This window comes from Streptomyces sp. HB132, from assembly GCF_016909575.1.
Taxonomy (GTDB): domain Bacteria; phylum Actinomycetota; class Actinomycetes; order Streptomycetales; family Streptomycetaceae; genus Streptomyces.
In genome coordinates, this window is sequence record NZ_JAFBGA010000008.1 from 57,672 (window position 1) to 115,342 (window position 57,671).

Below are 57,671 nucleotides of genomic sequence, written 5' to 3' on the forward strand. Positions count from 1 at the left end.
AGGCGCCGCGCGAACTCGCCCACGCCCTGAGCACGGCTGCCGGATGAGAGCGCATCGACATGGTGCCGGGCCTGTTCGATGACCCTGGCGTCGCGCGTAGCGGTATCCGGTGGATACTGCTCGGCGAGCTCATTCACCATCGCCTCCAACAAGCCGGAGAGCACCTGCTCCTCGGACAGATCCAACTCTCCGCCCAATACACCTCCCTGGGCTCCCCGGAGGGTGAACAGATCGCTGTAGTCGGCGAAACGCACATCCGCCAGCCAGCCTTGGGTGAGTGCCGAGACCAACTCCGCCTGCCCGGCGGCGCGCACACCGGCGGCCAACGCTCTGAGCCATTGTTGTCGTTCAGCCTCCGCGCTGCGGAGGCTGCCGATCCCATGAACGAACACGAGCTGCGGATTCGCCGTCCTCACCAGAAGCCTCCCCCCGGGCCTTACGTGCGAAGGCCATCCTGTCCTGTGAGGGGCCAAGGGCGGTACTTGCAGCGCCGCGTGTGAGGAAGCCAACGTTGCAGACTGGTCGACGCGACCGGCCGCGAATGCTGCGGAGAGCGTGACTGCCGTGGTGTTTACAAGCGTCGGACCGTCGCCCGCACCCCAGATGCTATGCGAACTCTAGCCGTTAGCCGTCGGTGTTGGCGACGATTCCGGGCAGCCGAGGCAGCGATGCTGGCCGCGGTTCGCGGCGGCTGCCAGCCAGCGATTGCGCACCGGGCGTAAAAACCTGCCAGCCGCATCCGTCGACCAGTACATGGTTGCGGGCCCGCCCTGGGCAGGCGGACCGCCGGATGCCGCGCGAGGTGCATCGTAGACTGCACCTCGCGTAGCTGACGCCATGTCATGCGTCAGCTACGAGCGCGCAACGCCCGCACCGCCCGTAACGCACACGAGTAAGATGCCGGGTTTGTCGCCATCGCGGCGCTGACTGGCACTATATTCACGTGTTTTTGATTCACCTGTTTCCCGATGACCCATCATGTCGAGTGCGTCGCGATCCTTGAGCCCGCCGAAAAGGGCCGCTGACCTGCAGGTTCGGCCAGTGTGCATTATGTGCGCTGTGGGCGTTACGGGCGATATCTTGACGCATATTCGACGCACGAAAGGCGCTTCTGACGCACGTTTGACGCACGTTCTGATGGGGCGTCAGGCGGCCGTTCTCGCAGGTGGCGGCGCGTTAGGTGGGGCCCGTCAGGTTCCTTCTTTGCTATCTCTTGGGCCAAGGGGCGTCGGGTGTGGCCTGGTTTGGGGCTCAGTAGCCCTGCTGCCCGTATCGGCGCAGGTGCTTGCGGTACGACTTACCGGCCTCCCAGTCGCGGAGTGACGGCGACGGAGCCGACGGCCCGGCGGACGTGTTCGGAGTCCATCAGCTCGGCGGCCCGGCGCCAGGTTGAAGGGCTGCTCGCGCCGGGCTCCCTTCCGAAGAGGTCCGAGCTCAGGGATCTCCGGGGCTTCGCCTATCTCCTTCAACTGGCAGCTGGCATGGCCCTGATGCGCCAGTGCCTCACCGGAAACGCCGCTCGTCTGCGCACAGTGGATCAGCGACGACGCCGATCTGGCGCGAGCCCACCGCGACAGCGCGGTCAGCCGAATCGACACCCTCGTCCCGGGCATCCAGCGCCCCGGACTCCTCGCCACCCACGTCGTCTGCCGCCCGACCGGCACCATGCCCCCGTCATCTGCGAAGGGGCCGACACCGCCTGGACCGACCACCCCCTCACCCACCATCACGACGCCAGGCACTGCGCGCTCCATCACGCGCTGGTTGACCGGGCCTGAGACCTTGCGAACAGGCCCCAACCGCCTTGCACCCGCTCAGCGAAGATCATTCACCGGACGCCCGGCAGGGCCGGCCCGGCCGGTCCCGCAACAGCGGCACGCCTCGTTCTCGTGGCCGCTCAGACGGTGAACTCCCGGATCACGGTGTTCCTGAAGACCGCCTTGCCGTCGATCGTGAACAGTGCGAGCCGGGTGTCCGTGAGGTAGGGGAACGCCTCCATCGAGTGGGTGTGGCGGCCGTCGTCGAAGAACACCTCGACCGAGGTGCGGTCGACCAGGACGCGCAGCGTGACCTTGTGGGCCGATGCGTCGAAGGGGGTCCTGCTCTCCTGCCACTTGCCGGAGGTGTCGGGGTTGGCGGCGCCCCGGCGGTTCACGAAGGCGTAGTCGCCGTACACGCCCGCGTCGATGTGCCGGCTGCCGTCGGCTGACCTGCGCAGTTGGACGCCCGCGCCGGTGAGCTGGTCCCAGGTGATCTCGGTGGACAGTTCGTACGCCGTACCCGTGTAGTCGAGGACCAGTTGGCCGTCCACGGTGAGGTCGCCGAGGTCGACGGTCCGTGCGACATGCTGGTCCAGGGCTTGCACGGGGCGCGACGCCAGGTAGTGGGTGCCCGACGCGGCGCGGCGCAGGGTGATCTCGCGGACGACCGAGTCCGTGCCGTTGAAACCGTCGGCGTCGATGGTCGGCGTGGTGTTGGGGTAATCCCAATTGTTGAGCCAGCCGATCGCGTAGCGGACGGCCGGGTCGACGGCGCCGTTCGCGGCGTGCTTCTCGAAGGTAACGGCGCCGTACCAGTCGAAGCCGTGGTCCAGCCACTGCGGCTCCGGCGCGTCGGGCGTGAAGGTCGTGCCGTCGAACTCGCCCGTCCAGTACGCGTACGTGTTGGGCAGACCGGACGCCTTGCCGTTGGCGCTGACGCCGAGCACCCACTTCGCGGTGCCTTCTGCGGTGGTGATGCGGAACAGATCGGGGCACTCCAGGAGGCCGATGCCCTCCTTCACGAAGCCGCCGGCGTACGTCCACTTCTTGAGGTTCGCGGAGTGGTAGAAGCCGACCTTGGTGCCCTCGGCGAGCACCATCACCCAGCGGCCGCGCTCCTCGTCCCGGATCACCTTGGGGTCGCGGAAGTCCTGCACGCCCGGGTTGGGGACGGCCGGATCCGTGCCGTGGTTCTTGAAGGTGCGGCCCTTGTCGGTGGAGTACCACAGGTACTGGGCCTGGCCGTTGGTGGTCCCGTCCGGCTGCATGGTGGCCAGGACGACGACCGCGCCCGCGCCGAAGCCCGCCGTGTTGCCGGTGTCCACCACCGCGGAGCCCGACCAGACGTCGCCGTTGTGGGTCGTGTCCTTGGGGATCGCGATGCCCTGGTCCTTGAACGTGACCAGGTCGGTGCTGGTGGCCAGGCGCCAGGCCGTGCCGGTGGTCGTGCCGCCGGCCAGGTAGTCGGCGTTGTAGAGGTAGTAGTAGTGGTACTCGCCGTCGATCCAGATCGGCTTCTGCGGGTCGTTCTTCCACTGGTCGGGGACGGTGAAGTGGTACTCGGCCCGGTAACTGGCCCCCTGCTCGGCCGACTCGCTGTCCTGGGTGGAGGCAGCGCTTAGGCCGGACGCCGCTGCCGCGGGTATCGCGGCCAGCGCCGCGCCCACGGCTCCGGCCCGGATAAGCGTCCTTCTGGTCATGTCTCGCATCGTCACTGGTCCCTTTCCTGGCACTGGCGGCTCATGGCGGGACCTCGCCGTCCGGCGCCGGTCCACGCTGGGTCAGGACTGTAGACCTAACTCGTTAAAGGTCAACCTTTGCGCAAGGGTTGACACCGATGTAACAGAGTTCTCATCATCGGGTCACGGAAATCAACTAACACGAGTTAGGCCCGTCGATGACCGACTCGCCCCACCCTCCCGACCGCACCTTCCCCCGCCGCACTCTGCTGCGCTACGGCGGCTACGGCGCAGGCGCCGCCGCGCTCACCGGCACTGCCGCGAGCTGGGACCGGCTGACCGGCGCCGACATCCCTGGCCGCGACGGCGACTCGCTGGTCGTCGCCACGCTCGGCTCCGCCTTCGACCCGGCGGCGCAGCGCACTCTGCGCGAGGGCTTCCAGGCGCTGCACCCCGACATCAAGCTGCGCCTGCTGCCCATCCAGGCCACCGACTGGTCGGACTTCTTCGCCAAGATCCTCACCCAGATCGCCGCGGGCACCGAACCCGACCTCGTCTATGTCGCCACCGAAGGCGTACAGCTCTTCGCCCAGCGCCTCGGCGTACCGCTCGACTCCTGGGTGAAGCGCGATGCGGACGAGCTGCGCGAGTACTTCACGGACGTCCATCCCTCGCTGGTCGAGTCGATGATGTACGAGGGGAGCCTCTATCAGCTGCCCGTCGAGTTCAACGCGGCCGACGTGTACCTCAACACCGGGGTGCTGCGAAAGGCGGGCGCCGAACTGCCGCCGCCCGACTGGAGTCGCGACCAGTTCACGGCGCTGCTGCGGGAGTTGAAGCGCGGCGGCGGCTCGCACTTCACGCCGTACTTCTGGACCAACCGCCTGTGGGGCGGCGTCGTCCCGTGGCTGTTCGCCAACGACACGAACATCCTCGCCGAGTCCAAGGCCCCCGGCGGCGACTGGCTGTGGAACGGCTTCTACCCGGCCGGCCAGCGCCGCGGCCGGGGCGGCGGCTACCGCTGGCGCACCCCCCAGGCCACCCATGAGCGCGTCGAGGAGGTGTACGACTACCTGGCCTCGCTCGTCCAGGACCGGCTCTGCTCACGTCCCGAGGGCGGCAACGGCGACAACCTGGTCGGTGTCTTCTCCACCGGCCGCGTCGGCGTCACCCCGGCGGGCGGCTTCTGGGCGGGCGGGCTGCACGACGCGGGCATGCGGCGCACCGGCTACGACGTGCAGTACTTCCCTCGCTGGCGCACCCAGCGCCACCAGTTCGGCGCCGCCGGCTACGCGCTGCTGCGGACGTCGAAGAAGCAGGACGCGGCCTGGGAGTTCATCAAGTACTCCGTGCGCAAGGACGTCCTCGCCGAGCTGTTCCGGGCCAACCAGACGACCCCGGCCCGTCGTTCGATGGTGCAGGTGGCCCGCTACGAGGAGACCGGGCCGACGCACTGGCAGGTCTTCTACGACACCCTCGACAAGTTCCCCACCACAGGCCCGATCCCGGCGCCGCCCCAGGTCGCCGAGGTCGAGCAGCTCCTCCTCAAGCACACCGGCACCGCGCTCGGCGATCCGCGCGGGGTGCGTCCCGCGCTGCGGCGGCTGCAGGGCGATCTGGAGAAGGCCATGGAGCGTGACGTATGACAACCACCCAGCAGACCGGGACCGCCGGGGCACGGACCTCCGTCGTGGAGCAGCCGGCCCGGCGCACCGCCCGGGACCGCGGCTCACGCCTCCTGGCCATGCTCTTCCTCGCGCCGACCGTCATCGGTGTCCTGGTGTTCACCGTCGTACCGATCGTCGGATCCGTCGTCCTGAGCTTCTTCCACTGGGACGTCATCGACGCGCCGACGTTCGCCGGGACCGCCAACTACCGCGAGGCGTTCACCGACGACGCGGTCCTCGTCTCGTTCACCAACACGCTCCTGTTCATGTTCTTCGCGGTCGCCCTCCAGCTGCTGCTCGCACTGGCCCTCGCGCTGGCCCTCAACGACCGGCTGCCCGGCTGGCTGCGTTCGGCGTTCCGCTCGGCGTTCCTCTTCCCGCTCGTGCTGTCCGCGGCCTCCATCTCCGTGGTGATGAAGTACCTCTTCAACCAGGACTTCGGGGTGATCAACTGGCTGCTCGGCCATGTCGGTATCGACCCGATCCCCTGGCTGACCTCGGAGCACTCGGCGATGGCCGCGGTCGTTCTCGTCTATGTCTGGCAGCAGTTCGGCTTCTCCTTCCTGCTGTTCGTCGGCGGTCTGAACAACATCCCCAAGGAGATCCACGAGGCCGCCTCGCTCGACGGCGCCACCGGCCTGCGCAAACACCTCGCCATCACCCTGCCGCTGCTCTCGCCGACCCTCCTGGTCGCCTCGGTGGTGGGCATCATCAACGCCCTTCAGGTCTTCGAGCAGCCGTACGTCCTGACCGACGGCGGGCCCGGCGACGCCACCCGCACGGTCGTGATGGTCATCTACCAGAGCGCCTTCGAGCAGCTGCGGTTCGGCGAGGCGTCGGCGGTCGGCGTACTGCTCTTCACCCTGATCCTCGCGGTCACGGCACTCCAGTTCCGGCTCAGCCGGCGATTCGTCCACTACCAGTGAGCCCGGTGATCCCTGTGAACCGTAAGACGTTCGGCCTGTCGTCCTGGGCGCGGATCGCCGGTCTGACCGTGGTCGCGCTGCTCACCCTCGGCCCGGTGATCTGGACCGTGTCCACGTCGCTGCGGGCCCCCGCGGAGTCCTTCGACCTGCCGCCGCAGATCATCCCCTCGCATCCGACGACCGCGGCCTACCACCAGATCTTCGGGCAGATCGACGTCTGGCTGCTCGCGCTCAACTCGACCCTGGTGACCGCGCTGATCGCGGCCGGCCAGATGATCACCGCGGGTCTTGCCGGATACGCCTTCGCGCGCCTGGAGTTCCGCTTCAAGAAGCCGCTGTTCGGTCTGGTCCTCGCCACGATGATGGTGCCGTTGCAGGTGACGATCGTGCCGGTGTTCCTGGTCCTGAAGTCGATGGGCCTCACCGACACCCTCCTCGGCCTGATCGTCCCCGCCTGGCCCACCGCGTTCGGGACGTTCCTGATGCGGCAGTACTTCCTCGGCATGCCCAAGGATCTCGGCGAGGCCGCGATGATCGACGGCGCCGGGCCCTGGCGGATCTTCCGCTCGGTGTACGCGCCGCTGGCCGCGCCGGGCCTGGCCATCGTGGGCGTCCTCGCCTTCAACTACCACTGGAACGAGTTCTTCCGCCCGCTGATCCTGGAGACGTCGACCGACAACTTCACGCTGCCGCTCGGCCTGGTCTCGCTCCAGGGCAATCTCGGCACCGGGTCCGTCTCCGTGGTGCTCGCGGGCGTCGTGCTCTCCATGATCCCCGCCATCGCCGTCTTCGCCGTCGGCCAGCGCCCTCTGCGCGAGGGCATCACCTCCGCAGGAGTGAACCGTTGAGCACGCAGCCCGCACCGCCTCAGCTCGATCCGCACGCCCCGCGTTTCAGGGTCAGGCCGCCCGCGAACTGGATCAACGACCCCAACGGGCCCTTCCGTTGGCGCGGCCGCTACCACCTCTTCTACCAGCACAACCCCGACGCCCCCGTGCACACGAACATGCACTGGGGCCACGTCTCCAGCGCCGACCTCGTGCGCTGGGAGCACCATCCGCTCGCGCTGACCCCGACGCCGGGCGGCCCGGACGAGGGCGGCTGCTGGTCGGGCTGCGTGGTGGACGACGCGGGCGTCCCCACCGCCGTCTACACCGGCGTGGACCACGCGCACACCGGGCTCGGCACCATCTGTCTGGCCCACGCCTCCGCCGACTCCCCGGAGTTGACGACCTGGCGCACGCTGCCCGAGCCGGTGGTCTCCGGGCCGCCACCGGGTCTGGACGTGACGATGTTCCGCGACCCGTTCGTCTTCCGGCACGGCGGGCGCCGCTGGGCGCTGGTCGGCGCGGGGCACGCCGACGGCACGCCGACGGTCCTCCTGTACGCCTGCGACGACCTCACGTCCTGGCGCTTCGCCGGGGTGTTGGCCGACGGGCACGATCCGGTGGCCCAGAAGGCGTTCGGCGACGGCGCGGTGGGCTGGGAGTGCCCTCAGCTGTTCGAGGGCGAAGGCGGCGACTGGACGCTGGCGATGTCGCTGTGGGACGGCTCCCCGCTGTCCACGGCATATCTGACGGGCCGTCTTCTCATGTCAGGCCAGGGCGACTTGATTGGCTTCGCGCCTCGCGTTGGCGGCCCGCTCGATCTCGGGAGGGACTGCTATGCGCCGGCCGTGCTGCACGACAGCGAAGCGGGCCGGAATCTGCTGTGGGGCTGGTCCTGGGAGGCCCGGGGCCAGCGGGAGGTGGACCACGCGGGCTGGTCCGGTGTCCTGACGGCGCCGCGGGTCGTCGGCACGCACCCCGACGGCACCGTACGCGTCAGCCCCGCACCGGAGCTCCAACTCCTGCGCGCACAGCATCCGTTCGTGACGGAGCCGGAAGGTCGTACGCCGCTCCCTCTCGCGTACGACATCGAGGTCACCGCCGTCACCTCCACCACGCTCACACTGCTGCGGGCCGCGTCGGGCGCGGAGCTGACGCTGACGCTCGACCCGGCGGCGGGCACGGCGACGCTGGACCGCACGAGCTGGCCCCGCGAACGGCCCGGCGGCTCGGCACCGATCACACTGACGTCAACTCCAGCCCCGCCAGCGGGACTTGAAGTGCGCATTCTGGTCGACGGCTCCTTGCTCGAACTCTTCGTGGCGGACCGCGCGGTGGCGACGGAGCGTATCTACCGACGCCCGGACGACGTCGCCGAGCTGACGGTCGCCGGAGAAGGCGCGCGGGTCACCGGCTGGGAAGTGGTACCGCCGGGGCACGAGTGAGCGGCCTCGGCACGGAGCACCCCGCGCCCTCACGAACGCGGCGGCCCCACCGAGTCGCGCACCACCACGGGACACCGCAGACGCCTGACCTCCACGGCAGGGGGCGTGCCGTTGTCGATGGCGTCCAGCAGCAGACCCGTCGCCACCTCCCCCATGGCACGGTGCGGCAGCGCGACGGTGGTCAGCGGCGGGTCCAGGAACCCCGCCATGTGCTCCTGGTCGTCGTAGCCGACCAGCGAGAGTTCGCCGGGGACGTCGATGCCGAGCCGGGCCGCGGCGTGCAGGACGCCCGCCGCGACCCGGTCGTTGTAGCAGACGATGCCCGTGGGGCGACGCTCGGCGGGCACGCCGTCCAGCAGGCGCATCGCTCCCGCGAAGCCGGCGGAGATCTCGCCTCCGCCGCGCACGATCCGGTCCTCGCCCGCGCGCTCGCCCACCGTGCGCAGCGCGTCCCGGAATCCGCGCAGGCGCTCCGCCGACGCGATGTCGTCGAGCCCGCCGACCAGGGCGATCCTGCGGTGCCCCGCGTCGAGGAGGAGCTTGGCCGCCGCCCGGCCGCCGGACCGCTCGGCGGGGATCACGGCGGCCAGCGAGCCGTCGTCGGGAAGGCAGTTGGCGAACACCGCGAAGGTGCGCTTCAGGCCCGCGGGAACGCGGGCGGAGCGCAGGGACATGGCGGCGTAGATGATGCCGTCCACCCGCCGGTCCAGGAGCTCGGCGACGGCCGCGTCCTCCTTGGCGAGGTCGCCGGTGGAGTCGACGGTGAGCACCAGGTGTTCGCGGTCCCAGGCGGTCTGCATGGCGCCGCGCAGCAGCGCCCCGGCGAACGGCGACGAGGCGATGTGGTCGGTGACCAGGCCGATCACGGCCGTTCGGCGGCGGCGCAGTCCGCGGGCGACGGCGTTGGGCCGGTAGCCGAGCTGCTCGGCGGCCTTGCGGATGCGTGCCTGGGTCGCGGGCGAGATGTTGCCCTCGGCGCGGTCGTTGAAGACGAAGGAGACGGCGGTGTGCGAGACACCGGCGAGCCGCGCGACGTCCTTTGACGTCGGCAGCTCGGGCCTGCCCGCCTCCCCGCTCACGCTGCCGGCGTTCGCGATGTCCCCCGCCCCCCTTCGATGCCGCACGGCTGTCGCGCCTTGATCCACGTCAGCCTATCCGCGCCCCCCCCCTGCGTCCCGACATGGCCGTACGCTCCGGCGATACTGGCCCTGCGCTTGTCGCCCGCCGTCACCCAGCAGGAGGAAACACGACGTGAGCCGCCCCACCGCCCGCGATGTCGCCGAGCTTGCCGGGGTGTCACGCGCCGCCGTGTCGTTCGTCTTCAGCGGCCGCGCCGCGGGGAACCTCTCCGCCAAGACCCAGGCGCGCATCAAGAAGGCCGCCGATCAACTCGGTTACCGCCCTGACGAGGTGGCCCGCTCACTGCGCAAACAGCGTAGCGCGGTGATCGGACTGCTCAGCGACGAGATCGCGACGAGCCCGTTCGCCGGCCGTCTGGTGATCGGCGCGATGGAGGCGGCCCGTGAGCGCGGGCACCAGGTGCTGCTCCTGGAGTCCCGCCTCGACCCGGCTGCCGAGGCGGAGGCGGTCGCCGAGCTGCGGGCCCGCCGGGTGGACGGGATCGTGTACGCGGCGATGTCCATGCGCCGCACCGTCGTGCCCGAGGGCATCGATCCGTCCCGCACGGTGCTCGCCAACTGCCTGCCGCGCGAGCCCGGTTCGTACGCCTCGGTGGTGCCGGACGAGCGCAGGGGCGGCCGGTGCGCGGTGGACGTGCTCATCGAGGCGGGGCATCGCGACATCGCGTTGCTCGGCGGGGCGAAGGGTGACATCGCCGCGTCGGACCGGGCGCGCGGTTTCCGCGACGGGCTGCGGGCGGCCGGGATCACCGCCCGCGAGGAGTGGGTGCTGCGCGCGGGCTGGCAGATCGACGAGGGGTACGCGGCGGCGCTGCGGGTGCTCGACGGTCCCGCCCGGCCGACGGGTGTGGTCTGCGCGAACGACCGGGTGGCCGCGGGCACGTTGCTCGCCGCGGCCCGCCTGGGCATCGACGTACCCACCGAACTGTCGGTGGTCGGCTACGACGACCAGGACCAGATGGCCGCCCACCTGGTCCCGGCCCTGACGACGATCGCGCTCCCGCACCACGAGATGGGCGCGACCGCGGTCCGCATGCTGCTCGACGCCTCCGACGCGGACGAGCCGGTGGACCGTCGGGCCGCGCGCCGCCTGACGTGCCCCGTGGTCACCCGCGACTCGGTCCGCCCGCCGGCAGCGCGAGTCAGTGCCGGCTGACGTACTTCCAGGCCCGCGTCTCCACCTGCGCGGAGCCCCGCACCACCGTCACCTCGTAGCGGCCCGCGGGAGCGGGGTACACCTTCTCCGTGAGCATCGCCCGCTCGTCGACGCACGCCTCGATCAACGGGCCGTCCACCAGGACCCGCAGGTGGGACCGTGTGCCGCCGGGCACGGTCGCGATCGCCTCGGCAGTTCGGGGCAGCGGGTGCGACGCCGTCGCGGGGGCGCCGGTGCGGTCCAGGACGAGCGTCCCGCGGGTCGGGTTCACCCTGAGGGAGACCGCCTCGCCGAGGCTCAGGACGATCTCGCTGTCGGGCCGGTCGACGCGTACGTCGAGTGCGATCTCGTACGAGGCAGGCAGCTCGGCGCCGACGGGCAGCGGTGTCCCGCGCAGCGCGGTCAACTCGCGGGCGGGGGCGAGCCGCAGGGTGCCGTCCGGGTGTACGCCGATCTCGCGCGGGTGGGTGAGGCAGCCCGCCCAGCCCGCGGCCAGGGCCTCCTGCTCGGTGCGTGACTCCCAGCTCCAGCCCCACAGCAGGGTGCGGTCGTCCTCGACCAGGGCGGTGGGGGCGTAGAAGTCCCTGCCGTGGTCGAGCATTCCGCCGGTCGCGGGCACGAAGCGCAGGCCGTCGCCCGCCGCCCGCAGGTCGCCGACGAGATACGACGTCGAGTACGTGATGTCGTCGATCCACAGCGAGAGGAGCAGCACCCAGCGGCCGTCGCCCGTCGGCAGCAGTGCCGGGCACTCCCATGCCGTGGCGGGTCCGGCGATCCGGCCCGCCACCGGGTCGGTGGCGTCGACGAGCGAACCGGCGTAGGTCCACTCGGTGAGCGAGTCCACGCGGTAGAGCAGCACGTCCCCTGTCCCGCTCGCCCGGTGTCCTGCGCCGATCAGGGCCCAGCGCTGTCCTTCGTGGGAGAAGAGGTACGGGTCGCGGAAGGCGACGAGGTCGAGGCCGGGCGGCGGTCCTGCGACGACCGGCTCGGGCTCGGCCTTCAGCTCGGTGATCAGGTCGTCCGTGGCGCGGGCCAGCATCACCGAGCCGATGCCGTCGTCGCGGTCCATGCCCGTGTAGACGGCGGTGGGCACGCCGTCGTCGATGACCGCGCAGCCGGACCAGGCACCGCGTCCGTCCCGGCCGCCGGGGGTGGGCGCGAGCGCGATGCCGTGGTCGGTCCAGGTCACCAGGTCGGGGCTCGAGGCATGGCCCCAGTGGATGTCGCCCCAGACCGGGGCGCCGGGGTTGTGCTGGAAGAAGAGGTGGTAGCGGCCGTCGTGAAAGAGCGGCCCGTTGGGGTCGTTACACCACTGCCCGGCGGCAGGACGTACGTGGTGGCTCGGGATGTTCCGGTCGTCTGCCTCAGTCATGACGATGTCACTTTCTTGAAATCGACCTCTTGCCAAGCGGAACCTAACACGTGATAGTAGACCCGCCCTAGCACGTGTTAGGAAAGTACCGGAACAGTTTGTTCCGGCATCATGAGTCGACGCTGCGCGAGACACCGCAGTGCCCAGCGCAAGGGAGCGTCCATGACGACCCAGAGCCAAGCGGCTCAGAGCCCCGCCGCGACCGCCGCGGGGAAGAGCCGGCGCCGCCTGAACTTCACCCTGATCAGCGCGGCACTCTTCACGTTCTTCGTGACCTGGTCACTGTCCTGGTCACTGTTCTCGATCTGGCTCACCCAGGACATCGGCCTGAGCGCGGGCCGCAGTTCCCTCGTGATCAGCGCCAACGCCATCGGCTGCCTGGTGACCATGCCAGTCTACGGCTTCATCCAGGACCGTCTCGGCCTGCGCAAGAACCTCCTGTACTGGATCGGCGGCCTGATGCTGCTCGTCGGCCCGATGTACATCTACGTCTACGGCCCGCTCCTGAAGACCCATTTCGCGATCGGACTGATCGTCGGCTCCGCCTATCTGGCCATGGCGTTCGCGGTCGCCGTCGCCACGCTGGAGAGCTACGCCGAGCGGCTCGGCCGCTTCCACGGCTTCGAATTCGGCCGGGCCAGGATGTTCGGCTCGCTCGGCTGGGCCGCGGCGACCTTCTTCGCGGGGCGCCTTTTCAACATCGACCCGGACCTGAACTTCTGGGCCGCCTCCGTCGCCGCCGCCGTCTTCGTCGTGCTCCTGGTGGCGATCCGCGTGACCGACGGCCGCCGGGCCGCCGCAGTCGACCATGCCGCTTCCTCCGTCTCGGTCGCCGACGTGAAGTCGCTCCTCACGTACCCGGCGTTCTGGGGGCTGCTGCTCTTCGTGGTCGCGGTGACAGCGACGTACAACACGTACGACGCGATGTTCCCCTCGTACTTCGCCTCGCTCTTCTCCACCACCGCCGACGGCAACCGCATGTACAGCGACCTCAACTCCGTCCAGGTCTTCCTGGAGGCGGGCGGAATGGCGCTCGCGCCGTTCCTGGTCAACCGGCTCGGGCCGAAGAATTCGCTCCTTGTCTCCGGCTGCATCATGGCGACCCGGATCTGTCTGTCCGGCCTGGTCACCGATCCGGCCGCGATCTCCGCAGTGAAACTCCTGCACGCGGTCGAGCTGCCGATCATGCTGATCGCGATCTTCAAGTACATCAACCGGCACTTCGAACCCCGGCTCTCGTCCTCGATCTACCTCGTCGGCTTCCAGCTGGCGACGCAGATCGGCGCAGCCGTCATCTCCCCGCTCGCGGGCATCGGCTACGACAGCATCGGCTACGCCCACACGTACCTCATCATGTCGGGCTTCGTCGCCGCGTTCACCCTGATCTCGGTCCGCACGCTGCGTACCGACGGCAAGGGCCTGCCGCAGCCCGTGGCGCCGTTCGTCACGGAACCCGCTCCCGAACCGGCCAAGGTCTGAGCCCCCGCTGTACGCACCTCCTGTACAAGCAGCTTCGCGAAAGGAACACCCCTGTGATCGTCGTCGCCGGTGAGGCACTGATCGACCTGGTGCCGCAGGCCCATGGTGACGGGACCGCGCCCCTGCTGCCCGCCCGCGGTGGCGGCCCGTACAACACGGCCATCGCGCTCGGGCGGCTCGGGGCAGGGGTCTCCTTCTGCTCGCGGATCTCGACGGACGCGTTCGGCGCCTCGCTCGTCGAGCGGCTGCGCGCCGAGCGGGTGGGCACCGCACTCGTCCAGCGCGGCCCCGAGCCGACCACGCTCGCCCTCGCCTCGATCGACGCGGGCGGCTCGGCCGCCTACAGCTTCTACGTCGAGGGCAGCGCGGACCGGCTCTTCGCGCTTCCCGGTGAACTGGCCGCCGACACCAGGGCGTTGTCGCTCGGGACGTGTTCCCTCGTCCTCGAACCGGGGGCGAGCGCGTACGAGGAGCTGATGCGGCGCGAGGCGGGGCGCGGGGTCTTCATCGCCCTCGACCCGAACATCCGGGCCGGCCTCATCCCGGACGCGGACGCCTACCGGGCCCGTTTCCAGAGCTGGCTGCCGCACGTCTCCCTGCTGAAGCTGAGCGAGGAGGACGCGGACTGGCTGGGGACCGATGTCGAGGGGTGGCTCGCGGCCGGGCCGGCCGCCGTCGTGATCACCCGTGGCGGCGACGGCCTGACCGTCTTCACCCGGGACGGCGAGGAGTTCTCCGTGCCCGGCGAACGTGTCGACGTCGTGGACACGATCGGCGCGGGCGACACCGTGAACGCCGCGCTGCTGTACGCGCTGTCCGAGCGGGACCTCCTCTCGGCGCGGGCCCTCGCCTCGGTCCCCGGCCGCACCTGGCGGGAGGTGCTCGCCTTCGCCGCCCGCGCGGCGGCGATCACCTGCTCACGAGCGGGGGCCGAGCCGCCGTACGCGAGCGAGATGCAGACCGGCGCCGATGCCTCTCGGTAGATCTCCTGAGCGCCGGTCGCCTCCTCACCTGCGTCCCGCCACCCCCAACGCGGGCAGCACCGTCTCCGCGACCCGGTAGGCCTCCTCCAGGAGGGGGTTGCCGAAGAGGATGAAGGTGTCGACGCCCAAGTCCCTGAACCCCAGGAGGCGTTCGGTGACCTGTGCGGTCGAGCCGACGACCGCCGTGCCGGGGCCCGGGCGAAAGAGGCTCATGCCGGGCCAGAGGTTCGGGTGGGTCTCCAATTCGCGGGCGCGCGCCGGGACCTTCCCGCCGTGCTGGCGGAACTGACGCTGCCAGCCGATGCCGTCCTCGCCCGCCCTGTCGCAGAGTTGGCGGGCGTACGTGGCCTGGCTCGTCACGTCGAGGAGATGGTCGGCGACGGCCCACGCCGCGTCCTCGGTGTCGCGGACGATGAGGTGCAGGCGCAGGCCGATGCGCACGGTCCGGCCGTACGCGGCCGCGCGTTCGCGGACCCGGTCGAGCTTCTCCTTGAGGAGGTGCGGGGGTTCGCCCCAGGTGAGGTAGACGTCGACGTGCTCGGCCGCCATCTCGATACCGGGCGCCGACGAGCCGCCGAACCACAGCGGGACGTGCGGTGCCTGCACCGGCTTGAGGTCGCGGAAGGTGGCACCCGCGTTCTTCAGGTACCGCGGCCTGATGCTTCTACCCGGCAGGCTGCCCGGACGCCGAGACCTGGGTCGGCGAACAAGCCCTGACCATCCTGAACGGGAAGTCACCGCAGGTCACCACCCTCATGGCCGAGCGAGCCCAGGCCGAGGAACTCTCCGGGACCGGCCGCAAGGGCATCGACAAGGCGATCGGCTACCTCACCGCGAAGGAGCCCTACCTGATCTATGCCCTCGCACACGCCGACGGCTGGCCGGGTACAGCGATGCCGAGACGGGCAGCTGCCAGCAACACGCCGGTCGCCACGCGGTCATTGGCGCACACGACGGCCGTCGGCCGCTCAGTGGCGTCCAGGAGGTTCAGCGCGGCGGCGTACTCGATCTGCCAACCGACCCGCCGCACCCACCCCTGGCGCACGGACAGCCCCGCCGCGCGCAGGCCGTCTGTGAAGCCGCGCGTGCGGTCGTCGGCGGCGATGTTGCCTTCGGGCCCGCCCACCAGGGCAACGTCCTCGTGACCGGCCGCGAGCAGCACGTCAACGGCGCTACGCCCGCCGCCACGCTCGTCGGTGATGACAGCGGCGTACGTGTTCTCCGCGAGTGGAAAGCAGTTGGCCAGAACCGTACGGCCGGGGTCGAGTCCCGCAGGAACGTCCGTCATGGTCAATTCCATCGCCGCGTAGACGAATCAATCCACCCGTCGGGCTCGCAGCTCGGCGATGGCCTCTGCCTCCGCCCCCGGGTCGCTGCGCGATTCCATGAGAAGTATCTGGTGCCCCCGCGCGCGTGCTGCTTCCATCGCGCCGAGGTCCATGCGCCCCGCGAACGGGCTCGTCGCGATCGAATCGCTGAGCATGCCGATCACCCCGGTGCGCCGCCCGCGCAGCGAGCGAGCCACCTCGTCGGGGCGGTATCCCAGGGCATCAGCGGCCCCTTTGATGCGCTCCTGCGTGCGGGCCGAAAGGTTCCCCTCTGCTCGTCCGCTGAAGACGAACGACACGGCCGCGCGAGAGACGCCGGCGCGTTCGGCGACGTCACGGGCAGTGGGGCGCTTCAATGCAGCGTCTCCTTCGGGACGGAGGGCTGTCCGCCGGGCGTCCTGCGCCAGCCCGGCTCATCGCCTCGATCCGCGAGCCGAGTCAGGCCCTGTCCGCTGCCGGGTGCCTGGTGCATCATGGGGCGCGTGGAGCCGGGCGGCCGGGCGTGCCGCCCCTGCTGACGGACCGCTTACGGCGTCGCTCTGGCAGTGGACCCCCAAGGAGAGGTCGGCGCGACGACGGCCACATGCCAGTCCCGTCCCCTGCCGAGTCGCTGCGGGTCGCGGTTGCCACTGCTCCGTTCCACCCGTCCCACGTGCCGGTCCATTCGGCGCCAGACTGTCCGGTGCGAGGCCAGCGGCGGCGTCGCGGGGGCCGGGGCATCGTGTCCTCGTCCGCACGCAGTCACGCGGAGCTGCCGACTGGGCGGCGCGCCCTGCATAGCTCGACGCTCCAGGGGGCGGTTCGCCGGGCCGGCGGGGCCCGCCCGCGAAAGAGGTGAGCTGCCGGGAGCCGAGCCGATGGGCTTTCTCGCGCGGCGTCGCTGAGAGCCGAACCCGCTGATGCAGCTGGAGATGCCGAACAAGTCTCAGGAATGGCGTTGCAGCGCACGGAGGCTCCACATGGTCACTCGATGCTGAAGCCTCCGCGCGCCTCGTCACAGGTCGGCCTGGTCGGTGGTCACAGTTGCCTGGCGTACGTGTCCTGGTATGCCGCCCTCCCGCCGAACACGTTGAGGCCGATATGCCCGTCTGTATACGTCGTGTCCGTCACGTCGATGATCCGCTTGTCGTTGAGGAACACCTGGATGCGGTCGGCCTCGGAGAGGATGCGGACCGCGTATGTCGTGCCGTGGCGGATGAGGGCCGGGACGCGGGCGAGCGCCGCACCGTCGTCGAAATGGCCGTCGACCTTGGCTACCAGGCGGATCACGCGCAGGTCGGGGTCGATGTTGACGCAGTAGGCGTCGGCACCGTCGGAGGAGGCGCGCCAGAGAAGGGAGAGGGCGCCGCCGGTGCCCGGGGTGGGGCCGCCGAGTCGGGCCAGGGTGGTGAGGTCCAGGTCGGTTGCCGTGCGCGCCGACATGGCGTTGGAGTCCTTGTCGAAGGTTCCGGCGTGGCCCGCGCTGTCCGTGGACCAGTGGCCGGCGGGGGTGATCGTCAGCTTGCCGAGATCAGAGCGGAACTCACCGCCGGCCGGGGTGGCGGGCAGCGGCTTCACGCGGTCCACCAGGCGGTAGGCGCCGTCCAGCTTGTGCACCTTGAGCGATTCGATGTGTGCGGTGCCGCCCTTGGCGTAGAAGGCCATGGCGTCTGCGTCCGGCGTGGGGAAGATCAGGCTGGTCACGGCGGCCTGTCCGTCTGCGCCGAATGCTTCTACCGAGGACGAGTCGACGTACACACGCAGGGTCACGCGGCCGTTGGTCGCCTTCATCGAGGCGGTCGTGCGGCCCGCGAAGTACTGGGTGAAGTCACTCAGGCCCGATGCCGACCGGTCCACGAACAGCTGCTGCGCTTCGGCTTCGTATCCGACCGTTGTGTGCTGGTCGTCGTCGGCGCGGAGCCGGAAGCCGATCTCCGTGGCGGTGCCGAGGGTGATCTCGGCCTCGATTTCGTAGGCGATGCCTGTGACGCCTGCGAGTGGGTTCGCGGAGCCGGGGCCTACGGAGAGGTTCCTGCGGGTCGTGGTGGAACCGCGCAGGGCGGTCAGCTCCGGGGCCGGGCGCTGCACCAGGCGTACACCGTCGGTGGTGTCCGTGAGGGTCAGTTCGCGGGGGATGCTCAGCTGGCCCTTCCAGGCGCCGGTCGGGGCGCTGAACGGATAGTCCCAGTTGCTCATCCAGCCGAGCCAGACACGGCGGTCGTCGGGCAGGCCGTAGAAGGACATGGCGGCGTAGTAGTCGCGACCGGAGTCGGTGCGAAGCACAGTGCCGGCCTTCTGGTCGGGGGTGAAGCCGGTGCCGTTCCAGCCACCGGTGAAGTATTGGGCGGCCGAACCGTCGGTGGCGCGTACGGCGCCCGTGCTCAAGGTGAGGACCCACTTCACCTTGTCCTGGTCGCCGTCGATCGAGAGCGGGAAGAAGTCCGGGCACTCCCAGACGCCCGCGGTTGCCCAGTCGCCGTAGCCGAAGGAGCTGGCCTGGGTCCAGGTGAGGAGGTCGGTGGAGGTGAAGAAGCGGATGTGGTCGCCACCGGAGACCACCATCAGCCACTGGTCGTGGGCCTCGTCGCGGATGACCTTCGGGTCGCGGAAGGTCCAGCCGGCGTCGGGGCCGCCCGGGTTCTGCACGGCCGGACTCGAGCCGCCGTGCAGCTGCCATGATCGGCCCTTGTCCTTGCTGTACGCGATGCGCACGCTGGCGTTCCCGCCCGGCTTGTCCGGGTGGTAGCTCGTGTAATAGGCGATCAGGCCCGAGCCGCCGTCGAAGAGACCGGAGGTGTCGTCGGCGTCCACGACCGCGCAGCCGGTCCAGCAGTGGCCGTAGGCGTTCCAGGACAGGGCGATCGGCAGGGCCTGCCAGTGGACGAGGTCGGTGCTGACCGCGTGCGCCCAGCGGCCCTGATCCTGGTGGAAGAGGTGGTACTCGCCGTCGTGGTGCAGCAGGCCGCAGGGGTCGCTGGTGGAGCCGGTGAGCTGGGAGTAGTGGTACGTGGGGCGGTACGGCTCGGTGAAGTGGTCAGCGGTGCTGCGCACTTCGACGTTCTGGAAGTACGACGTCCCGTGCGCGGCCGCGGTGCCGAAGGCGGCGCCCTTGGTGCGGGACACACGGGTCTTGAGCGCCCGTACCCCGTCCACGTACACCTCGATGGTTCTGCCCGTCGCGCGGGCCTCGACGCGGTACGTGCCTCCGGCCGTGATGCGCCGGACCGGGCCGGAGGCGGAGGCGAGGCGGGTGCCGGAGGAGCGGTCCAGCAGGACGACGGCGTCGCGGCCGGCTTCCAGGCGGGCTTCGTAGCCGCCGGAGCCGTTCGCGGACGCGCGCAGGACGAGGCCGGCAGCGGAGGAGCGGTCGCCGGGTGTGATGTCGGCCCTCGCCACCACGTCGCCGTCGGTGCAGGGGGCCGTGCGCAGGCCGTTCTCGCCTCGGATGCCGTGCAGGTCCGGGGTCCAGGTGCCGGAGCGGGCCGTCCAGCCCTGGAGGCCGGTGGCGAGATCGGCCCCGGCGATGTTCTCGAAGGACACCTCGCCGGCCGAAGCCGTGACGGCGAGTCGGCCCTTCGTGTGGGTGGAGTCCTGGGCGGTGATGACGGGGGCGTAGCCGTCGGGCGAGAGGAAATTGGTCTGCCAGTGCACGCGCAGTTCATCGTGTTCGGCTTCGACCCGCAGACGGTAGACCGTGTCGGCCTTGATGGTGGTCGCGTAGGTGCCGAGGGTGACGTCGCCGTCGATGCGGTAGAGCCGCAGCCTGCCCTGGCCCGGGTCGACTTGGACGCCGTAGCCGTGCGTGGCCTTGGCGTCGGTGCGCACCAGCAGTGAGGCGATGGCGGAGGCGTCGTGCAGGAGCAGGTCGGCCTGGAGCGCGGTGTCGTACGTCTTGGTCGTGGTGATGGCGCGGGCGGTGGCTCCCTGGGTCGGGGCCGCGCGCCAGCCCAGCGGACCCGCCGTCCAGATGCCGCCGCTCGTGGTCCAGCCGGTGAGGTTGGTGGTGACTGAGGAGAGGGAGGGAGGGCCGAAGGTGACCTTGCCGCCCTGGGCGAGCAGGCCCACCGAGCCGGTGTCGTGGCGGTGGTCCTCGGTGTGGAGGAGCCGCTTGCCGTCGACACGCACCGTCAGCTCAGGTCCGTCGACCGCTACTTCGAGGTCGTAGGGCGTTCCGGCCTGCGCGCCCGGGAGTGGAGCGGTGGCGAGTGTGTCGCCGCCGGCCAGGTCGTAGAGCCGTATGCGGGCGCGGCCAGGGTCGATGGCGACCGCGTATCCGGTCGAGCCGTCGAGGGCCACCCGGAACACCAACGCGCCTATGGCGGAGGAGGACTGGGGCGTGACGCGGGCCGCGTACGTGCCCTTGGCCGCGAGTTGCTGCTCGGACAGGGCGAGGGCGGGCCCGCGGCGGCCGGCGGTCACCTTCTGGCCGCCGTCGAAGGTGCGGGTCCACGTGCCGGCGAGGGGGATGGGGTCGGGAATCGGGGTGGCGGCGGGGGTCGCTCCGGCGGCGCTCGGGGCGGCGGCCTGTGCTGCGGGGAGGATGCCTCCGAGAGGCAGCAGGGTGGCGGCGGTTCCTCCAGCGAGCAGGAGGGTACGGCGGGACACGCTCATGGCGGCTCCTGAGGGGAGAACAGAGGAGAGTGGACCACGACCCGCGGGGACGTCTACCCCGCGGGCCGTGGTCGTGTGTAAGACCGTCACGGCCACAGCGGCCGGGGTCCGTCGTCGAAGGCCGGCACCATCTGCCAGGCGTCGAACCGCTCCAGGGTCACGTCACCGTCGGCACCGATACCGACGCCGACGGCCTCGTCCGGGCGGGTGGGGTAGATGCGGGCGGTCAGGGCACGCCCGTTGGCGAAGATCTCCAGCGCGGAGTGGTCGACGAGGACGCGCAGGTCCACCCGGCCGTCGGAGCCCAACGGCATTTCGCCGTAACGGGGTTCGGCGTCGACCGTCGGGTCGAGGCTGCTGGCCTCGCGGTGCAGTCGGAGGGTGCCGTTCGCTTCGTCGTGCGATCGGCTCACCTCCACGACCGTGCGTTCCGCGCCGTCCGGTGTCTCGCGGAACACGAGCCGGGCGGTCGCTCCGGGAGCGAGACACAGGGTCGTCGCGATGTCCAGCTGGTCCCCGCGCACGGCGGGCAGCCGGGTGTACGAGTCGGCCAGCCGACCCGGAGCCACCTCCACGCGGTCCCGCCGCAGCTCGATCAGCTCCGGCACCGGGGCCTGACGCAGGCCGCCGTCCGTGGCGAGCGTGACAACCCTCGGCAGGGACATCACACCGCACCAGCCGGCCTGCGCGTTCGCCTCGTCCGTCCGGCCCTCCTGGAGCCAGCCGAACATGATGCGGCGGCCGTGCTCGTCACGGGTGGACTGGGGGGCATAGAAGTAGCGGCCGCCGTAGTCGAGCCGGTGGAGGTCGGCCGGGGTGAAGGTGTCGCCCTGGTAGCGGCCGGTCCAGTACAGGGGGTGATGGGTGGTGCCCTCGTCCCAGGCGGAGAAGACCAGCACGTCGGTCCTGCCGGCCTCCTCGTCCTCGCCGAGCCGGAAGAGGTCGACGCACTCCCACATCGTGCCGGTCCAGTCGAGCTCGCCCTGGTTCTGCGAGGCGTCGCCGGTCAGCAGGGGGCCGACGTAGCGCCAGCCGCGCAGGTCGTCGGATTCGTACAGGAAGGCCGTTCCGCCGACGCCCCGGATTCCCGAGCCCACCAGCTGACGCCACACCGTGTTCTCGCCGGAGCCCTCCCGCCAGACGCAGTGGTCGCGGAAGGCCGTGATGTCGACGCCCTCCGGCGGGGCGGCGATGACCGGGTTGGCCGGGTCCTTGGTCCAGTACCTCAGATCCGCCGACCCTCTGGCCACGCAGGGGAGTTCGTGCTCGCCGTGCCTGCCCGAGTAGACGAGCGTGGGCACTCCCCTGTCGTCCACCAGGACACCGGACCAACAGCCGTCGCGGTCCGGGCCGTCCGAGCCCGGCATCAGGGCGACCGGCTCGTCGGCCCAGTGCACGAGGTCGGTACTGGTGGCGTGGCCCCAGTGGATGCGGTGGTGGGCGGCGGCGAGCGGGTTGTACTGGTAGAAGAGGTGGTAGACGCCGTTCCAGTGGGTCAGCCCGTTGGGGTCGTTGAGCCAGCCGCCGGGCGAGGTGAAGTGGAAGCGGGGGCGGTGGGGATCGCGCAGGGCGCGTTCGGCCAGCCCCTCGGCGGTGTGGCTGCCGGAGGGGAAGGTGAGGTCGTGGGTCATGCGGCGGTGGTCTCCGCTCTCTCGGTGTCGTCGGTGGCCTCGCCGTCCGGCCGGTCGGTGGCCTTGAGGACGCGGCGGGCGATGTCGGAGGCGGGTGCGCGCAGGTGGCAGCGCACCCAGTGGGGCTGGCCGTCGTCTTCGCCGACGATGTGGCGGACGGGCTCGGTGCGGCTGCATGTGCCGTCGTCGTCATAGGGGCAGGACGTGGGGCTGAGGATCGCCTCACGGAGCCTGGCGCGCTCGACGGGGTCGTAGCTGCCGGCCCGTTCGGGGTCGGGTACGGCGGACAGCAGCATGCGGGTGTAGGGGTGGGCGGGGGCGTCCATGACGGCCAGTGCGTCGCCGCCCTCGACGAGTTCGCCGGCGAACATGACCATCGTGGTGTCGGCGAGATAGCGGGCGGAGCCCAGGTCGTGGGTGATGTAGAGCATGGCGATGTTCCGCTCGTCCCGTAGGCGCCGCATCAGGTTGAGCACGCCGACGCGTACGGAGACGTCCAGCATCGAGGTCGGTTCGTCGGCCAGGATGAGGCGCGGTTCCACCGCCAGCGCGCGAGCGATGGAGACGCGCTGGCGCTGGCCGCCGGAGAGTTCGTGCGGGTAGGACTGGAGCATGTCCTCGGTCAGGCCGACCGTCGTCATCAGCTCGCACAGCGCCGCTGGTGTGGCGGAGCGGCCGTGCAGGACGAGGGCCCGACTGAGGAAGTGCTCGATGCGGTGGACGGGGTTGAGTGAGCCGAAGGGGTCCTGGAACACCATCTGGACCTTGCGGCGGTACGCCCGTGACGCCCGGCGCCGCTCGGTGCGCAGGACGTCCTCGCCGTCGAGCAGTACCTGTCCGGCGGAGGGCTGTTCGAGGCGGGCGAGGCAGCGGGCGATGGTGGACTTGCCGCTGCCGGACTCACCGACCAGGGCGGTGATCCGGCCGGCCGGCAGGTCGAAGGAGACGTCGTTGACGGCACGGACGCGGCGCCGGGAGAAAACCGTGCCGACCTGGAAGTCCTTGGTCAGACCGCGTACGGACAGCTGGGGTTCGGTCATCGGGGGGCTCCTTCAAGGCTGCGGGCCACCCAGCGGCCGGGCGCGATCTCGCGCAGGTCGGGGATGTTGGTGGAGCAGTCCGAGCGGTCCTCGGGACAGCAGACATGGAAGCCGCAGCTGTCGGCGGTGCGCGGGGCGTCGAAGAGGCCGGTGAGTTCTTGGCGTGGGCCGGTCAGCGGCGGGAAGGCGTTCATCAGCGCCCCGGTGTAGGGGTGGAGCGGACGGGCGAACAGATCCCTGGCGTCCGCGAGTTCGACGATCCGTCCGCCGTACATCACGCCCATGCGGTCCGACAGCTCGACCATCAGGGACATGTCGTGGGTGATGAAGAGGATGGAGAAGCCCAGCTCCCGCTGGAGGTCGCGGATCTGCGCCATGATCTCCTGCTGCACGACCACGTCGAGCGCGGTGGTCGGTTCGTCCATGATCAGCAACCGGGGGCGCAGTGCGACGGCCATGGCGATGACCACGCGCTGACGCATGCCGCCGGAGAGCTGGTGCGGGTACGCCTTCAGCCTTCCCGGGGCGATGCCGACCAGCTCCAGCAGCTCGCCGGCCCGCTCCCGCGCGGCCCGCTTCTTCATCCGCTCGTGGGTGGTGAAGATGTCGACGATCTGCTCGCCGATGGTCAGGACGGGGTTGAGCGAGTTCATCGCCGACTGGAAGACCATGGCGATCTCCCGCCACCGGAAGGCGCGCAGCTCGCGTGCGTCCAAGGCGAGGACGTTGCGGCCCTGGAAGCGGATGCTGCCCGCTGTGATCTCCGCCGGGGGCTTCAGCAGCCGCATCACCGCGTTGGCGATGGTCGACTTGCCGCAGCCGGATTCTCCGGCCAGGCCGAAGATCTCACCCGCGCCAATCTCGAACGACACATTGTCCGCCCCGACGACCGTACGGCCGTCACCGCGGTACTCGACCCGTAGGTCACGCACCTCAAGTACGGGGTCCATGGCTCAGCCCCTCCTCTTCACGGGCCGACGCCTCACGGAGCGCAGCCTCGGGTTGGTGATCTCGTCGACCGCGTAGTTGACCAGAGCGAGCGCGAAGGCGACGAGGGCTATGCACAGCCCGGAGGGGACGAAGACCCACCACGTGCCAGTCATCAGCGCGCCGTCGTTGCTGGCCCAGTAGAGGTTGGTGCCCCAGCTGACGACGCTGCTGTCGCCGAGACCGAGGAACTCCAGCGCCGCCTGGGACGTGATGCCGAAGACGACACAGCCCAGCAGGGTGGTCATCACCACGGACGCCATGTTGGGGAGGATCTCCCGGAACATGATCCGCAGCGGGCGCTCACCGGTGACGACGGCGGCGGCCACGAAGTCCTTGCCGCGGATCGACCCGGCCTGCGCGCGCAGCACCCGGGCCGAGCCCGCCCAGCCGGTGATCACCAGTACCAGGACGACGGTGGATGTTCCCGGGGGCAGGAATGCCGCCAGGATGACCAGCAGCGGCAGGCCGGGCAGCAGCAGGAAGACGTTGGTGATCAGGGTCAGCGCGTCGTCCACCAGCCGTCCGAAGTACGCGGCTGCGAGGCCCACCAGGATGGCGATACCGGTCGCCGCGAGTCCGACGGTGAACCCGACGAACATCGAGGAGCGCGCGCCCCACAGGGTGAGCGCGAGGACGTCCTGCCCCTTCGTGGTCGTACCGAGCCAGTTCGCCCCCGAAGGAGCCTGACTGCCGGTGGAGTTGATCAGGGACGGGTCGCCGGGGGCGAGGACGGGCGCGAGCAGCGCCAGCAGCGCGAAGACGACGAGCAGGCACAGGCCCGACAGCGCCTTCCTGCTGCCGAGGAGCTGGCGTGCCAGTCCGCGTCGTCGGGCCGGCCCCTGCGCGGTGGGAGGGGCCGGCGGGGCTGCGGCCGGGGCCTTGCCCGCGATGTCTACGGCGGTCATGTCTCGTCGGCTCCCTTCAGCGGACGCGCACGCGCGGGTCGAGGCGGACGTAGATGATGTCGACCAGGAAGTTCGCCAGGAGCACGGCTGCCGTGATGGTGAGGAAGATTCCTTGCATCAGGGGGTAGTCGAGGCCCTGCACGGCTGCCAGTAGCTGGAAGCCGATGCCGGGGTAAGCGAACACGACCTCGGTGAGCAGGGCGCCGCCGACGACGAAGCCAAGGCCCATGCCGAAGTTGGTGACGGAGGGGAGCAGCGCGTTGCGTGCGGCGTAGCGGAACATGATCCGCGAAGGGCTCAGGCCCTTCGCCTCCGCCATGGTGATGTAGTCCTCGGCCGTCGTGGCGATCATGGTGTTGCGCATGCCCAGCATCCAGCTGCCCACGGTGACGGCCACGACGGTGAGCGCCGGGAGCACGAGGTGGGTGCCGGCGTTGGACATGAACTCGGCGTTGAGGCCGGGGGTCAGACCCGCGTCGTACGCGTGCCGCAGCGGGAACCAGCCCAGCGTCACCCCGAACAGGTACAGCGCGCCCATCGCCAGCCAGAAGTACGGGAACGAGCCGACGAAGATCAGCAGGGGTGGGAAGGCGGAGTCGAGGACGCCGCCGCGCCGCCAGGCGGCGACGATGCCGAGCAGGTTGCCGACGACGGCCGCGATGACGAGGGCGGTACCGCCGAGCAGCAGCGTCCAACCGATCTGCGAGCCGATCACTTCGGTGACCGGGGTCGGGAAGCGGGAGATGGAGATGCCGAGGTCGCCGGTGAAGACGCTCTTGACGTAGGAGACGTACTGCTCCCACAAGGGACGGTTGTCGAGACCGAAGAGTTTCCGCAACTGGGTTATCTGCTCGGGCTGCATCCCGCCCGCCTGCTGCGCGAACATCCGGGAGACCGGGTCGCCCGGCATGAAGCGCGGAAGCAGGAAGTTGAGGGTGATGGAGGCCCAGAAGGCAAGCAGATAGAACCCCAGGTTGCGCAGGATGAGACGCACTGCTCGTGCTCCCTGTCGGTGGGGGTGAACGGGGATACGGTGCGCGGGGGCGGCCGTCCAGATCGGGGAGGACGGCCGCCGGTCCGCGCGGACTCGCGTCAGCTCTTGACGGGCTTCAGCGACGTGAGCACGAGAATCGTGCTGGTGTTGCGGTTGCCGAGGGTGGCGTACGGGCTGTCCGCCGACGGCCAGCCGGTGAAGCGCTTCTCGGTGTACGCGCCGAACTCGGGTCCGGTGAACAGGGGCACCGCGGGGGCGTCGTTGTCGTACAGCTTCTGCAGGGCGTCGACCTGTTCGCGCTGCTCGCTCTCGTCGGTGGCGCCGGCGAGGGCGTCGATGAGCTTGTCGGCCTTCGGGTCGGCGTAGCGGTGGTAGTTCTGGGTGGCCTTCTCGCCGACGGGCTTGAGCATGGCGCTCGACATCACGTCGCGGAAGTACTCGTACGGGGTGGCTCCGTTGTTGCTCCACACGATGCCGGTCTCGAAGGTTCCCTGCTCGTACGAGCTGACCACCGCCCCCCAGTCGGGCGTCTTCACTGTGGCGGTGATGCCGACCTTCGCGAGGTTCTGCTTGATGATGTTGGCGGCCGAGATCCAGTCGGAGGAGGCGGAGCCGACGGAGATGTCGAGCGTGAAGTCCTTGCCGTTCTTCAGCTTCCGCTTGCCGCTGCTCTCCTTGTAGCCGGCCTCGTCGAGGGCCTTGGCGGACGCGTCGGTGTCGTACTTGGTCCAGGTACAGGAGGCGGCGAGGTCCTTGTCGCGCCACTTGTCGTATGTGCGGGCCAGGCCCGTGCAGTCGGCGGGCTCGGCGTAGCCGCTCATCGCGACCTTGGTGATCTGGTCGCGGTCGACGGCCATGCTGAGGGCCTTGCGCAGGGCCGGGTCGTCGAAGGGGGCCTTCGTGGTGTTGAACTGCCAGTTGATCATGGCGCCCGCGGGTGGGTTCCAGTAGTGGTTGTGCTTCTTGTCCTTGGCCACGAAGGACTTCTCGATGTCCGGGATGAACGACTGCGACCAGTCCGCCTCACCGTTGGTGAAGGCGAGGTTGGCGCTGTCGTTGCCGGAGAAGGCGAGCATCCGGATACCGGCGATCCGCTGCTTGTCCGGCTGCCAGTAGTCGGGGTTCTTGAGCAGCTCGTACGACTGGGTCTGGAACTTCTCCAGCTTCGTGTACGGGCCGGTGCCGACCGGGTTCGGGTTGGTGAACTTCGCCGGGTCCTTGACCTTCGACCAGATGTGCTTCGGCATGACCTGCTGGCCGGCGATCTCGAAGAAACCGGGCGAGAAGGGCTTGTTGAAGGAGAACTCCACGGTGTGATCGTCGACCGCGCTGACCTTGTCGAGGTACTCCAGGCCGCCGAGCACCTTCTTGCGCAGCTCGAAGGTGTAGACGACGTCGCCGGCGACGAGCGGCTTGCCGTCCGACCACTTGACGCCCTCGCGCAGCGTGAAGGTGAGGGACTTGCCGTCTCCGGCCTGCTCCCACTTGGTCGCGAGCCACGGCGTGTCCTTGGCGTCCGCCATGCTGTGCACGACCAGCGGCTCGTAGACGGCCTCCTTGGTCATGGGGGCGGCCTGTGGGGAGAGCGGGTTGAAGTTGCGCGTGAAGGTCGCCAGGTCCTCGCGCGGGATGGTCAGCAGCTGGTTGCCGGAGGTGTCACCCGCGCCGGCGGCGCCCGAGCCACCCGTACAGGCGGACAGAACCAGGGCTGCGGCAGCGGTCGCGGTGACCGCTCTGAGGACGGCTTGTGGCCGCCGTGAAGGCATGCGGGAAGATGCCATAATGGAGACTCTTTCCTCTCTTCAACACACAGGGCGAAGACGGGATGGGATTCCTCGGCGGGCTGATTAGCGGTCAGACCGACGAGCGTTCGAGCAGCGGGCAGTCGATCGTCACCCGATGGGCGTCGAGCGGCTGCCCTGCTGCGAGGGCGGCGAGCATGTCGATGCCTTTGGTGCCCATGGCCTCGAAGGGCAGTGCGAGCGTCGTCAGCTTCGGCCGCAGATAGGCGGCGATGAGTTCCTGGTTGTCGAACCCCACCACGGCCACGTCGTGCGGGATGCGCAGCCCACGTTCCTTGATCGCGTCGTAGGCGCCCATCGCCATCCGGTCGTTTCCGCAGAACAGTGCGGTCGGCCGGTCGCCGGCCGGACGGTCCAGCAGTTCGCAGGCGGCGGCGTAGGCGCCGTCTGCGGTGGCCCAGCCGGAGATGACGAGGGAGGGATCGGGGGTGATCCCGGCCTCACGCAGAGCACGTTCGTACCCCTCACGCCGGCCGATGGCGGCCGGGATCGCCGGGTCGAGATTGATGAACCCGATGCGGGTGTGACCGGCAGCAAGGAGCCGGCGGGTGGCTCGGTGTCCGCCCGACTCCTCGTCGGGCAGGATGCACGGCAGCTGTCCCTCCTCGTCGTAGCAGTTGACGAGTACGGTCGGTACCTCGCGAGCGGCCTCGGGGAGGCTGACGGCCCGGTGCCAGGTCGTGGCGTACAAGAGCCCTTCCACCCGGTGTTCCAGCATCTGGTCGAGTGCGGCCGCCTCCTGGGCGGGGTCGCCCTCGCTCGCGGCGATCAGCAGGAACCTCCGGTCACCCCAGGCGCGGCTCTGGGCGCCCCTGATCACCTCGCCGGCGAAAGGCCCGGTCACGATCTCGGTGATCAGACCGAACCATCCGCTGCGGTTCGCGGCCAGCGCCCGCGCCCCGGCGTTGGGTCGGTAGCCGAGCTCCTGGATCGCCTCCAGGATCCGCCCACGGGTCTCGTCGGGGATGGCGGCACCGGGCTTGTCGTTGAGGACGAAGGAGACCGTGGTCCGCGAGACGCCCGCGTGTCGAGCCACGTCGCTCATGGTTACGCGACGCGCGTGGTTCGTGGCCACTTCCAGTTCCCTTCGGCCGAACAAATGGCGAGACCTCGCCTCCGGTTTCGCGCTTTAATAACGCGCGTTAGTTCCGTGTTGCACGGAAGTTACGTCTGCCTTGAGCGGCATGTCAATACCTGTACACGGGCCATATCAGGCCACCGGGACCTGCGGCCTTCGCCAGTACCGACGCGGGACGCCTCACGTTGGCCGCCCCCGCTCCGGGTGCGGCACCCGCAATTGACAAGAGAAGCGGCCTTCGTCACGTCCCGATCCCGGTCCGGCAAGATCATGCTCCGCAGGGAGTGCGTCGCCTACGCCTTCACCGACCCCGCCGGATCCGGTGCGGCTCGGGTGGTCGAGCGCCCAGGCCAGGCACTGCATCCGGGTGGCTTCGGGGCATCCCCCTCCAGCCCTCGGGGGCGGCGTCGGGCGTTTGGCACGGTTCGCCGCCGGTCGCTTGCGGCCAGGGAACGAGGATGGTGGTGGTCACTCCCCACCCCCGTGGTGCCGGCGGCCGGTGGGCAGGAGGTGTTCGAAGGGGTTCCAGGCCGTGAGGTTGTAGAGGTTAAGCAGTTCGATGTCGACCACGGCGCCTCCCTCCTCGATTCCGAGGTTCAGGTGCTGGGGCCGCAGTCCGTCGTTGGTCTGTGTCGGGGGCCTGGTCGAGGTCGGCCACCAGGACGGTGTCGCCGACGCGTTCGACGACGTACAGGCGCCGGATCGGGGCGTCGTCCTCGTCGGTGGCGGGGCGGCGGGCTCAGGTCTGACGGGTGGCGATGATGCTGCCTCGCCACCGGCGCGGTGAAGTCCTGGCGGACTGGGCGAGGGCCTGAGCCACCGGCTCGACGCGCAGCCGGGCCAGCGTCCCTGCGAGGGCGTCGTCGATCCTTCGGTGGATTACTTCGACAAGGACGGCGGCCGGGATGATCACCGGAAGGTGGCGTCGCGGGCGGCGATGAGCCACTCGTGGACCCCACGCTCGCGCCGCACGGCCTTGACCAGGACCTCGCTGTCCAGGATGAGCGCGCCGCTCAGGCGGTCGTGCTGGTATCGGAGGAGGGACCGCCGGTGAGCTTGGCCCGCTTGGCGGCTACCGTCTCGGGATCGGCGGGGCCGTTCGGCTCGTCGAAGTCGGCGACCAGCTCATCCAGGTAGTCGCGCTCGATTTGCCACTGCGCGGCCTTGTCCAGGGACGCGGAAACGCCCCGCTTGTCGACCCGCTCACGGATCGCTCGCAGGGTGCCGGCGGTCAGGGCGGACGAGACACCACAACTGGAGCCGTCGCCGTCCGGGTAGCCGGTGTCGTCGTCAGCCATGACGCAAGAAGGAAATTGTGAATGCCGCATTGCGCGATTCTCGGTGGAGTGATGCCCCAGATGCCCTTCGGGCATGCGTCAGAGGTCGCACGTAGCGCCCATAGCGCACGTAACGCACATTGATCTTGAGTCCGTTTTGCGTCTCGCGCGCCGCTGACCTGCGATTTTCTTTAACCTGTTTTGCCTCTACATGTTTGCGATGACGCACCACGTGGAGTGCGTGGCTATTCTGGAGCCTGCTGCAAAGGGTGCCTGACCTGCGGTTTTGTGGTCCGGGTGGGTTGTTCGACCTGTTTCCCTCCCTGCGGCGTGCCGAGGGGACGGATTGCTTCTCTTGCCCTCCTGACCTGCGAATTCATCAGAGACGCGCTTGCGTCGGCGACGTCTTCAGGGTCTCGATCGGAGAGTCTTGACGCTCATATGACGCTCGAATACGAAGTCTTGAGCGCCCGGAACTTTCTCTGGCCGGGGTCCTGCGGACCGGATCATCGGCAGGGGGCAAGGTCGCCCGGTGTGGGCGTCTCGCTGCACCGATAGTGTGCTGTGGAGAGGTGCAGCAGATCTTGGCGGAGGTGTCCGCCTGTTCTGAGTCGTCGTGTGCATCGGCTGTCTGGGTGTGCTTCCTGGGAACGCGGTCGGCTGCGACTGTTTGGGGAACCGGCAGTCGACCCAAGGGGATGGACGGAGGTCTCTGTCCCGGCGTGGCCTGCTTCGCCTGCGTGAGTCACTACATCCGGCGCACGGTCTTGAACTCGTCAGGGGAGCCGCCGAGCGGCTGTTGGAGTCGGTGGTCGAGGCCGACTCCACCGTGCAGATCGCTACGTCGTGGAACGATTGAGCTTCCACTCGGACCGACTACCGCAACGGGTTTCTGCCCGCGACGTCGACGGCTTGGTCAAGGCGCTCGGCTCGGACACCGGCCAATCGAAGAGCGAGGTCTCCCGGATCTGCGGCGATCTCGAGGAACGGCTCGAGATGAAGGCCATGCCCCAGACGCCGAGGCAAGCGAGCGTAGTTTTGGACTGGGGACCCCTGCTGTTATTGACCAGCATCGGCTCGAACATGCCGGCCTGGCCCCGGGGATAGGGTGACGCGCAACCCGGAGGAGATGCCGACGCAGGCGATCCGCGAGTCGTCATGGGGCAGAAAGGCAGACTCGCCCATGTCTTCAACGTGGTAAACGTCAAGGGAGAGGTCGTGTTCCTGGACGGCCAGTCGGGACATGCCGGCCTCTCGCCATGGCGGAACTTCTCTCTCCTGAGGACAGACTGATGCTGGACATCGAAGGCGCTGCCGTGCTGGCCCAGAACTTTCTGGACCAGCAGGTCAGGTGTCTCCCGCCTGGGTCTCGTGACCCGCGGATCGCGGTCCCCTCCGCCCACCTGGAGCTAGTCCTCCAGGACCAGTTCGTTGGGGGCATTGGCTTTGTGCATGAAGAACGGGCTCTGGCTCAACTTCCGTGACGTGGCCACTCTCTGTTGTCGGGATGCCAGATCTGACGTGACAGGCAGAATGGCTGGTCAAGAACGTCACCCGTTCGGCCAGACCTCTTCTTCTCGACCTTCGGGCGCGATCTGCCGCAGCTTCTCGCCGTGAAACATCCACACACGGAAGTAGACCTGCTCCTGGTCCATCACGAACAGCTGAACGAACTCGGGGTGATTCCAGACGATGCGCTCGACATGCGCCACCAGGCCGGCCAGGTCGGCGTGGTTGAGCGCTCCGGCATAGACGTCGCATTCCGGGTACTTGCCGCCACCCCAACGCGTGTCGCTGCCGGTGGTCTCGTTGAGCGAGCCGACCCATCCGACAGCGCCGGGACGGAAACCTTGCCGCAGGGCAGACGTCTGCAACCACGTGCTCAGTTCTTCCGCAGCCGGTCGATCATCCGGCTCGACGGAGATCATGACGTTGGCGACGTGACTCATACCAGGATTCAACACAATCACTCGTCGCGCTGCTACTGAGTTCTCCCACGATGAAGCACAGGGAGGATTCGATACGCATTCGCGGACGGCTCCGCACGACAAATCACGCGGACTCTGCAAAGCCACAGGTCACGGCGCCACCGTTCGACACCGAAACACGGAAGCTACATCTGTCACGCCAATAGGACTCGCTTCCGGAGAAGTTGGAAGCCTGCCCGTCCGAACATCTGGCGTTTGAGCATCTCGATCCGGTTGACGTGGCCTTCGACTGCGCCTGAGCTCCAGGACAGGGTGAGTCCGGCGATGACGGCGTCGCGATCGCGGTCGATGCCGGCCGCGAGGGTGTGAAGGCTGGGCAGGTCGTCGCTGCGGACGGCATCGAGCCATTGAGGGAGACGGTGGCCTTGGCGCTCAGTGAGCATCTCGGCGAAGGACCGGACGTGGCCGGTGAGTGCTTCGAGTTCGGGGCAGTTGGCCAGGACTTCCTTCAGCCGGATGTGTTCGGTGTCGGTGAGGGTCTCTGGTCGGCTGAGAATCTACCGGGTGACAGCACGGGGTGTTGGCGGCTGGGCGGTGACCGGACGGGGTGAAGTGCGCTTCTTCCTGATGTAGGCGCTGACGATGCCGTAGCTGCCGGTGTAGCCGAGCAGGATGATCTCCTCCCACAGCTTCCAGGCGTTCGCGCATCCCTCATCCCAGCGTTTGTCGAGGTAGGGCTTGTACTCGTCCACGGCCGTGGCTCGGCTGAACCGGTACTGGCCGGTGAAGAGATCTTCCGGTCTGGCGGCGTCAGCCAGGCCCTTGACGGTTCGGTGCGTCATATGGAGCTGACGACCGATGGAACGGCGGCTCTGGCCTGCTTCAAGCATTGCGTGGACGGTGGCGTGTCTGGCCCTGATGCGGTTGGCGAACCGGTCACTCTTCCACGGCGAAGCCGCGGTCTCCCCAGACATCACAGGCTCGTCCGCCTCCGCCTCAGCCTCCACCTTCCCGACCGATTCGGGCAGTAGGACGCGCAGACACTGGCGGTGACGGGCGACAGCACGCTCGGCAGCATCACCGAGGTTGTTCCATAAATGCCACCGGTCAGCGACCTGGACGGCTTGTGGCGCCCCGGCCCTGGCGCCTTCCGCGAAGAACGGCGCACGATCTCGGCAGACGACCTCGATCCCGGGACGGGCGGCGAGCCACCCGGCTACGCTGGACGCCTCCCGGTCGGGCAGCAGGTCCACCGGTCGTCGGGTCTCGATGTCGACCAGCACGGTGCCGTACGCATGGCCCCTGCGGGTGGCGTACTCATCGACGCCGACCACCCGAGGAGACGGGATATCCGGCTCAGGCAGAGCATTTACCAGACGCAAGACCGTGCTCCGGCTGACGGACATGCCCAGAATCGCGGACAGTCGGGCACCGGCCCGGCCGGCCAGGGCGAGACCTACCGAAGCGAGCGTGGAGCGCAGCCGCTCGGTGCGTTGACCGTGCTTGCGGGTCAAGCCGGGTATCTGCTCGACGAAGGCCCGGCGCGGACACCCCCTGTCCAGACACCGGAAGCGCCGGACGCGCAGGCGGAGTACGACTCTTCGCCCACCACTCGGAACATCGGCGGGGAACCGCAGGTAGGAGCTGTGAACCCGAGCCGACCAGATGCCGCACTGCGGGCAGGCGGCGCCCCGCGAAGTACTGTGCGCGTCAACACGGACTATCGCGACATCGACTTCTACCGACAGCACCGCGACGTCCGCGATCGACGGGAACAACAGCTCCTGCAACCGGAGCACAACTTCTCTCACGGGCGAGACTGTCAGCCCCACCGCCACGATCATGATCTATTTTCGGTCTGCTTCTCGCGCCAACCGGCGGCGCCGTCGGCGCTGGAGCAGGCCGGAGGTACGCGAGGAATGATCTATTCGGCTCTGCCGGCGCTGGCGTTCGTCGTGGCGAACGCGATGGGCGGGCTGGCGGTCGGCGTCATGGTGGCACTCGGGGTGGCCGTGATCATCGGTATCGAGCGCCTCATGCGCAAGGAGTCGGTGTCGCCGGCGCTGGGCGGGGTGTTCGGTGTGGCGATCGCGGCCGGCGTCGCCTGGTGGACGGGGTCGGCCAAGGACTACTTCCTGCTGGGTATCTGGCTGAGCCTGGCCGGTGCGGTGCTGTTCCTGGGGTCGGTGGCCGTGCGGTGGCCGCTGGCCGGGGTGATCTGGAACTCGATGTCGGGCAAGGGTCAGGTATGGCGTAGGGAGCCGCGCTCGCGGTTCTACTTCGACATCGCTACGGTGACCCTGGCGCTGATCTTCGCGGCCCGGTTCGTGGTCCAGCAGTACCTTTACACCCAGGACGAGGTCGGCTCGCTGGGCGTCGCCAAGATCGTCATGGGCTACCCGCTGCTGGCGGTGGGACTGCTCGTGACGGCCTGGGCGGTCCGCGCCTCCGACCGCCGCCTGCGCGCCCTCGGGTTGATAGAGGCCAAGCGGTGAGACCCATGCGGCACGGGCGTTGCCGTCGCCCTCACCCGCGGCGGCAACGTCCTCAGCCCGTGCCGCCGGTGACCGGATCCCCGACGGCGCCACCCGTGGCCCTGCGGACCGCGTGCGCGATCCGCTCGGGAGTGCCCCGGAAATCCTCCGGGCTCGCGCCGTCCAGCAGGCCCGCCCCGACGTGCTCGTTCAGCACCCGCAGCGCCGCACCCGCGGCCGCCGCGTGCAACCGGATCTCCACATCGTCCGGCTCGCCCCCGAGGCGCTTCGCGATGATCTCGGCCATCTGCCGTTCCACCTGGTCACAGGCCATCAGCCAGGCAGTCCTGATGGCCGGCTCGCTGTCACCGAGGCGGATCATCTTGATGCCGAGCGCGATGTCCTCCCGCTCCATCGGAGTGGCCTCACGGCCGTGCCGCAGCGCCTCGGCGCGGAAGTGGTCCTCCAGGGAGAGCCCGAGCGGCCAGTTGCGCAGGGTGTCGAGCTCCCAGTCGACGCTGCTCATGACGATCGGCTCCGCGCAGCTCTCCTTGCTGCGGAAGTGGCGCCAGATGGTCCGGGTGGAGAGGCCGACGGCCGCAGCGATCTGGTCACCGCTCGTCGCCTCCACCCCTTGGGTCCAGAACAGGCGGGAAGCCTCCCGTGAGACCTCCAGGCGAACCCGGCGCCGGCGCTCGGCGCTCATCCCGCCGCGTCCCTGCCCGGTCGTTCCCTCAGCTCCCGCCATGCCCGCTCTCTTCCTGGTCCGGACGCGGCCATGCCGTTCCGCCCCTTCAAGGCCGGGCGAATCGTCCTGGGAAATGGTGACTCATCGCATCTGCGGCCTCAGTATTCACTAAGTGACAGAATGCTATCAAGTGACATCCGGGGCAGGAAAGAGAGGAGAGCGCTATGCCGGACAACGCCTCAGTACGCCTCCCGGACCCGCGCGAACGGCTGAGGCTGCGCATCTCCCGCGCCGCGACCCTGCTCTTCTTGACCGGCGGAACCGCCGCCACCAGCGGCGACAGAATCGCCAAAGAGACAGGAGTGTCCACCCGGACCATCTGGCGTCACTTCCGCAACAAGGAGAGCTGCGCCGAACCCATCGCACTGCGCGGCCTCGACTGGGAGCTGAACACGCTGCGCAGCTGGCCGCCCGGAACTCCTCTGGACACCCACATCATCTCCGAAGCGGCTCATTTCGCTCCCGACCAGCACGACCATTTCCTCCAGGACTTCAGCCTTTCGGCGCGGCTGGTCCACCTCACCCGACACGAACCCGTGCTCCGCATCGCCTGGCTGATGGCCTGCGACCACGCCGAACGGGAACTGACCGCAGTGCTCGCCAACCGGGCGGGTCTGCCGGCCCACACGCCGCACCTGCGGGTGAACGCCGCGGCGGGCGCAGCGGCGCTACGGATCCTGCACGAGCGCAGAAGCGCGGACCCCGCGCTCCGCGCCGGGCGGGACACACCCTCCGCACACGCCTCTCGTACGGCCGCCGTGCTCGCTCGCGTGATCTGTCCCTGCCCGCCGGACTCGACCGCACGGCCACCTCCCTGACGCGCAGGGTACGAGAAGCCGGCCAACAGGGCACCGGATCCGAACAGTTCGCCGGCCGCGCCCGCGGCCGCCCCGCCGCGGTGATCATTGGAGGAGCTCATCCCGTGTCCGCCGACCGACCCGACGTCCCGTACCTGACCGTCGAGGACATCCTCGACTCCCCGGACCGCACCGGCGCCGTCATCTCACCCGACGGCTCGAAGTTCGCCTATCTGGCCCCGTGGCGTGACCGGCTCAACGTCTGGATCCAGGATCTCGACAGCGAGGGGAAAGCACGGTGCGTCACCGCTGACTCCCGCCGCAGCGTCCTGCGCTACCACTGGACCGACGACCCGCGCTGGCTGCTGTACGAACAGGACGGCGACGGGGACGAGAACTACCACCTCCACCGCGTCGACCTGGAAAACCCGGACGCCGATGCCGTTGACCTCACCCCTTTCCCGGAGCCCGGGTCACCGGCTTCGATCTCCCCCTACCCGGCCCGGCCAGGCCGTCCTGAACCTCAACCACCGCGACCCAGCGGTGTTCGACCTCTACGAACTTCACATCGCCACCGGCGAACTCACGATGCTCGTTCAGAACCCCGGTGGCTCCAGCGCCCTTGTGTACGCACCCGACGGGACGATGTACGGACACGGGCTGAGCGAGGACGGGGACATCGAACTGCCGCGATGGGAAACGGAGTCGGGCACCATGTGCCGCGTCACCACCTTCCCCGGCTCCGACCATCCACTGGACCTGCAGCCCTTCCAGCTCACCCCGGACGGAACCGGCGCCTGGGTCGGCTCCTACCGCGACAGCGAGCACACACGGATCGTCCACGTCGACCTGAACACCGGCCAAGAAACCGTGGTCGACAGCCACCCCGGCCTCGACATCGACCCTCGCGCCACCGTCTTCCCCGCCCTCCCCGCGCCGCTGATCCTCGACCGCCGCACCAAGGACCTCATCGGCGTGCGGTACCTCGGCGAACGCGCCGTCATCCGGCCGCTCCCCGCCCACTTCGCCGACGTCCTCGACAACCTGCGCAAACTTTCCGACGGCGACGTGGCTGCCCTCTCCTCGGACCGCGCGGGACAGCGCTGGATCGTCTCCTTCACCCACGACCGTGACCCCGGCGTCACCCACTTCTACGACCACTCCACCGGCGACAGCCGCGTCCTGTTCCGCCCCTACCCCCGCCTCGACCTGGCCGCCCTCGCGCCGATGGCCCCGTCACGATCCGCGCACGAGACGGCCTGGAACTTCCCTCGTACCTCACCCTGCCGCTGCACAGGGAACCAGCCGCACTGCCCATGGTGCTCCAGGTGCACGGCGGACTCTGGCACCGCGACAGCTGGGGCTCGACCCCACGGCGCAACTCCTCGCCAACCGTGGATACGCGGTCCTCCAGGTGAACTACCGAGGCTCCACCGGATACGGCAAGAGCTTCCTCAAAGCCGGGATCGGCGAACTCTCCGGCGCGATGCACGACGACCTCGTCGACGCCGTCGGCTGGGCCGTGGAGCAGGGTTACGCGGACCCGGCGCGCGTCGCTGTCTTCGGCGGCTCCTACGGCGGGTACGCAGCCCTCGTCGGAGTCTCCTTCACGCCCGGCCTCTTCGCCGCCGCCGTCGACTTCTGCGGTCCCTCCAACCTGGTGACCACCCTGCGCAACATGCCGGACTTCGCCAAGCCGTACCTCACCAACAACTGGCACCTCTACGCGGGCGACCCCGAAGACCCCGCGCAGGAAGCCGACCTCTGGGCCCGCTCACCACTCAGCCGGGTGGCCGACATCCGCACCCCGCTGCTGGTCGTCCAGGGCGCCAACGACGCCCGCGTACTCAAGTCTGAGTCCGACCAGATCGTCGAGGCTCTCCGGAACCGCGGCATCGACGTCGAGTACCTGGTGGAGGACGACGAAGGGCACAGCTTCGTCAACCCGGAGAACAACATCGCCATGTACCACGCGGTCGACCACTTCCTGGCCCGTCATCTCTGAGGCGGTGGCACGGTGGCGGCCGGGTCGTCCATCTGAAGGAACGCCAGGTCGTGGTCGTTGGTGGGCCCCTCGGCCCGCAGGAACGCGGCCTCCGGAGTGCCGCTGCCGTCAGCATGGAGACGGAAGACTGTCCGGAAGCCGAGTAAAACGCTGTAGAAGGAGACGCTGCGCTCGATGTCACGGACGTGGAGCACCGCATAGTCGAGGCGCTGACGGCATAGTCACTCCAACTGCGGCGGGGTGGACGCCGACGGTCCACGGGCGGTGCCGGCTGGGTTGCCGCTGCCGCGTTTCGCGGGCGAGCGCCGGCCCTTTCCGTGGATGTCTCGCCGTGGCTGCGCTCGGACGCGCCGTGCTCGGCGGAGAGGTTTTCTGCCACGTCCACGGCTGGGCGAATCCGCCTCCCGGTTCTTCCTGGGCCGGCCGTACTCGTTTGGATCATTCCTTGGCCGGAGGCGGCGCGTGAGGAAGGCGCAGTCGGAAGCATGCGCCGGTGTCCGAGGTGACGAGGGCGAGGGTGCCTCGGTGGTGGTGGGCGAGTTCGCGTGCGATGGGGAGGCCCAGGCCTGTGCCCCCGCGGTCGCGGGAGCGGGCGTCGTCGAGCCGGACGAAGCGTTCGAAGACACGTTCGGAGTTCTCGGCGGGTACGCCCGGCCCGTCGTCGTGGACGGACAGGATGACCTGCTGGTCCTGGTTCCGTACGGTGACCTGGACGCGGCTCGCTGCGTGGCGGGTGGCGTTGTCGACGAGGTTGCGCAGCAGTCGCTCGTAGTCGTCGGGCCTGCCGTGTACGTAGGCGGGTCCGGTGGTGTCCGTGGTGAACGTCACCGGGCGGTCAGGAGGCTGTTCGTACCGTTCGGCCAGCTGGGAGACGAGAGCCGTCAGGTCGACTGGTCCGCGGTCGGCCGTCGGTGCGCGGGCGTCTAGGCGGGCGAGGAGCAGCAGGTCCTCGGCGAGGGTCTGCAGGCGTCGGGTCTGCCGTGCGGCGGTGGTGACCGCGGCGGGCCAGTCGGTGCGTTCCGGGTAGGCGAGGGCCACTTCCAGGCTGGCCAGCAGGGTGGTGAGCGGGCTGCGCAGTTCGTGTGCCGCGTCCGCGATGAAGCGTCGTTGCTGGGCTGCGGCGTCGTCGAGGCGTTGCAGGGTGGTGTTGATGGTGGTGGCCAGGGCGGTGATCTCGTGTCCCGTAGCGGGAACGGAGACACGTTCGCGGGGGTCGCCCGGGGTGACGGAGGCGGTGGCGGCGCGGATCGCTTCGACCGGCCGCAGAGCGATGCGTACGGTGAAATAGGTGATGGCGGAGATCAGCACGAGGCTCACGAGTCCGGCCCGCAGCAGCAGGGAATTCACGCTGTCGGTGATCGCCTCGGTCGTGTGCGGGAGCACCACCACATGGACCCGCAGTGTGGCGTCCGGGGAGACGCCCAGGTTCGCGGCCCCGGTACTGCTGAGCTCACCGGCCCAGATGTCGGTGGACAGGACTGCGTAGGTACCGCCGCCCATGTCGAACCTGCCCGCGGGCTCGGTCCGGCGCTCTGGAATGCGGATGGTGCGCTGCTCGTAGTACCAGCCCGAATCGGCAACGAGTGGCTCGGAGAGCCGAGGCGGGGCGGGCAGAACATGGGGGGAGGTCGGGGCGAAGACGTCCATTCCTCCGCCGGAGGCGACGGCCGTGCTGCGGCCGGTCGCGACGACCTCGTACGGCACGGCGCTTCTGCGGCTGGGAATCTTGCCCTCACGCAGCTGGTCGGCGAGAGCGAGGAGAGGTGCCTCAGCCTGGGCCAGGGCGATCTGGGTGCTCTGGCGGTAGACGTCGCGGTGCAGCCACCACCCGATGGCGACCAGGATGACGGCGGCGGTCGAGGCGACAGCCAGGGCGGTTCGGGCCCGCACGGACCGTGGCCACCAGCGGCGCCGTGGCTCAGCCGTGTTCACGGTCGTCCACCAAGCGGTAGCCGATACCTCGCACAGTCTGTAGGGACGTCCGGCTGAACGCCGCGTCCACCTTCTTGCGCAGCACGCTGACGCGCGCCTCCACCAGATTCGGGTCCAGAGCGTCATCAGGCCACGCGTGATACAGCAGATCCGCCTTGGAAACGGCCTGGCCCGCCCGGCGGGCCAGCAGCTCCAGCACCGAGAACTCCCTAGGAGTGAGGTCCACCCGCGCTCCGGCCCGGCGGCAGACCCGGGCGGCGATGTCCAGCGAGAGGTCCCCGACGGCGAGGACGGGCGGGGCGACGGCGCAGGCTCGCCTGACCAGGGCCCGCAGCCGTGCAACCAGCACGAGGTACGAGAAGGGCTTGGCCAGGTAGTCATCGGCACCCGTGTCCAGGGCCTCGGCCTGGTCCCACTCCCCGTCCTTCGCGGTGAGCACCAGGATCGGAGTCGCGTTGCCCTCGCGGCGCAGCTGGGCGCAGACCTTGTAGCCGTTGAGGCCGGGCAGCATCAAGTCCAGGACGACCACGGCGTACTCACCGGTCCTGGCCATCCACAGCCCCTGCCGACCGTCGTGGGCGAGGTCGACGCTGTAGCCCTCGGCGGTCAGGCCGGTGTGCAGGGTCCGGGCGAGGTCCACCTCGTCTTCGACCACCAGGATGCGCATGCCGTGCAGCCTTGCACAGGGCCGGCGGCGGTTCCTGATCGGCCGGTCAGGTCGGGTCAGCAACCGGTCACCCGGGGCCGGGCACAGTGGCGGCTTCTCCCGCCGCCGAAAGGTCCCGCCGCCGATGTCCATCGACGTACGCGCTCCCGCCGCCACCGGGTCGGATCCGGCTCCACCGCCCTGCGCACAACGGCCCTCCGCCCGGGTCAAGGCCCTGGCCGCCGTCTTACCCGCCTCGCTCGCCTTGGTCGTGGGGCTGTGGGGCATCCGCAGACAGAACACCATGTGGGGGGACGAGGCCGTCACCTACCAGCTCGCGCAACGCGAACCGTCCCAGATATGGCACACGGTCCAGCACGTCGACCTGGTCCACGCCCTGCACTACGCCGTGATGCACGTGGTCTTCGATCTCTTCGGTGCCGGGCTGCTGTCCTTGCGACTGCCGTCCGTGCTGGCCATGGCCGCCGCGGCGAGTGGAGTCGGACTTCTCGGACTGCGCCTGGCCGGGCCCCACGCCGGGTTCTTGGCCGGGCTGGTGTTCGCGCTGCTGCCCCAGGTACAGAAATACGCGCAAGAGGGCCGGTCCTACGCCATGGTCTGCGCGCTGATCGCCTGGGCCACGTGCGCTCTGGTGGCCAACGTTCCGCGGCCCGGCCGATGGCGCTGGGCAGCGTACGGCCTCACCATGCTGCTGGCATGCCTGCTCCACGAGTTCGCGGTGCTCGCCCTGGCCGCACACGGTGTGACGCTGATCGTCTCCCACACCCCGAAACGGGTGTTGAGGGCATGGGGCCTCACCGCCGTAGGCGTGGTGATCGGGCTGTTGCCACTCGTCGTCGTCAGCGCGGGGCAGTCGGAGCAGGTGTCCTGGATCGGCGGACCGGTACGTCCCTACCCCCTGCTCGTCGCCGTGGTCGCGGGGATGCTGTGCGCGCGTGCCCCGCTGCGGAGCAGGGGACCCGTCAGCGTCGCCGCGCTGGCCGTGCCGATTCTCGTTCTCCCAGGTGCACTGCTGCTGACCGCCTCTCTGATCAAGCCGCTCTTCGTCGACCGCTACGTACTGTTCAGCGACATGGGGATCGCCCTGCTGCTGGGTGCCTGGCTGGACCACATGCGCCGACCACCGCGCTACACCCCGGCCGTGTACATCGCGGCCATCGCGGCCCTGGCCGCGCTCGTTCCAACGAGCCTCTCGCTCAGAACTCCCCAGAGCCGGAGTAACGACGCCATCGCCATCGGCGCCGCCGTGCGGGACGAAGGCCACCCTGGTGACGGGCTGGTCTACATCGCCGGCCGCCACAGAATCCTGGCCGCGACCTACCCCGGGGACACCCGCCACCTGACAGATCTCGCGCTGGCGCAAGGCCCCGTCGAGTCGAATACGCTCGCCGGTGTCGAGCTTCCCGCCCGTGACATCGCGGCACGCATGATGCAGTTCCACCGGATCGTCACGGTCCGCGTGGCGCGCGCAGACTCTCTCTCCGATCCACAGGAGAAGGCGAAAACAGATACCTTGCGGCGCCATTTTCGCGAGCACGCAACAACGCGGGTCAACGGAGCTCGTATCACCGTCTACGTCCGAGACCACGGCCCGCCCCCGAAGGCCGGCACTCCGGTGCAACACCCATGGTGAAAGCGCGTGACACGGTCTTGTCGAGATGCCCTGAGCGGGCGTGAGCCATGTGATGAGTGGGCCCTTCGTGATGGTGTGGATACTCGACCGTGTATCGCGGACGACGAGTTGTGGGCGGTGATCGAGCCGACGTTGCCGCCGTGGCGGAGCGGTCACCGGTTACGCCCCACCAGCCAACGTCAACGGGATCGTGCTACCGGCTCTTAGCCGCGAACCCGGAGACACCGGGAAATCTCACCGCGCTCCGCTCGGCCTTGTGTCGTGCCCTCGGCCTGTTCCCCCGCTCTGGACCAGGCCAGTTGTGCTACGAGTAACGCTGGCGATCCGGACGGTGGGGGTGAACGCTCAGAGGTGTGCCACCGGCGGACGTGCGGCCGGTGCCTGCCGCTGAAGGCCACCGCCGAACGCGAGAACGAAGCGGCGATCACCCTCCCCCTTTGACCGCGGGACTCTCCTACGCACAGGGCGCACCGACGTGACCCCACCAGCACGAGACTTCGTGCCGGTGGAGTCACTGCGTACTTCGGGGAGCCATCACGGGCCGGATTTCCGGTGCCGAACCAACGTTGGGCCGTGACGCTCATTTGACGCTCTCGGCGCCCGGAGGCTCTCATCCAGGACCCGAAAAAAGCTATGGCCTGCTGCTTTTCTCCCTGCGTCCAGGCCGACATCTTTCCGATGACGCACCACGTGGAGTGCGTGGCGATCCTGGAGCCGGTGAAGAAGGACGACTGACCTGCTGTTGTGTGGTTCGGGTGGGTTGCTCGACCTGTTTCCGTTTGTGCAGCGGGTCGAGCGGACGGATTGCCCCGTGGAAGCTTCCTGAACTGCGAATTCATGAGCGAGGCGCTGCGGGTGAACGCCTTCGGGTCTCATCCGGAGATTCTTGACGCTCGAAGCGGAAGTCTCGACCCACGGACCCCTCCGGCTGGGGCCGTGCGGACCGGACCATCGGCACGGGGGCGAGGAATCCGGTACGGGCGTCCCGCCGCACCTCCCCAGCGGCGGCGCGAACTGCCATCCCGCCCCACGTTTCTTGGAGCCGAGAGCGCGGCCCGTCCGGACCACAGAACGTGGCACTGTGGTTTCCTGACGCAGGATCACGGGAGGGGGCGGACACTTGCGTGCCCAGCCCTCACGCATTTCCGGCTTGTTGTACGGGAGAGGGCTCTACGCCGCTTCACGGCCGGGTCCTGACCTTGGCCTTGGCCTCGGTACGGGAGGTTCGCGCGGGCCGAGGCGGGTCTGCGCGCCGTAGTTGTCGCCGACCGCTCGGGAGCGGGCCCAGTTGAAGCCGCCCACGCTGTGCCCGCGAGCGGTCGGCGGGAGGTTGGCCGCCAGGAGGATCTGGTCCCAGCGCCAGCGCATCACGGTGCGGGGGAACGGATTGGCACTCTTGCCGCATGCGGGTCGAGCGGCCTGCCCTCGCCCTGCTCCCACCGGCGGGAAGGTGGTCGCGCGAGGGCGGAGGGCGAGCGTCAGTCCGCGTTCGGCCGGTGTGCGGCGGACAGGCTCTGCTTGACGTACCGGCTGGTCTCGTCGGCGAGGATCTCGGGCAGGCCGGCCTCGATGCCGTACATGGCCTGGGCCGCGACATCGGCGGCGGCGACCTTCTGGTCGGCGGGCACAGCGGCGGCCATGTCGGTGTCCATGTAGCCGACGTGCAGCGCCGAGACGGTGATCCCGCGCGGTGCCAGCTCCTCACGGGACGCGTCGCTCAGCGCCCAGGCGGCGGCCTTGGAGGCCGCGTAGGAGCCGAGGTCGGCCGGGTGGAACCAGGACAGGGCGGACAGGACGTTGAGTACGGCGCCGCCGCCGTTGCCCTCGATGACGGGGGCGAAGGCGCGGGTCGCGGCGAGCGGGCCGAAGAAGTTGGTCTCCATCTCCCGGCGCACATCCACGACATCGCCTCCGATCAGCGTCGCACCCGTGGAGATGCCCGCGTTGTTGATCAGCAGTGTCGCGTCGGACGCCACGCGGGCGGCCTCCCGTATCGACCCCTCGTCCGTGACGTCCAGCCGCAGCGGGATGACACCCGGCACGTCGACCGTCTCAAGGCGTCGCGCCGCGCCGTACACCTTCGCGCCGCGCCCGACGAGCTGGGCGGCCAGGTGCCGCCCGAGGCCCCGATTCGCGCCGGTGACGACCGCGACCGCGTTCTTCAGTTCCATGTTCGCTCCTGGTCCTGGCGGGGCGCCGTGGGCCACCCGCCATCAATTAGATTATGAATGCAATCTAAACACGGGTCTATGATAGATGCCAGTCGACATCCAAACGGGAGGTGGTCATGGGCCGCGTATCGCAGGCACAGGCGGAGGAAAATCGCAGGCGGGTGGTGGACACCGCATCCCGGCTGTTCCGGGAGCAGGGCACGCAGGTCAGCGTCGCCGACCTGATGAAGGCGGCCGGTCTGACCCACGGCGCCTTCTACAAGCAGTTCGCGTCCAAGGAGGCGCTCGTCGACGAGGCCACCGCCCACGCCTTCGCCGAGCTCGCCCAACGCTACAGCGCCGGGCTCGAACGGCACGACGGGCGGCGCGACGCCGCCCAGCAGGCGCTGATCGACGCCTACCTCTCCGTCGAGCATCGCGACGCCCCGGCGGACGGCTGCCCGGTTGCCGCGCTCGCCACCGACATCGCGCGCGAGGGCGGGGGGCGCGAGGCCCGTCGCGTCTACGTGGAGGGGGTGGCCGGCTTCGCCGATTTCCTCGCCACCGACGACCAGGACGGCCTCGTCCGTCTCTGCACCCTGTTCGGTGCGCTGGTCCTGTCCCGGGCCGCCGAGGGCTCCCCGCTCTCCGGGGAGATCCTCGCCGCCGCGCACGCGGCCTTGACCGAAGCGAGCTGATCAGGGGCGCGTGCGGGTGCACATCGACCGCGCGGCGGTCTCAACCTCCCTGACCTCTTCGGCCGCGGCCGTGCGGACCGGACCATCGGCACCTGGGAGGCCTCCGGTCCGCAGGTTTGGTGCGGTGGGGCACGACGGCGGAGGAGCGATGCCCGTCCGGGACGGGGCCGTCATCTCGCCTCGGCGCATTCGTCGACGAACGCGCAAAGCCGACGAACGTGGCTCAGATATGAGGGGAGCGGGTCCGCGTCGGGCTGCATGTGGGACGCACCCTGGAGCCACCGCTGCCACAGTCCGCCCGGGCCCAGGAAATGGTCGGCTCGATCACCTCCGAGGTTCAGGTCGATGAACCGAAGTGCACCCATGACTGCGGTCTGGTCGTACGCGAGGTCAGGGCGGCGCAGGTAGCGGTCAAGGTAGGCGGCCAGCAGATCAGCGTCGCGCGCCGTTCCGAATCCGGCCAGGGACACGCTGTAGGCCGGCCCGACACAGCAGAACTCGCTGGCCAGCAGGAGCTCCCCGAGGCGCTCACGGAACTCGGTCCGGTGGGAGACAGCGACGAGCCACGCCGCAGTTCTTCGTTCTCGCCAGCCGCCCTCGAGGAGAATGGCGATCTCACCCGAGGTGATGAGTCCCGCGTCCTCGCGGAGAACTCGCATGAAGCGGTCGCACTCAGGACCTTGCATGCGCAACATGCTGCCGCCGAGCTTCAGGTAGCGCCGCTCGGGCGTGACATAGCGGCGGATCAGGGCCGACAACTCCGCATCGTCCTGGGGATGGCGTATCACACCGCCCATCTTGCCTCGCTGGTGCGGAAGGCGGGCAGTGCGTTCTTCGCACTCGTCTTCCGCCGCCCTCACCGGGACCGGCGCGACGGACCGGCCGGAATTCGTGACTGGACGGGCCGTGTCAGCAGCCGGCGAAGCGGCGGCCAGGAAGTCGGCTTCTCTCGGGGGTGAGTCCCGGCACCATCGGCGTCGGTGGGTACATGTGCGAGAGGACGAGTGCGGGGGTGTCGGGGGACGGGCGGGATCTGACGGAGCTGTGGCATCAGCACGGGCCCGATTGTCTTCCGGTCGGCTACCAGCTCCGCGACTCGTATCGAGATGTCTGGGTACGTTTTCACCTGCCGGAGTCAAAGCGGTACGCGGAGGACAAGAGCGAGTAAGCCGTCGTCCTTGAGCGTCACAACACCGTCCTTGATGAGTTGTCCGCTGGTGCGGAGGTGTATGTGATCACTCCGCTCTGCACGAAAGGAGCCGAGGTTCCGTCGTCGCGCCCCCTCACGGGGAATTGGCGGAGTCTGCTGGTGGAGGACAATCCCGACCCCGAGTTCCGCTCGTACTGCCACCTCTTCGCCGTCCGCCGGCCCTGGCAGCGCGGCTGCGTCGACGACTCGCTCCGGCACATCGCCGACAACAAGGTGGCGGGTGTCCTCATCACCGACACCCGGATGCGGCGCGTCCACCACCCGTACGACGGTGGTGCCGACGTCTTCCTGGCTACGTCCGAGGAACGGGACCGGATGCGCGATCGGCATGCCGACCGGCTTTTCCGTCATCCGTCGGGTCTCTGACCCGTCCGGATCACCGCTCCACTCAGAATGGTCTGCACCGCGAGTACCGGGTTGAGAGGCTCGACGAGTTCCTCGGTGGCGACGGCTACGAGGCGCGCGGGCGCCTCACCGTCCATTAACGCGCTCACGTACTCGATGGCCTCCGCGGGTGCGAGCATGGGGAGCCTCCGGCGCAGTGCCCGCGCAGCGTGCATGCGCCCGTGTGTGGCGGCTGTTTCGCGTAGCGCGTCGTGCAGGTCGTCCACCGCGGTGTGCACCGGCAGTCCACGTATCCGGGCTCGGTAGTCGGTCTCCCACTCCCCGGTCACTGCGGAGACGGCGCCGATCCGGTGCAGTCCGCCGTCGACACGGTCGACCAGGTAAGGCCCGTTGCCGGCCAGCATGAACTCCGAGTTCCGGGTGCGTACGAACTCCTCGGACTGCCAGGAGACGATCCACACCAGCTCGTGCTCCTCGACGTCGACCACCGCCATGCGCATCACATCCACACCCGCGGTCCGCCACGTTCGGTAGTCGCGCTCCAGTTGCTCTTCAACAGCCTGAACGGCGTCGCCTCGCTCAATCACGCGTGCAGCATCCCGTACGGCCCCGTTCTCCACCAGCGAATTCGCGCGGACCACCACGTACAAGAGGCCTGACGGACCTACTTGCGCCGGAATGCGGCAGAGCGGCGATGGCGGGAGTCGTCCTCATCAGTTCTCGGATCACGGTCCGCCTACTCCAGCCCCTTGTCCCTCGCCTCTCACCGCCCGGGGGCGCGGGAGCGCCCTCCCCGGCCGCGGAGGGCGCCTCACCGACGCTCGGTTCGGACGACTGCCGCGGGGGCGTCGCTCGGCCGACAACGAGGGTCGGCGACCGGTCGGCCGAGAGCCTCGGACGGGCATGGCAGTCGTCCGGCAGGCAGCCGCCGGGCTCCGGGGGAGTAGCTGCGGTGGGGCTTCCCGCTCGCACGGCGATGTCCGGGCGCGGTTCCCGCCTCACCGTGGAACGGACATCAACTGGATCGCTTCCGGGCGGGGTTGCGCCGGGCTCCGGCGCCCGTTCACCGCCACTCCCAGCGCAGCGCCCGGAAGCCGGGACCCGGGTTCTCGAAGACCGCGTGGACCCGGTCGGCGGCGCTGATCCACACCGGTTCGGCGGACAGTGGCTCCCCGGTGACCGCGGTGGTGGAGCAGCGCAGGCAGCGCACCGGCACGGTGTCCGGGTGGAAGGCGACCTCCAGGGTGTAGAGGAGGGCGGGGGCGTGGAAGCCCCGCCCGCACTCCTCGGCGCGGGGTCCGTTCTCCGGGAACCGCAGGGTGTACTCGATCAGCGTGGTCCCGCCGTCGGACAGTGTGCGGTCCAGGAACAGTTCGGCGACCACCAGCGGCACACTCCGGTCCGAGCGCAGCCGCCCGAGGCGGGCATTGCGTACGCCGGCGAATTCGGGCAGCGCTCCGTCCGGGTCCTCGCCGCGCAGAACCACCACACAGCGGTCGACCCGGTCCCGGGTCGCCTTCAGCGTCAGGCGGGTGGTCAGCCGTGCCCCGGCGCCCCGCGCGTCGAGCTCGTAGCTGTCGTGGGCGGCGACCCGGAGCAGGCCGTCGTCCGTGCTGCCCAGCTCGGCCAGCAGCTCGGGGAGGCTGCCGAACTCCCGCCACAGGCGCTCGGTCTCCAGTACCTCGGAGTCCCTGTTGACCCAGCGGCCCCGAGGGCGGCGCGGGCCGAGCAGCGAGACCAAGCCGTCGGTGGGGATGCCCAACAGCTCTTCGAGGAGGCGGACCGCCTGCCGGGACTGCGGCCGTTCGGGCCGGCTGCGGCCGCGCCGCCAGTAGCTGAGCGTGGTGACACTGATCTCCACGCCGCGCTCGGCGAGCCGGTGCTGGATGCGCTCGAGGCTGAGCCCGCTGGCCCGCACGGCGGAGTCCAGGGCGGCCTCGAAGGGGCCGGTGCGGAGAACGTCCAGGAGATCCGTTGCTCTTTCTCGCGGTTGCGCGGCCTTCAGCTCCGCGGGCCGTGGGATCTGGACCGTCTGCCCAACCGTGTCGTGCCACTCGTGTCCACCAGTTCCTCGCCTTCTGCACCGACGTTGCGCGCCTGGGGATGGGGGCACTGTCTGTGACAGCGTTCTCGTGGGGGGATGAAATAGAGCCACAGGTTAGCCACGGCCAGGCTGGATATCGACGAGACGTTGGACACTCTGTGAACAGTTTTGACCAAAGTTGAGGGTGACGGCAGAGCTGCGGCCGGGGGAGGAGACGGTCGCCGGCCTCTTCACAGTGGCCGCAATTAAACAGAGTTGGTGCTCGTTGACCCGGACTCCCGACGGCGGCCACGATCCCGGCCCATGAAGAGAACTGTTCTTGCGGCATCGATCTCCCTGGCCGTCAGCGCCCTGCTGATAGCCGGCACGGGATCCCCCGCCGCCGCTGCCGACACCGCTCGGCCTCACCCGCCCAAGGCCGACAAGAGCCAGGCCGTCCAGGACGCCCGCGACTCGATCGCCGCCCACCCCAAGGCGGTTCGGGCGAGCTCGGACGACACCTTCAAGTCCGCCTCGGTACTGGTCGACAAGGACGGTACCCGGCATGTGCACATGACACGCGAGTACCGCGACCTCCCCGTACTGGGAGGTGACGTCGTCGTGCACTCCGCGCCCAGCGGGGCGTTCCGAGAGAGCACTCTGACCCTCAAGGACAGCCTCTCCCTGCCGGTGACCCCCAAGGTCAGCGCCCAGCGCGCGGAGACCCTGGCGCAGAAGAAGTTCCAGGGCGAGCGCGCAGACACGACCAGCAAGCTGGTGGTGGACGCGCTCGCCGGCACCCCGCGGCTGGCGTGGCAGGTGACCGTCGACGGCATAGCCCCCGACCAGTCCCCAAGCCACTTCAACGTGCTGGTGGACGCCCTGACCGGCAAGGTCGGGCAGACGTGGAACGACTTCCACACCGCGGACGGCACCGGCCACGGCTACCAGGTGGGCGACGTCCCACTGACGACCACCGCCGTGTCCGGCGGCTACCAGCTCAAGGACGCCACCCGGGGCAACGGCGAGACCAGGGACGCGCAGAACCTGACCGCGACCAACGACAGCCCGCCGGCCGGCTGGGGCAAGGCGTTCACCGACACCGGCAACGTGTGGGGCAACGGCACGCTCAGCGACCGCGCCACCGTCGCGGCCGACGCCCACTTCGGCATCCAGGCGACCTGGGACTACTACAAGAACGTGCACGGCCGCAGCGGCATCAAGAACGACGGCGTAGGAGCCCGTTCGTTCGTGCACTACGGCAACAACTACGCCAACGCCGGCTGGGACGACACCAGCTTCAGCATGATCTACGGCGACGGTGCCCCCGGCGACAAGCCGTTCACCGAGCTCGACGTCGCGGGCCACGAGATGAGCCACGGTGTCACCTCCGCCACCGCCAACCTGAACTACTTCGGCGACGCGGGCGGCCTGAACGAGTCGACCAGCGACATCTTCGGCACCCTGGTCGAGTTCAACGCCAACAGCGCGGTGGACACTCCCGACTACCTCATCGGCGAGAAGATCAGCTCCACGCCGCTGCGGTACATGGACGACCCGAAGAAGGACGGTGCCTCGCAGAGCTGCTGGACCACCGGCACCAAGAACCTCGACCCGCACTACTCCTCGGGTGTGGGCAACCACTTCTTCTACCTGCTGGCGGTCGGCTCCGGCTCCTCCCAGTGGGGCAACAGCCCGACCTGTGACGGCGGCACGGTGACCGGCCTCGGTAACGCCACCGCGGGGAAGATCTGGTACCGCGCGCTCACCACGTACATGACCTCGGGCACCACCTACCCGCAGGCCCGTACCGCGAGCATCAAGGCGGCGACCGACCTGTACGGCGCGGCCAGCAGCCAGTGCGCCGCGGTGGAGAAAGCGTGGAGCGGCGTCGCCGTCGCCCCCACCGCCACCACCTGCGGTGGCGGCGGCACCCCGCCGAGCGGCTCCAACCTGCTCTCCAACCCGGGCTTCGAGTCCGGCGCGGTCAACTGGACCGCCAGCTCCGGTGTGGTCACCAACGACGCCTCCGGCACCCCGCACTCCGGCTCGTACTACGCCTGGCTGGACGGGTACGGCAGCGCGCACACCGACACCCTGTCCCAGTCGGTGACCGTCCCGGCCACCGCCGCGGCGCCCAAGCTCAGCTTCTTCCTGGCGATCGACACCAAGGAGTCGGGAACCACGCCGTACGACACGCTGAAGGCGCAGGTCGTCAACGGCACCAGCACCACCACCCTGGCGACGTACTCCAACGCCACGCCTGGTGGTTACACCCAGCGGACCCTTGACCTGTCGGCGTTCAAGGGCAAGACGGTCACGATCAAGTTCACCGGCACCGAGGACTCCTCTGCGGCCACCAGCTTCCTGATCGACGACACCGCGGTCACCACCGGCTGAGCCTGCCCACAGGCTCCGCGGATGCGCGCGGTGGGCCCCGGCCGGTGGAAACCGGCCGGGGCCCACCGCGTGTCCCTGACCTCGGAGCCCAGGACGGGAATGTCCGGCCGAGGGGCCGCCGAACGCCCCTCTTCTCAGGTGGCGGACCTGACCGCCCCGGCCTCCGCCGCTTCCCCGCCCTCTGCCGGAAGCGGGCAACGCCGCTCTGTCCGGACTCTGGTCAACATCCGTCTCCCCTGGTTACGTTACCTCTGGTAACAGAAGCGGGCCCGCCTGCTGGCGCGCCGTCCCCCTCTGCCTCTGGAGTTCACCGTGACTCGTTCCTCCACCCGTCGTCCTCACCGCCGGCGCGCCTTCGGCACGGCCGCCCTCATCGCCGCGGGACTCACCGCGGGCACGCTGCCCTCCGTCCCCGGCCCGGCCGGTGCAGCCGAGGTATCCGAGCGGGCGCGCCAAGCCGCCCCGGAGGAGCTCAAGGAGGTGTTCTTCGTGGGAAACAACTGGGAGGGCACCGCCGACGTCATCAACTCCCGCGGCGACTACGCCAAGATAGGCCGGATCGACATGATCCCCGACAAGAAGGAGCGCCTGCGGGAGATCTACCTCAACCCCGTCAAGCTCGCCTTCTTCCTCGGTATCCGGATCGGCCCGGGCGAGGGTCACGACCAGTACGTCGACGACATGTACACCACGAAGGACGGCAGGTCCGTCGTCGCCTCCCGTCCGAGCTTCGCCGACGTGGTCTCCATCGATGTTCGGAGCGGGAAGATCAACTGGCGCTTCCCGGTGTCCGGCTTCCGCTCCGACCACATGGCGGTCTCACCCGACGGCACCCAGGTCGCCGTCTCCTCGTCCACCGCGAACACCGTGCACGTCCTCGACATGGCGACGGGCAAGGAGGCGGGTGACTTCAAGACGGGCGACAAGCCGCACGAGAACGTGTACACCGACGGCGGCGAGTACCTCTGGAACATGGCCATCGGCGAGGTCAACACCGACATGGACGCGCCCTGGCAGGACTTCACCAAGGGCGACCGCCGCATCACCGTCGCCGACGCGAAGACCTTCGAGGTCAAGAAGATCATCGACATGCGCGAACGGCTCGACGCCTTCGGCCGCAAGGACCTGTCCGACGCGCTGCGGCCCGTCGCCTTCACCCCGGACGAGTCGAAGATGTACTTCCAGGTCTCCTTCTTCAACGGCTTCGTCGAGTACGACGTGGACGCCGACAGGATCACCCGGGTGAAGACGCTGCCGAAGAACCCGCAGACCAGCGACGACCGCACGACCTTCGTCAACGACTCCCGCCACCACGGCATGTCCATGAGCCCCCGGGGCGACAAGCTCTGCATCGCCGGGACGATGGACGACTACGTCACCGTCGTCAACCGCGAGACGCTCCAGGAGGGCCCGCTCGTCACCGCCTCCAAGCCGTACTGGGCCACCGTCAGCGGGGACGGCAAGCACTGCGTGGTGTCCGAGAGCGGCACCGACCAGGTGACGGCGATCGACTTCGCCACCGGCAGGAAGGTCGTCTCGATCCCCGTCGGAGACCACCCGCAGCGGGTCCGCCTCGGCCACGTCCCCACGGACTGGACCGGCCCCGCCACCGGCTGACATCCCCCGGGACCCGCCTCTCCCCCGTGCACGGTCTGCCGGGCCACGGCTCTCGAGACGCGGCGGGGCGGGTTCCTGCGGGCGTACGGAGGGCGGGTTCCTCCGGACGTCCGGTCAGGCTTCGGGGATGGCCCGGCCGAAGTCGGCGAGCGTGACGGCCTCGGGCTCGGGGCCGCCGCGCCGACCGGTCTCCAGCGCGTCGAGGGCGGCGAGTTCGCCGGCGGTGAGCTCGAAGTCGAAGACGTCGATGTTCTCGGCGATGCGTGTGCGCTTGGTGGACTTGGGGATGACCGAGCGGCCCTGCTGTAGGCCCCAGCGCAGGAGCACCTGGGCGGGGCTCTTGCCGTGCGCGTCGGCGATGCGGCTGACGGCGGGATCCCGGAGGACGCTTGTACGGTCCTCGCCGTAGCCGGGGTAGAAGGTGATCCCTCCGATGGGGGACCACGCCTGGTTGAGGATGCCGTGCCGGTCGTCGAAGTCGAGGACGGCGCGCTGCTGGAAGTAGGGGTGGATCTCCAGCTGGTTGACCGTGGGGACCACCGAGGTCGCTTCGAGCAGCCCGGTCAGGTGGTCGACCATGAAGTTGCTGACGCCGATGGCGCGCACCTTTCCGTCGGCCAGGAGCTTTTCCAGGGCGCGGTAGGCGGCGAGGGTCCTGTCGAAGTCGGACGGCAGCGCCTGGTGCAGGATCAGCAGGTCGATCCGGTCGACACCGAGCTTGGCGGCGCTCTTGTCGAAGCCGTGGAGGGTCTCGTCGTAGCCGTAGTCGCTGATCCAGATCTTGGTCTCGACGAAGATCTCCTCGCGGGGCACCCCTGAGTCGCGGAGGGCCTGGCCGACCTCGCGCTCGTTGCCGTAGGCGGCCGCGGTGTCGATGTGCCGGTAGCCGAGTTCGAGCGCGGCCTTGACCGCGTCCCGTGTCTCGTCCGGCGGGGTCTGGAAGACGCCGAGCCCGAGGGCGGGCATCTCGACGCCGTTGTTGAGGGTGAGGGTCCGCATCACAGGAACCTTTCGTTTCGTACGGCCCGTGCGGGCGCGATGAGGGTCAGGACGGGCACGGCTGCCGGGGTGAGCAGGCCGGGGCGGAGAGGGCCGGTGCCGCGGCGCTCACGCCCTGGAGCGCGTCCGCGCCGATCAGCCACCGCCGGGCCTGCGCGGCATGATCGTCCGGACGGCGGACGAGGTGCCGCCGACGCGCCACCGTGATCACAGGTTGCCTGCTCACAGCCGTACCAGCACCTCGAGGGCTTCGCGCACGGTGTTCCTCCACGCCGGCTTCGTGTCCGGGCCCGTTCCGGACCAGCGGTCCCGGGCCTCCTCCAGACAACCGCAGACCAGCGGCCAGGCGGGAGTCACCGTTCTTCCTGGTAACGGCAGTACCTCGCAGACGCGCGCCGACGGACCTACCGTGAAGCGGACGGCACATCCGCGCCGCCCGATCGAGAGGAGGCCCTCGTGCCCCTGGCCCCCACCGAAGCCCACACCCCCTCCGTGTCCGGCACGGGCCGGTCGACGGTCATGCCCTTCGAGGGCGTCGCGGACCGAGCTCCCGGGAACTGACGATGGCCGACGACGACAGGAAGAACCTGGCCGCCGAGGTGCGCCAGTTCCTCGGCACCCGGCGGGCGCGTATCACCCCGGAGCAGGCCGGGCTGCCGGTCTACGGCGGGAAGCGCCGCGTCGCGGGCCTTCGCCGTGAGGAGGTGGCCCTGCTGGCGGGCATGAGCGTGGACTACTACGTGCGGCTGGAACGCGGGAACCTCAGCGGCGCCTCCGACTCGGTCCTCGAAGCCCTCGCGCACGCACTGCAGCTGGACGAGGCGGAGCGCACCCACCTCTACGACCTGGCCCGCTCGGCGACCCCGTCGGGCCGTCGCCCCACGGTGACCGCATCCCGCGTCCGGCCCACGATCCTGCGGCTGCTCGACTCCATGGCCGACGTGCCGGCGTACGTACGCAACGCCCGGTTCGACATCCTGGCCACCAACGCGCTGGGGCGGGCGCTGTACGCACCGGTCTTCGATTCGCCGCTGTTCGCTCAGCGCGGTCCGGTCAACAGTGCTCGTTTCATGTTCCTGGACCCCGCGAGCAGGGACTTCTGGAGCGACTGGGACAAGGGCGCCGACGACGCGGTGGCCTTCCTGCGCACCGAGACGGGCCGGGCGCCCCACGACAAGGCGCTGACCGACCTGATCGGCGAGCTGACGACGAGGAGCGATGACTTCGCACGCCGGTGGGCCCGCCACGACGTGAAGTTCCACCGCTCCGGCGTGAAGAACCTCCGGCATCCGCTGGTCGGCGAACTCGCCCTGCCCTACGAGGCGATGGACCTGCCGTCCGACCCCGGGCTCCGCCTCAACTTCTACACCCCCGAACCGGATTCGCGAGAGCGGGAGGCGCTGGGCCTCCTCGCCGGCTGGGCGAGCACCGGCACGGTCGCGCCCTCGGGGTACGACCGAGCGGGTAACGACTGACCGTACGAACGAGAAGAAGAGTCCCATGCAGTACCGACCGCTCGGCCGCACCGGCGTCCAGGTCAGCCCGCTCTGTCTGGGCGCGATGATGTTCGGCCCCTGGGGCAACGACGACGCGTCCGACTCCGTACGGATCATCCACCGGGCCCTCGACGCGGGCATCAACTTCGTCGACACCGCCGACGTCTACTCCGGCGGCGTCTCGGAGGAGATCGTCGGCAAGGCGATCGAGGACCGGCGCGAGGGCGTGTTCCTCGCGACCAAGTTCTTCATGCCCATGCACCAGGACGACCCCAACCGGCGCGGCGGCTCGCGGCGCCGGACCATGCGCGCGGTCGAGGACTCCCTGCGAAGGCTCGGTACCGACCACATCGACCTCTACCAGGTCCACCGTCCCAGCCCCGACACCGACGTCGAAGAGACCCTCGGCGCCCTCTCCGACCTTGTGCACCAGGGAAAGCTCCGGTACATCGGCTCCTCGTCCTACTCCGGGTCCCGGATCGTCGAGGCCCGGGAAACGTCGCGGGAGCGGCGTCTGGAGCGGTTCGTGACCGAGCAGCCGCCGTACTCGATCCTGGTGCGCGGCATCGCGGAGGACGTCCTTCCCACCACGCGCCGCCACGGGATGGGCACCCTGACCTACAGCCCGCCGGCCGGTGGGTGGCTCTCGGGCCGCTATCGCAAAGACAACACTTCTTGTTCATGCATTTCTGATGGAGGAAAGTGAAAACTCGAACGCGCCGATCCCGTGCCCTCTCTTCGCTCGGGAGTTCGCCTTCTCTGCGCTCGCCGACTTGACGAAGTAGCGCGGACTTACCGCCGAATGAGGGGCGTCCCGTCACCGGTCTCCCAGCCCACCCTGAACTGCCGGAACAGCCGCAGCGCCGGGCTCTTCGGCCCTGACGCAATTCGGCCGACGGGTCGGCGGGGTGCCCGGGCGCTCTTGTTGACGTCGGAAAACTGCCAGAAGGTGTCTCCTGTCCCTGCTGCAATAGTGCTCACAACCATCTGTGAGGCCCCACAACAGGACGGGATTCGTGTCCACAGCAACGACTACTTCCATCGACCCCGCTGAACTGCCGGCACGGTCGCCACTTGTCTCGTGGCTGGCCGTGATCTCGGTGATGCTGGGAATTTTCTCGATCGTCACCACCGAAATCCTGCCGATCGGATTACTTACCTCCATCGGGTCGAGTTTCACCATCTCCGATGGAATGGCCGGCCTGATGATGACCATGCCGGGCTTCCTGGCGGCCGTCTCGGCACCTCTGGTCACCGTGGCAACGGGGCGCATCGACCGGCGTCTCATGTTGGGGGCGTTCATCCTCCTGCTGGCGCTGGCGAACTTCCTGGCGGCCGCCGCGTCCAGCTACTGGCTGGTCCTGGTCTCCCGGGTCATGGTGGGCATCACCATCGGAGGGTTCTGGTCGATCGGGGCGGGACTGGCCGGCCGGCTGGTGCCTCCGGAGTCGGTCGGCCGCGCCACCGCCGTGATCTTTTCCGCGGTACCGCTCGGATCTGTGCTCGGCGTACCGATGGGCACGTTCATCGGGGACGTCGCGGGGTGGCGTACAGCCTTCCTGGTGATGGGAGTGCTGACTCTCGCCGTGTTCGTCCTGCTGATCCTGGTGGTCCCGTCCCTGCCCGCGGAGGAGCCCACACGGCTGCGCGTGCTCACCGGCATGCTGAAAAGCGTCAACACCAGGTTCGCGCTGGTGATCACCTTCCTGGTCGTGCTCGCCCACTTCGGGGCCTACACCTACGTCACCCCGTTCCTGGAACAGGTGACGCAGGTGGGCGCCGGGCTCATCACCGTGTTCCTCCTCATCTACGGGGCAGCCGGCATCGCAGGGAACTTCCTGGGCGGATCACTCGTGGGGCGATACCCGAGGGCCGCCTTCGCGGCAGCCGCCGCGATGATCGGCGGGGCGACCCTGCTGCTCCCGGTGCTCGGCGGCAGCCGGCTTGGGGCGGTGAGTTTACTGATCCTGTGGGGTGTCGCGTACGGGGCCGTTCCGGTCTGCTCCCAGACCTGGTTCGCCAAGGCATGTCCCGATTCCCCCGAGGCCTCATCGGTGCTCTTCACGGCGTCGTTCCAAGCCACCATCTCGATGGGCGCCCTGGCCGGAGGCGTGGTGGTCGACCGGTCCTCCCCGTCCACGGTCATGGCACTCGCCGGCACGGCCGCGGTCTTCACCGTGATGGCCATCGGCGTTCACCACGCCCGAAAGGTCACCTGGCCCGAGCCGGCTCACCAGCCGTAGGGCCACAGCTCCTCACCCAGGGCTCCTGTCCGACGTTCGGTCCGCCGCAGCCACCCCGCTGCGACGGGCCGGTACGGGAACGCCGGCGTTCCCATCGCCCGGGGTCGTGCGCGGCGCAGGTGGGGTGGGAGGTCAGGCCGTCCGGGCCCCGAAGTCGGACGCACCCTTGGGTGTAATGAGGTGTTTATGGTGTCAACGCACTCCTTCCTGTAGGGAGATAGGCGCCGCGTGTACGCTG

47 protein-coding genes and 4 pseudogenes (1 of these 51 only partly in view) are annotated in these 57,671 nt (G+C 69.3%); 19 read left to right on the forward strand and 32 right to left on the reverse strand.

All coding sequences use genetic code 11. The features are described 5' to 3' along the window. Both JOC24_RS19210 and JOC24_RS19215 read right to left on the reverse strand, forming a co-directional pair. On the reverse strand, positions 1-416 hold the 5' portion of the coding sequence (locus JOC24_RS19210) for a hypothetical protein (protein ID WP_307792729.1). 553 nt of this gene lie to the left of the window's left edge; the window shows 416 of its 969 coding nt (coding positions 1-416); the start codon lies at positions 414-416; its stop codon lies off the left edge, out of view. Between the two features lie 1,481 nt (positions 417-1,897). Next, entirely contained in the window at positions 1,898-3,469 is a 1,572-nt protein-coding gene (locus JOC24_RS19215) for a glycoside hydrolase family 32 protein (RefSeq protein ID WP_205021775.1), read from the reverse strand. 188 nt (positions 3,470-3,657) lie between these two features. Here JOC24_RS19215 and JOC24_RS19220 point away from each other — a divergent pair, with 188 nt between their 5' ends. The 4 genes from JOC24_RS19220 to JOC24_RS19235 are packed head-to-tail and all read left to right on the forward strand — an operon-like array spanning position 3,658 to position 8,304. Next, on the forward strand, positions 3,658-5,085 hold the full coding sequence (locus JOC24_RS19220) for an extracellular solute-binding protein (protein ID WP_205021574.1): 1,428 nt from the start codon (positions 3,658-3,660) through the stop codon (positions 5,083-5,085). Continuing rightward, a complete protein-coding gene (locus JOC24_RS19225; RefSeq protein ID WP_205021575.1) occupies positions 5,082-6,032 on the forward strand; it encodes a carbohydrate ABC transporter permease in 951 nt (316 codons plus the stop codon). The genes JOC24_RS19220 and JOC24_RS19225 overlap by 4 nt, the downstream gene beginning before the upstream one ends. A gap of 5 nt (positions 6,033-6,037) precedes the next feature. Continuing rightward, positions 6,038-6,880: a carbohydrate ABC transporter permease gene (locus JOC24_RS19230; RefSeq protein WP_374104509.1), complete on the forward strand. Its 843-nt coding sequence runs from the start codon at positions 6,038-6,040 to the stop codon at positions 6,878-6,880. Beyond that, positions 6,877-8,304, forward strand: coding sequence for a glycoside hydrolase family 32 protein (locus JOC24_RS19235; protein ID WP_205021577.1), 1,428 nt, complete (start codon positions 6,877-6,879; stop codon positions 8,302-8,304). The genes JOC24_RS19230 and JOC24_RS19235 overlap by 4 nt, the downstream gene beginning before the upstream one ends. Positions 8,305-8,333: 29 nt before the next feature. On the opposite strand, the gene JOC24_RS19240 is transcribed toward JOC24_RS19235, so the two are convergent. Then, positions 8,334-9,383, reverse strand: a complete 1,050-nt coding sequence (locus tag JOC24_RS19240; RefSeq protein WP_205021776.1) for a LacI family DNA-binding transcriptional regulator — start codon at positions 9,381-9,383, stop codon at positions 8,334-8,336. A 172-nt stretch (positions 9,384-9,555) separates the two neighbouring features. Here JOC24_RS19240 and JOC24_RS19245 point away from each other — a divergent pair, with 172 nt between their 5' ends. Beyond that, complete coding sequence (locus tag JOC24_RS19245; protein WP_205021578.1) at positions 9,556-10,599, forward strand: LacI family DNA-binding transcriptional regulator; 1,044 nt, start codon at positions 9,556-9,558, stop codon at positions 10,597-10,599. Here the strand turns inward: JOC24_RS19245 and JOC24_RS19250 are convergent. Continuing rightward, positions 10,586-11,971: a glycoside hydrolase family 32 protein gene (locus JOC24_RS19250; protein WP_205021579.1), complete on the reverse strand. Its 1,386-nt coding sequence runs from the start codon at positions 11,969-11,971 to the stop codon at positions 10,586-10,588. The two genes, JOC24_RS19245 and JOC24_RS19250, sit on opposite strands and share 14 nt — an antisense overlap. Positions 11,972-12,133: 162 nt before the next feature. Between JOC24_RS19250 and JOC24_RS19255 the strand changes: the two genes are divergently transcribed. Beyond that, complete coding sequence (locus JOC24_RS19255) at positions 12,134-13,450, forward strand: oligosaccharide MFS transporter (protein ID WP_205021580.1); 1,317 nt, start codon at positions 12,134-12,136, stop codon at positions 13,448-13,450. Positions 13,451-13,503: 53 nt separating this feature from the next. Beyond that, a complete protein-coding gene (locus tag JOC24_RS19260) occupies positions 13,504-14,433 on the forward strand; it encodes a carbohydrate kinase family protein (protein ID WP_205021581.1) in 930 nt (309 codons plus the stop codon). A 24-nt stretch (positions 14,434-14,457) separates the two neighbouring features. Here the strand turns inward: JOC24_RS19260 and JOC24_RS19265 are convergent. The 13 genes and pseudogenes from JOC24_RS19265 to JOC24_RS19320 all read right to left on the reverse strand — a co-directional run. Then, a pseudogene (locus JOC24_RS19265) lies at positions 14,458-15,078 on the reverse strand (LLM class flavin-dependent oxidoreductase); the annotation flags it as partial. A gap of 208 nt (positions 15,079-15,286) precedes the next feature. Next, positions 15,287-15,721, reverse strand: coding sequence for a substrate-binding domain-containing protein (locus JOC24_RS33360; RefSeq protein WP_239580677.1), 435 nt, complete (start codon positions 15,719-15,721; stop codon positions 15,287-15,289). A gap of 27 nt (positions 15,722-15,748) precedes the next feature. After that, positions 15,749-16,117 (reverse strand): LacI family DNA-binding transcriptional regulator, encoded by a 369-nt coding sequence (locus JOC24_RS33365; RefSeq protein WP_239580678.1) that lies wholly within the window; start codon positions 16,115-16,117, stop codon positions 15,749-15,751. A 661-nt stretch (positions 16,118-16,778) separates the two neighbouring features. Beyond that, positions 16,779-20,351, reverse strand: coding sequence for a GH32 C-terminal domain-containing protein (locus JOC24_RS19275; RefSeq protein ID WP_205021582.1), 3,573 nt, complete (start codon positions 20,349-20,351; stop codon positions 16,779-16,781). A gap of 86 nt (positions 20,352-20,437) precedes the next feature. Continuing rightward, on the reverse strand, positions 20,438-21,982 hold the full coding sequence (locus JOC24_RS19280; protein WP_205021583.1) for a glycoside hydrolase family 32 protein: 1,545 nt from the start codon (positions 21,980-21,982) through the stop codon (positions 20,438-20,440). After that, entirely contained in the window at positions 21,979-23,022 is a 1,044-nt protein-coding gene (locus JOC24_RS19285) for an ATP-binding cassette domain-containing protein (RefSeq protein ID WP_205021584.1), read from the reverse strand. Before JOC24_RS19285 ends, JOC24_RS19280 begins: the two co-directional genes overlap by 4 nt. Further along, positions 23,019-23,972, reverse strand: coding sequence for an ABC transporter ATP-binding protein (locus tag JOC24_RS19290; protein ID WP_205021585.1), 954 nt, complete (start codon positions 23,970-23,972; stop codon positions 23,019-23,021). The genes JOC24_RS19285 and JOC24_RS19290 overlap by 4 nt, the downstream gene beginning before the upstream one ends. A gap of 3 nt (positions 23,973-23,975) precedes the next feature. Then, positions 23,976-24,917, reverse strand: coding sequence for an ABC transporter permease (locus JOC24_RS19295; RefSeq protein WP_205021586.1), 942 nt, complete (start codon positions 24,915-24,917; stop codon positions 23,976-23,978). A 16-nt stretch (positions 24,918-24,933) separates the two neighbouring features. After that, positions 24,934-25,911: an ABC transporter permease gene (locus JOC24_RS19300; protein WP_205021587.1), complete on the reverse strand. Its 978-nt coding sequence runs from the start codon at positions 25,909-25,911 to the stop codon at positions 24,934-24,936. Between the two features lie 98 nt (positions 25,912-26,009). Then, on the reverse strand, positions 26,010-27,692 hold the full coding sequence (locus JOC24_RS19305; RefSeq protein ID WP_205021588.1) for an ABC transporter substrate-binding protein: 1,683 nt from the start codon (positions 27,690-27,692) through the stop codon (positions 26,010-26,012). A gap of 73 nt (positions 27,693-27,765) precedes the next feature. Continuing rightward, positions 27,766-28,758, reverse strand: a complete 993-nt coding sequence (locus tag JOC24_RS19310; RefSeq protein ID WP_239580679.1) for a LacI family DNA-binding transcriptional regulator — start codon at positions 28,756-28,758, stop codon at positions 27,766-27,768. Positions 28,759-29,530: 772 nt separating this feature from the next. Beyond that, positions 29,531-29,737: a hypothetical protein gene (locus JOC24_RS19315; RefSeq protein WP_239580680.1), complete on the reverse strand. Its 207-nt coding sequence runs from the start codon at positions 29,735-29,737 to the stop codon at positions 29,531-29,533. A 67-nt stretch (positions 29,738-29,804) separates the two neighbouring features. Beyond that, the gene (locus JOC24_RS19320; protein WP_205021590.1) at positions 29,805-30,089 is read right to left on the reverse strand and encodes a hypothetical protein; all 285 of its coding nucleotides are present in this window, start codon (positions 30,087-30,089) and stop codon (positions 29,805-29,807) included. A gap of 1,131 nt (positions 30,090-31,220) precedes the next feature. Here JOC24_RS19320 and JOC24_RS34225 point away from each other — a divergent pair. Continuing rightward, positions 31,221-31,361: pseudogene (locus JOC24_RS34225) on the forward strand (toxin glutamine deamidase domain-containing protein); the annotation flags it as partial. A gap of 257 nt (positions 31,362-31,618) precedes the next feature. Here JOC24_RS34225 and JOC24_RS19330 read toward each other — a convergent pair. The 3 genes from JOC24_RS19330 to JOC24_RS19335 form a co-directional block, all read right to left on the reverse strand. After that, positions 31,619-32,017, reverse strand: coding sequence for a squamosa promoter-binding protein 15 (locus tag JOC24_RS19330; RefSeq protein WP_205021592.1), 399 nt, complete (start codon positions 32,015-32,017; stop codon positions 31,619-31,621). Between the two features lie 173 nt (positions 32,018-32,190). Beyond that, complete coding sequence (locus JOC24_RS33375) at positions 32,191-32,553, reverse strand: transposase (RefSeq protein WP_307792740.1); 363 nt, start codon at positions 32,551-32,553, stop codon at positions 32,191-32,193. Then, entirely contained in the window at positions 32,554-33,840 is a 1,287-nt protein-coding gene (locus tag JOC24_RS19335) for an ISL3 family transposase (protein WP_239580681.1), read from the reverse strand. A 48-nt stretch (positions 33,841-33,888) separates the two neighbouring features. On the opposite strand from JOC24_RS19335, the gene JOC24_RS19340 reads away from it, so the two are divergent. Continuing rightward, a complete protein-coding gene (locus JOC24_RS19340; RefSeq protein ID WP_275588577.1) occupies positions 33,889-34,491 on the forward strand; it encodes a DUF3159 domain-containing protein in 603 nt (200 codons plus the stop codon). A 52-nt stretch (positions 34,492-34,543) separates the two neighbouring features. Here the strand turns inward: JOC24_RS19340 and JOC24_RS19345 are convergent, their stop codons facing one another. Beyond that, positions 34,544-35,218, reverse strand: coding sequence for a TetR/AcrR family transcriptional regulator (locus tag JOC24_RS19345; protein ID WP_239580682.1), 675 nt, complete (start codon positions 35,216-35,218; stop codon positions 34,544-34,546). A gap of 164 nt (positions 35,219-35,382) precedes the next feature. Here JOC24_RS19345 and JOC24_RS19350 point away from each other — a divergent pair, with 164 nt between their 5' ends. Then, positions 35,383-36,036: a TetR/AcrR family transcriptional regulator gene (locus JOC24_RS19350; RefSeq protein WP_205021594.1), complete on the forward strand. Its 654-nt coding sequence runs from the start codon at positions 35,383-35,385 to the stop codon at positions 36,034-36,036. Between the two features lie 429 nt (positions 36,037-36,465). Here JOC24_RS19350 and JOC24_RS33380 read toward each other — a convergent pair whose 3' ends face one another. Further along, positions 36,466-37,164, reverse strand: a complete 699-nt coding sequence (locus JOC24_RS33380) for a hypothetical protein (protein WP_239580683.1) — start codon at positions 37,162-37,164, stop codon at positions 36,466-36,468. Between JOC24_RS33380 and JOC24_RS33385 the strand changes: the two genes are divergently transcribed. Then, complete coding sequence (locus JOC24_RS33385; RefSeq protein WP_307792730.1) at positions 37,145-38,020, forward strand: alpha/beta hydrolase family protein; 876 nt, start codon at positions 37,145-37,147, stop codon at positions 38,018-38,020. The genes JOC24_RS33380 and JOC24_RS33385 overlap by 20 nt on opposite strands. On the opposite strand, the pseudogene JOC24_RS34230 reads toward JOC24_RS33385, so the two are convergent. The 3 genes and pseudogenes from JOC24_RS34230 to JOC24_RS19370 form a co-directional block, all read right to left on the reverse strand. Beyond that, positions 38,011-38,217: pseudogene (locus JOC24_RS34230) on the reverse strand (VOC family protein); the annotation flags it as partial. The gene JOC24_RS33385 and the pseudogene JOC24_RS34230 overlap by 10 nt on opposite strands. Positions 38,218-38,458: 241 nt before the next feature. Then, on the reverse strand, positions 38,459-39,952 hold the full coding sequence (locus JOC24_RS19365; protein ID WP_205021596.1) for a sensor histidine kinase: 1,494 nt from the start codon (positions 39,950-39,952) through the stop codon (positions 38,459-38,461). Next, positions 39,939-40,619 (reverse strand): response regulator transcription factor, encoded by a 681-nt coding sequence (locus tag JOC24_RS19370; RefSeq protein WP_205021597.1) that lies wholly within the window; start codon positions 40,617-40,619, stop codon positions 39,939-39,941. The genes JOC24_RS19365 and JOC24_RS19370 overlap by 14 nt, the downstream gene beginning before the upstream one ends. A 124-nt stretch (positions 40,620-40,743) precedes the next feature. Between JOC24_RS19370 and JOC24_RS19375 the strand changes: the two genes are divergently transcribed. After that, entirely contained in the window at positions 40,744-42,252 is a 1,509-nt protein-coding gene (locus tag JOC24_RS19375) for a glycosyltransferase family 39 protein (protein WP_205021598.1), read from the forward strand. A 1,478-nt stretch (positions 42,253-43,730) separates the two neighbouring features. Here JOC24_RS19375 and JOC24_RS19380 read toward each other — a convergent pair. Next, complete coding sequence (locus tag JOC24_RS19380) at positions 43,731-44,423, reverse strand: SDR family oxidoreductase (RefSeq protein ID WP_205021599.1); 693 nt, start codon at positions 44,421-44,423, stop codon at positions 43,731-43,733. Between the two features lie 116 nt (positions 44,424-44,539). Between JOC24_RS19380 and JOC24_RS19385 the strand changes: the two genes are divergently transcribed. After that, complete coding sequence (locus JOC24_RS19385) at positions 44,540-45,100, forward strand: TetR/AcrR family transcriptional regulator (protein ID WP_205021600.1); 561 nt, start codon at positions 44,540-44,542, stop codon at positions 45,098-45,100. 170 nt (positions 45,101-45,270) lie between these two features. Here JOC24_RS19385 and JOC24_RS19390 read toward each other — a convergent pair whose 3' ends face one another. Next, positions 45,271-45,888, reverse strand: coding sequence for a DUF6000 family protein (locus tag JOC24_RS19390; RefSeq protein WP_205021601.1), 618 nt, complete (start codon positions 45,886-45,888; stop codon positions 45,271-45,273). Positions 45,889-46,409: 521 nt separating this feature from the next. Here JOC24_RS19390 and JOC24_RS33390 point away from each other — a divergent pair. Next, a complete protein-coding gene (locus tag JOC24_RS33390) occupies positions 46,410-46,676 on the forward strand; it encodes a DUF3885 domain-containing protein (RefSeq protein WP_239580685.1) in 267 nt (88 codons plus the stop codon). Here JOC24_RS33390 and JOC24_RS19400 read toward each other — a convergent pair. Both JOC24_RS19400 and JOC24_RS19405 read right to left on the reverse strand, forming a co-directional pair. Beyond that, positions 46,658-47,242 (reverse strand): YrhB domain-containing protein, encoded by a 585-nt coding sequence (locus JOC24_RS19400; protein WP_205021602.1) that lies wholly within the window; start codon positions 47,240-47,242, stop codon positions 46,658-46,660. The two genes, JOC24_RS33390 and JOC24_RS19400, sit on opposite strands and share 19 nt — an antisense overlap. 476 nt (positions 47,243-47,718) lie before the next feature. Beyond that, complete coding sequence (locus JOC24_RS19405; RefSeq protein ID WP_205021603.1) at positions 47,719-48,573, reverse strand: hypothetical protein; 855 nt, start codon at positions 48,571-48,573, stop codon at positions 47,719-47,721. Positions 48,574-49,002: 429 nt separating this feature from the next. On the opposite strand from JOC24_RS19405, the gene JOC24_RS19410 reads away from it, so the two are divergent. Further along, entirely contained in the window at positions 49,003-51,078 is a 2,076-nt protein-coding gene (locus JOC24_RS19410; protein ID WP_205021604.1) for a M4 family metallopeptidase, read from the forward strand. 312 nt (positions 51,079-51,390) lie between these two features. After that, complete coding sequence (locus tag JOC24_RS19415) at positions 51,391-52,695, forward strand: YncE family protein (RefSeq protein WP_205021605.1); 1,305 nt, start codon at positions 51,391-51,393, stop codon at positions 52,693-52,695. A gap of 114 nt (positions 52,696-52,809) precedes the next feature. On the opposite strand, the gene JOC24_RS19420 is transcribed toward JOC24_RS19415, so the two are convergent. The 3 genes from JOC24_RS19420 to JOC24_RS33830 are packed head-to-tail and all read right to left on the reverse strand — an operon-like array spanning position 52,810 to position 54,051. Further along, positions 52,810-53,694: an aldo/keto reductase gene (locus JOC24_RS19420; RefSeq protein WP_205021606.1), complete on the reverse strand. Its 885-nt coding sequence runs from the start codon at positions 53,692-53,694 to the stop codon at positions 52,810-52,812. Between the two features lie 46 nt (positions 53,695-53,740). Then, a complete protein-coding gene (locus JOC24_RS19425) occupies positions 53,741-53,920 on the reverse strand; it encodes a hypothetical protein (RefSeq protein WP_205021607.1) in 180 nt (59 codons plus the stop codon). Beyond that, positions 53,917-54,051: a hypothetical protein gene (locus tag JOC24_RS33830; protein WP_275588573.1), complete on the reverse strand. Its 135-nt coding sequence runs from the start codon at positions 54,049-54,051 to the stop codon at positions 53,917-53,919. Before JOC24_RS33830 ends, JOC24_RS19425 begins: the two co-directional genes overlap by 4 nt. Positions 54,052-54,257: 206 nt before the next feature. On the opposite strand from JOC24_RS33830, the gene JOC24_RS19430 reads away from it, so the two are divergent. The 3 genes and pseudogenes from JOC24_RS19430 (at position 54,258) to JOC24_RS19440 (ending at position 57,433) form a co-directional block, all read left to right on the forward strand. Further along, positions 54,258-55,169: a helix-turn-helix transcriptional regulator gene (locus tag JOC24_RS19430; RefSeq protein ID WP_205021608.1), complete on the forward strand. Its 912-nt coding sequence runs from the start codon at positions 54,258-54,260 to the stop codon at positions 55,167-55,169. 25 nt (positions 55,170-55,194) lie between these two features. Continuing rightward, a pseudogene (locus tag JOC24_RS19435) lies at positions 55,195-55,863 on the forward strand (aldo/keto reductase); the annotation flags it as partial. Between the two features lie 343 nt (positions 55,864-56,206). Further along, on the forward strand, positions 56,207-57,433 hold the full coding sequence (locus JOC24_RS19440; RefSeq protein ID WP_205021609.1) for an MFS transporter: 1,227 nt from the start codon (positions 56,207-56,209) through the stop codon (positions 57,431-57,433). The last annotated feature ends 238 nt before the right edge of the window (positions 57,434-57,671 follow it).

Bases quoted from the DNA above. Each gene is read 5' to 3' on its own strand.
- JOC24_RS19410 (WP_205021604.1), top strand. From the start codon at position 49,003: ATGAAGAGAACTGTTCTTGCGGCATCGATCTCCCTGGCCGTCAGCGCC.
- JOC24_RS19280 (WP_205021583.1), bottom strand. From the start codon at position 21,982: ATGACCCACGACCTCACCTTCCCCTCCGGCAGCCACACCGCCGAGGGG.
- JOC24_RS19290 (WP_205021585.1), bottom strand. From the start codon at position 23,972: ATGGACCCCGTACTTGAGGTGCGTGACCTACGGGTCGAGTACCGCGGT.
- JOC24_RS19430 (WP_205021608.1), top strand. From the start codon at position 54,258: ATGGCCGACGACGACAGGAAGAACCTGGCCGCCGAGGTGCGCCAGTTC.
- JOC24_RS19335 (WP_239580681.1), bottom strand. From the start codon at position 33,840: ATGATCGTGGCGGTGGGGCTGACAGTCTCGCCCGTGAGAGAAGTTGTG.
- JOC24_RS19420 (WP_205021606.1), bottom strand. From the start codon at position 53,694: ATGCGGACCCTCACCCTCAACAACGGCGTCGAGATGCCCGCCCTCGGG.
- JOC24_RS19275 (WP_205021582.1), bottom strand. From the start codon at position 20,351: ATGAGCGTGTCCCGCCGTACCCTCCTGCTCGCTGGAGGAACCGCCGCC.
- JOC24_RS33360 (WP_239580677.1), bottom strand. From the start codon at position 15,721: ATGACGGACGTTCCTGCGGGACTCGACCCCGGCCGTACGGTTCTGGCC.
- JOC24_RS19285 (WP_205021584.1), bottom strand. From the start codon at position 23,022: ATGACCGAACCCCAGCTGTCCGTACGCGGTCTGACCAAGGACTTCCAG.
- JOC24_RS19370 (WP_205021597.1), bottom strand. From the start codon at position 40,619: ATGCGCATCCTGGTGGTCGAAGACGAGGTGGACCTCGCCCGGACCCTG.
- JOC24_RS19375 (WP_205021598.1), top strand. From the start codon at position 40,744: ATGTCCATCGACGTACGCGCTCCCGCCGCCACCGGGTCGGATCCGGCT.
- JOC24_RS19385 (WP_205021600.1), top strand. From the start codon at position 44,540: ATGGGCCGCGTATCGCAGGCACAGGCGGAGGAAAATCGCAGGCGGGTG.
- JOC24_RS19320 (WP_205021590.1), bottom strand. From the start codon at position 30,089: ATGGCTGACGACGACACCGGCTACCCGGACGGCGACGGCTCCAGTTGT.
- JOC24_RS19305 (WP_205021588.1), bottom strand. From the start codon at position 27,692: ATGGCATCTTCCCGCATGCCTTCACGGCGGCCACAAGCCGTCCTCAGA.
- JOC24_RS19255 (WP_205021580.1), top strand. From the start codon at position 12,134: ATGACGACCCAGAGCCAAGCGGCTCAGAGCCCCGCCGCGACCGCCGCG.
- JOC24_RS19350 (WP_205021594.1), top strand. From the start codon at position 35,383: ATGCCGGACAACGCCTCAGTACGCCTCCCGGACCCGCGCGAACGGCTG.
- JOC24_RS19250 (WP_205021579.1), bottom strand. From the start codon at position 11,971: ATGACTGAGGCAGACGACCGGAACATCCCGAGCCACCACGTACGTCCT.
- JOC24_RS19310 (WP_239580679.1), bottom strand. From the start codon at position 28,758: ATGAGCGACGTGGCTCGACACGCGGGCGTCTCGCGGACCACGGTCTCC.
- JOC24_RS19345 (WP_239580682.1), bottom strand. From the start codon at position 35,218: ATGGCGGGAGCTGAGGGAACGACCGGGCAGGGACGCGGCGGGATGAGC.
- JOC24_RS19330 (WP_205021592.1), bottom strand. From the start codon at position 32,017: ATGAGTCACGTCGCCAACGTCATGATCTCCGTCGAGCCGGATGATCGA.
- JOC24_RS19380 (WP_205021599.1), bottom strand. From the start codon at position 44,423: ATGGAACTGAAGAACGCGGTCGCGGTCGTCACCGGCGCGAATCGGGGC.
- JOC24_RS19295 (WP_205021586.1), bottom strand. From the start codon at position 24,917: ATGACCGCCGTAGACATCGCGGGCAAGGCCCCGGCCGCAGCCCCGCCG.
- JOC24_RS19215 (WP_205021775.1), bottom strand. From the start codon at position 3,469: ATGCGAGACATGACCAGAAGGACGCTTATCCGGGCCGGAGCCGTGGGC.
- JOC24_RS19225 (WP_205021575.1), top strand. From the start codon at position 5,082: ATGACAACCACCCAGCAGACCGGGACCGCCGGGGCACGGACCTCCGTC.
- JOC24_RS19220 (WP_205021574.1), top strand. From the start codon at position 3,658: ATGACCGACTCGCCCCACCCTCCCGACCGCACCTTCCCCCGCCGCACT.